Origin of the sequence: Streptomyces sp. NPDC012474 (genome assembly GCF_042955185.1) — a bacterium.
Taxonomy (GTDB): domain Bacteria; phylum Actinomycetota; class Actinomycetes; order Streptomycetales; family Streptomycetaceae; genus Streptomyces; species Streptomyces cahuitamycinicus.
The window spans coordinates 1-55,697 of the sequence record NZ_JBIBEP010000029.1 but is presented as its reverse complement, the minus strand read 5'-3'; the positions used below and the strand labels follow the sequence as shown (position 1 = coordinate 55,697).

The 55,697-nt window shown below is 72.4% G+C and carries 55 protein-coding genes (1 of these 55 running past the window's edge); 29 read left to right on the top strand and 26 right to left on the bottom strand.

What is annotated here, in order from left to right:
• Positions 1-104, bottom strand: the beginning of a protein-coding gene (gene gndA / locus ACFY9S_RS38250; protein WP_391138400.1) for an NADP-dependent phosphogluconate dehydrogenase. The gene continues 1,336 nt to the left of window position 1, outside the view; only the first 104 of its 1,440 coding nucleotides appear in the window; the start codon lies at positions 102-104; its stop codon lies off the left edge, out of view.
• A gap of 352 nt (positions 105-456) precedes the next feature.
• On the opposite strand from gndA, the gene ACFY9S_RS38245 reads away from it, so the two are divergent.
• Positions 457-1,752, top strand: a complete 1,296-nt coding sequence (locus tag ACFY9S_RS38245) for a transglycosylase family protein (RefSeq protein ID WP_391138398.1) — start codon at positions 457-459, stop codon at positions 1,750-1,752.
• On the opposite strand, the gene ACFY9S_RS38240 is transcribed toward ACFY9S_RS38245, so the two are convergent.
• On the bottom strand, positions 1,742-3,253 hold the full coding sequence (locus tag ACFY9S_RS38240; protein ID WP_391138396.1) for a DMT family transporter: 1,512 nt from the start codon (positions 3,251-3,253) through the stop codon (positions 1,742-1,744). The genes ACFY9S_RS38245 and ACFY9S_RS38240 overlap by 11 nt on opposite strands.
• Before the next feature lie 210 nt (positions 3,254-3,463).
• Between ACFY9S_RS38240 and ACFY9S_RS38235 the strand changes: the two genes are divergently transcribed.
• The 7 genes from ACFY9S_RS38235 to ACFY9S_RS38205 all read left to right on the top strand — a co-directional run bounded on the left by ACFY9S_RS38235 (position 3,464) and on the right by ACFY9S_RS38205 (position 11,447).
• A complete protein-coding gene (locus ACFY9S_RS38235) occupies positions 3,464-4,219 on the top strand; it encodes a (2Fe-2S)-binding protein (protein WP_391138394.1) in 756 nt (251 codons plus the stop codon).
• A 39-nt stretch (positions 4,220-4,258) separates the two neighbouring features.
• Entirely contained in the window at positions 4,259-5,410 is a 1,152-nt protein-coding gene (glgA, locus tag ACFY9S_RS38230; protein ID WP_391138392.1) for a glycogen synthase, read from the top strand.
• 51 nt (positions 5,411-5,461) lie between these two features.
• Positions 5,462-6,682 (top strand): glucose-1-phosphate adenylyltransferase, encoded by a 1,221-nt coding sequence (gene glgC, locus ACFY9S_RS38225; RefSeq protein ID WP_391138390.1) that lies wholly within the window; start codon positions 5,462-5,464, stop codon positions 6,680-6,682.
• A gap of 647 nt (positions 6,683-7,329) precedes the next feature.
• Positions 7,330-8,673: a wax ester/triacylglycerol synthase family O-acyltransferase gene (locus ACFY9S_RS38220; protein WP_391138388.1), complete on the top strand. Its 1,344-nt coding sequence runs from the start codon at positions 7,330-7,332 to the stop codon at positions 8,671-8,673.
• A 105-nt stretch (positions 8,674-8,778) separates the two neighbouring features.
• Positions 8,779-10,281 carry an SDR family NAD(P)-dependent oxidoreductase gene (locus tag ACFY9S_RS38215; RefSeq protein ID WP_391138386.1) on the top strand — a complete coding sequence of 501 codons (1,503 nt, stop codon included), beginning with the start codon at positions 8,779-8,781 and terminating at the stop codon, positions 10,279-10,281.
• Between the two features lie 453 nt (positions 10,282-10,734).
• Positions 10,735-10,908 (top strand): hypothetical protein, encoded by a 174-nt coding sequence (locus tag ACFY9S_RS38210; protein ID WP_102913158.1) that lies wholly within the window; start codon positions 10,735-10,737, stop codon positions 10,906-10,908.
• 56 nt (positions 10,909-10,964) lie between these two features.
• On the top strand, positions 10,965-11,447 hold the full coding sequence (locus ACFY9S_RS38205) for a GNAT family N-acetyltransferase (protein WP_391138384.1): 483 nt from the start codon (positions 10,965-10,967) through the stop codon (positions 11,445-11,447).
• A gap of 37 nt (positions 11,448-11,484) precedes the next feature.
• Here ACFY9S_RS38205 and ACFY9S_RS38200 read toward each other — a convergent pair whose 3' ends face one another.
• From ACFY9S_RS38200 to ACFY9S_RS38190, 3 genes are all read right to left on the bottom strand, one after another.
• Positions 11,485-11,898, bottom strand: coding sequence for a VOC family protein (locus tag ACFY9S_RS38200; RefSeq protein WP_391138382.1), 414 nt, complete (start codon positions 11,896-11,898; stop codon positions 11,485-11,487).
• Positions 11,899-12,102: 204 nt separating this feature from the next.
• Positions 12,103-13,443 (bottom strand): amidase family protein, encoded by a 1,341-nt coding sequence (locus tag ACFY9S_RS38195; protein ID WP_391138380.1) that lies wholly within the window; start codon positions 13,441-13,443, stop codon positions 12,103-12,105.
• Between the two features lie 140 nt (positions 13,444-13,583).
• Positions 13,584-14,609: a prolyl oligopeptidase family serine peptidase gene (locus tag ACFY9S_RS38190; protein ID WP_391138378.1), complete on the bottom strand. Its 1,026-nt coding sequence runs from the start codon at positions 14,607-14,609 to the stop codon at positions 13,584-13,586.
• 270 nt (positions 14,610-14,879) lie between these two features.
• Between ACFY9S_RS38190 and ACFY9S_RS38185 the strand changes: the two genes are divergently transcribed.
• On the top strand, positions 14,880-15,353 hold the full coding sequence (locus tag ACFY9S_RS38185) for a carboxymuconolactone decarboxylase family protein (protein ID WP_391138377.1): 474 nt from the start codon (positions 14,880-14,882) through the stop codon (positions 15,351-15,353).
• 28 nt (positions 15,354-15,381) lie between these two features.
• Here ACFY9S_RS38185 and ACFY9S_RS38180 read toward each other — a convergent pair whose 3' ends face one another.
• A complete protein-coding gene (locus ACFY9S_RS38180) occupies positions 15,382-16,086 on the bottom strand; it encodes an FCD domain-containing protein (RefSeq protein ID WP_391138375.1) in 705 nt (234 codons plus the stop codon).
• 186 nt (positions 16,087-16,272) lie between these two features.
• Here ACFY9S_RS38180 and ACFY9S_RS38175 point away from each other — a divergent pair, with 186 nt between their 5' ends.
• The 5 genes from ACFY9S_RS38175 to ACFY9S_RS38155 are packed head-to-tail and all read left to right on the top strand — an operon-like array spanning position 16,273 to position 20,495.
• Positions 16,273-17,616, top strand: coding sequence for an enolase C-terminal domain-like protein (locus ACFY9S_RS38175; protein WP_391138373.1), 1,344 nt, complete (start codon positions 16,273-16,275; stop codon positions 17,614-17,616).
• On the top strand, positions 17,613-18,371 hold the full coding sequence (locus ACFY9S_RS38170) for an SDR family oxidoreductase (RefSeq protein WP_391138371.1): 759 nt from the start codon (positions 17,613-17,615) through the stop codon (positions 18,369-18,371). The genes ACFY9S_RS38175 and ACFY9S_RS38170 overlap by 4 nt, the downstream gene beginning before the upstream one ends.
• Positions 18,368-19,354: an aldo/keto reductase gene (locus ACFY9S_RS38165; protein ID WP_391138369.1), complete on the top strand. Its 987-nt coding sequence runs from the start codon at positions 18,368-18,370 to the stop codon at positions 19,352-19,354. Before ACFY9S_RS38170 ends, ACFY9S_RS38165 begins: the two co-directional genes overlap by 4 nt.
• The gene (locus ACFY9S_RS38160; protein WP_391138368.1) at positions 19,351-19,662 is read left to right on the top strand and encodes an L-rhamnose mutarotase; all 312 of its coding nucleotides are present in this window, start codon (positions 19,351-19,353) and stop codon (positions 19,660-19,662) included. The genes ACFY9S_RS38165 and ACFY9S_RS38160 overlap by 4 nt, the downstream gene beginning before the upstream one ends.
• Positions 19,662-20,495, top strand: coding sequence for an amidohydrolase family protein (locus ACFY9S_RS38155; protein ID WP_391138366.1), 834 nt, complete (start codon positions 19,662-19,664; stop codon positions 20,493-20,495). Before ACFY9S_RS38160 ends, ACFY9S_RS38155 begins: the two co-directional genes overlap by 1 nt.
• Here the strand turns inward: ACFY9S_RS38155 and ACFY9S_RS38150 are convergent.
• On the bottom strand, positions 20,483-21,904 hold the full coding sequence (locus tag ACFY9S_RS38150) for a lipase maturation factor family protein (protein WP_391138364.1): 1,422 nt from the start codon (positions 21,902-21,904) through the stop codon (positions 20,483-20,485). The two genes, ACFY9S_RS38155 and ACFY9S_RS38150, sit on opposite strands and share 13 nt — an antisense overlap.
• A 141-nt stretch (positions 21,905-22,045) precedes the next feature.
• On the opposite strand from ACFY9S_RS38150, the gene ACFY9S_RS38145 reads away from it, so the two are divergent.
• From ACFY9S_RS38145 to ACFY9S_RS38135, 3 genes are all read left to right on the top strand, one after another.
• Complete coding sequence (locus tag ACFY9S_RS38145) at positions 22,046-23,227, top strand: DUF6777 domain-containing protein (protein ID WP_391138362.1); 1,182 nt, start codon at positions 22,046-22,048, stop codon at positions 23,225-23,227.
• Positions 23,228-23,308: 81 nt separating this feature from the next.
• A complete protein-coding gene (locus tag ACFY9S_RS38140; protein ID WP_391138360.1) occupies positions 23,309-25,396 on the top strand; it encodes a SpoIIE family protein phosphatase in 2,088 nt (695 codons plus the stop codon).
• A 25-nt stretch (positions 25,397-25,421) separates the two neighbouring features.
• Positions 25,422-26,285 (top strand): DNA-formamidopyrimidine glycosylase family protein, encoded by an 864-nt coding sequence (locus ACFY9S_RS38135; RefSeq protein ID WP_391138358.1) that lies wholly within the window; start codon positions 25,422-25,424, stop codon positions 26,283-26,285.
• Between the two features lie 218 nt (positions 26,286-26,503).
• Here the strand turns inward: ACFY9S_RS38135 and ACFY9S_RS38130 are convergent, their stop codons facing one another.
• The 3 genes from ACFY9S_RS38130 to ACFY9S_RS38120 form a co-directional block, all read right to left on the bottom strand.
• A complete protein-coding gene (locus ACFY9S_RS38130; RefSeq protein WP_391138356.1) occupies positions 26,504-27,157 on the bottom strand; it encodes a zf-HC2 domain-containing protein in 654 nt (217 codons plus the stop codon).
• Positions 27,158-27,307: 150 nt separating this feature from the next.
• Positions 27,308-27,820, bottom strand: a complete 513-nt coding sequence (locus tag ACFY9S_RS38125; protein ID WP_102913813.1) for a hypothetical protein — start codon at positions 27,818-27,820, stop codon at positions 27,308-27,310.
• A 153-nt stretch (positions 27,821-27,973) separates the two neighbouring features.
• Positions 27,974-28,519: a sigma-70 family RNA polymerase sigma factor gene (locus ACFY9S_RS38120; protein WP_033307886.1), complete on the bottom strand. Its 546-nt coding sequence runs from the start codon at positions 28,517-28,519 to the stop codon at positions 27,974-27,976.
• A gap of 222 nt (positions 28,520-28,741) precedes the next feature.
• Between ACFY9S_RS38120 and ACFY9S_RS38115 the strand changes: the two genes are divergently transcribed.
• Positions 28,742-29,896 carry a CapA family protein gene (locus ACFY9S_RS38115; protein WP_391138354.1) on the top strand — a complete coding sequence of 385 codons (1,155 nt, stop codon included), beginning with the start codon at positions 28,742-28,744 and terminating at the stop codon, positions 29,894-29,896.
• Positions 29,897-30,020: 124 nt separating this feature from the next.
• Here the strand turns inward: ACFY9S_RS38115 and ACFY9S_RS38110 are convergent, their stop codons facing one another.
• Positions 30,021-30,482 (bottom strand): universal stress protein, encoded by a 462-nt coding sequence (locus ACFY9S_RS38110; RefSeq protein ID WP_391138352.1) that lies wholly within the window; start codon positions 30,480-30,482, stop codon positions 30,021-30,023.
• Between the two features lie 154 nt (positions 30,483-30,636).
• On the opposite strand from ACFY9S_RS38110, the gene lysX reads away from it, so the two are divergent.
• On the top strand, positions 30,637-33,921 hold the full coding sequence (lysX, locus tag ACFY9S_RS38105; protein WP_391138350.1) for a bifunctional lysylphosphatidylglycerol synthetase/lysine--tRNA ligase LysX: 3,285 nt from the start codon (positions 30,637-30,639) through the stop codon (positions 33,919-33,921).
• A gap of 89 nt (positions 33,922-34,010) precedes the next feature.
• Complete coding sequence (locus tag ACFY9S_RS38100) at positions 34,011-34,856, top strand: polysaccharide deacetylase family protein (protein ID WP_391138348.1); 846 nt, start codon at positions 34,011-34,013, stop codon at positions 34,854-34,856.
• Positions 34,857-34,893: 37 nt separating this feature from the next.
• On the opposite strand, the gene ACFY9S_RS38095 is transcribed toward ACFY9S_RS38100, so the two are convergent.
• The gene (locus ACFY9S_RS38095) at positions 34,894-35,562 is read right to left on the bottom strand and encodes a class F sortase (protein WP_391138346.1); all 669 of its coding nucleotides are present in this window, start codon (positions 35,560-35,562) and stop codon (positions 34,894-34,896) included.
• Positions 35,563-35,912: 350 nt separating this feature from the next.
• Here ACFY9S_RS38095 and ACFY9S_RS38090 point away from each other — a divergent pair, with 350 nt between their 5' ends.
• Positions 35,913-36,440, top strand: coding sequence for a hypothetical protein (locus tag ACFY9S_RS38090; RefSeq protein ID WP_391138344.1), 528 nt, complete (start codon positions 35,913-35,915; stop codon positions 36,438-36,440).
• Positions 36,441-36,549: 109 nt separating this feature from the next.
• On the opposite strand, the gene ACFY9S_RS38085 is transcribed toward ACFY9S_RS38090, so the two are convergent.
• From ACFY9S_RS38085 to ACFY9S_RS38075, 3 genes are all read right to left on the bottom strand, one after another.
• Positions 36,550-37,089, bottom strand: coding sequence for a hypothetical protein (locus ACFY9S_RS38085; protein ID WP_391138342.1), 540 nt, complete (start codon positions 37,087-37,089; stop codon positions 36,550-36,552).
• Positions 37,090-37,314: 225 nt separating this feature from the next.
• Positions 37,315-38,049, bottom strand: a complete 735-nt coding sequence (locus ACFY9S_RS38080) for a DUF4239 domain-containing protein (protein ID WP_180989860.1) — start codon at positions 38,047-38,049, stop codon at positions 37,315-37,317.
• A 54-nt stretch (positions 38,050-38,103) separates the two neighbouring features.
• Positions 38,104-38,298: a hypothetical protein gene (locus tag ACFY9S_RS38075; protein WP_391138341.1), complete on the bottom strand. Its 195-nt coding sequence runs from the start codon at positions 38,296-38,298 to the stop codon at positions 38,104-38,106.
• A 247-nt stretch (positions 38,299-38,545) separates the two neighbouring features.
• Here ACFY9S_RS38075 and ACFY9S_RS38070 point away from each other — a divergent pair, with 247 nt between their 5' ends.
• The 4 genes from ACFY9S_RS38070 (at position 38,546) to ACFY9S_RS38055 (ending at position 43,304) form a co-directional block, all read left to right on the top strand.
• On the top strand, positions 38,546-38,734 hold the full coding sequence (locus tag ACFY9S_RS38070; RefSeq protein ID WP_391138339.1) for a hypothetical protein: 189 nt from the start codon (positions 38,546-38,548) through the stop codon (positions 38,732-38,734).
• Between the two features lie 292 nt (positions 38,735-39,026).
• A complete protein-coding gene (locus ACFY9S_RS38065) occupies positions 39,027-40,022 on the top strand; it encodes an SCO0930 family lipoprotein (RefSeq protein WP_391138337.1) in 996 nt (331 codons plus the stop codon).
• Positions 40,023-40,350: 328 nt separating this feature from the next.
• Positions 40,351-41,163: an SAM-dependent methyltransferase gene (locus ACFY9S_RS38060; RefSeq protein WP_391138335.1), complete on the top strand. Its 813-nt coding sequence runs from the start codon at positions 40,351-40,353 to the stop codon at positions 41,161-41,163.
• On the top strand, positions 41,160-43,304 hold the full coding sequence (locus ACFY9S_RS38055; RefSeq protein ID WP_391138333.1) for an EAL domain-containing protein: 2,145 nt from the start codon (positions 41,160-41,162) through the stop codon (positions 43,302-43,304). The genes ACFY9S_RS38060 and ACFY9S_RS38055 overlap by 4 nt, the downstream gene beginning before the upstream one ends.
• 34 nt (positions 43,305-43,338) lie before the next feature.
• On the opposite strand, the gene ACFY9S_RS38050 is transcribed toward ACFY9S_RS38055, so the two are convergent.
• A complete protein-coding gene (locus ACFY9S_RS38050) occupies positions 43,339-43,953 on the bottom strand; it encodes a TetR/AcrR family transcriptional regulator (protein WP_102911492.1) in 615 nt (204 codons plus the stop codon).
• A 110-nt stretch (positions 43,954-44,063) separates the two neighbouring features.
• Between ACFY9S_RS38050 and ACFY9S_RS38045 the strand changes: the two genes are divergently transcribed.
• Positions 44,064-44,657 carry an AhpC/TSA family protein gene (locus ACFY9S_RS38045; RefSeq protein ID WP_391138331.1) on the top strand — a complete coding sequence of 198 codons (594 nt, stop codon included), beginning with the start codon at positions 44,064-44,066 and terminating at the stop codon, positions 44,655-44,657.
• Positions 44,658-44,703: 46 nt separating this feature from the next.
• Here the strand turns inward: ACFY9S_RS38045 and ACFY9S_RS38040 are convergent, their stop codons facing one another.
• Positions 44,704-45,588, bottom strand: a complete 885-nt coding sequence (locus ACFY9S_RS38040; RefSeq protein ID WP_391138329.1) for a LysR substrate-binding domain-containing protein — start codon at positions 45,586-45,588, stop codon at positions 44,704-44,706.
• A gap of 82 nt (positions 45,589-45,670) precedes the next feature.
• Here ACFY9S_RS38040 and ACFY9S_RS38035 point away from each other — a divergent pair, with 82 nt between their 5' ends.
• The 3 genes from ACFY9S_RS38035 to ACFY9S_RS38025 are packed head-to-tail and all read left to right on the top strand — an operon-like array spanning position 45,671 to position 49,073.
• Positions 45,671-46,378: a succinate dehydrogenase gene (locus ACFY9S_RS38035; protein WP_391138327.1), complete on the top strand. Its 708-nt coding sequence runs from the start codon at positions 45,671-45,673 to the stop codon at positions 46,376-46,378.
• A gap of 2 nt (positions 46,379-46,380) precedes the next feature.
• On the top strand, positions 46,381-48,330 hold the full coding sequence (locus ACFY9S_RS38030; protein WP_391138325.1) for a fumarate reductase/succinate dehydrogenase flavoprotein subunit: 1,950 nt from the start codon (positions 46,381-46,383) through the stop codon (positions 48,328-48,330).
• Positions 48,327-49,073 (top strand): succinate dehydrogenase/fumarate reductase iron-sulfur subunit, encoded by a 747-nt coding sequence (locus ACFY9S_RS38025; protein WP_391138324.1) that lies wholly within the window; start codon positions 48,327-48,329, stop codon positions 49,071-49,073. The genes ACFY9S_RS38030 and ACFY9S_RS38025 overlap by 4 nt, the downstream gene beginning before the upstream one ends.
• Before the next feature lie 157 nt (positions 49,074-49,230).
• Here ACFY9S_RS38025 and ACFY9S_RS38020 read toward each other — a convergent pair whose 3' ends face one another.
• The 9 genes from ACFY9S_RS38020 to ACFY9S_RS37980 all read right to left on the bottom strand — a co-directional run bounded on the left by ACFY9S_RS38020 (position 49,231) and on the right by ACFY9S_RS37980 (position 55,416).
• Positions 49,231-49,524 (bottom strand): gas vesicle protein K, encoded by a 294-nt coding sequence (locus ACFY9S_RS38020; RefSeq protein WP_358321453.1) that lies wholly within the window; start codon positions 49,522-49,524, stop codon positions 49,231-49,233.
• A complete protein-coding gene (locus ACFY9S_RS38015) occupies positions 49,521-49,769 on the bottom strand; it encodes a gas vesicle protein GvpJ (protein ID WP_391138321.1) in 249 nt (82 codons plus the stop codon). The genes ACFY9S_RS38020 and ACFY9S_RS38015 overlap by 4 nt, the downstream gene beginning before the upstream one ends.
• Positions 49,766-50,662 carry a GvpL/GvpF family gas vesicle protein gene (locus tag ACFY9S_RS38010; RefSeq protein WP_391138319.1) on the bottom strand — a complete coding sequence of 299 codons (897 nt, stop codon included), beginning with the start codon at positions 50,660-50,662 and terminating at the stop codon, positions 49,766-49,768. The genes ACFY9S_RS38015 and ACFY9S_RS38010 overlap by 4 nt, the downstream gene beginning before the upstream one ends.
• Positions 50,659-51,003, bottom strand: coding sequence for a gas vesicle protein GvpJ (locus tag ACFY9S_RS38005; RefSeq protein ID WP_391138317.1), 345 nt, complete (start codon positions 51,001-51,003; stop codon positions 50,659-50,661). The genes ACFY9S_RS38010 and ACFY9S_RS38005 overlap by 4 nt, the downstream gene beginning before the upstream one ends.
• Positions 51,000-51,263, bottom strand: a complete 264-nt coding sequence (locus ACFY9S_RS38000; protein ID WP_391138314.1) for a gas vesicle protein GvpG — start codon at positions 51,261-51,263, stop codon at positions 51,000-51,002. Before ACFY9S_RS38000 ends, ACFY9S_RS38005 begins: the two co-directional genes overlap by 4 nt.
• 4 nt (positions 51,264-51,267) lie before the next feature.
• Positions 51,268-52,035: a GvpL/GvpF family gas vesicle protein gene (locus ACFY9S_RS37995; RefSeq protein ID WP_391138311.1), complete on the bottom strand. Its 768-nt coding sequence runs from the start codon at positions 52,033-52,035 to the stop codon at positions 51,268-51,270.
• On the bottom strand, positions 52,032-52,490 hold the full coding sequence (locus tag ACFY9S_RS37990; RefSeq protein ID WP_391138308.1) for a gas vesicle protein GvpJ: 459 nt from the start codon (positions 52,488-52,490) through the stop codon (positions 52,032-52,034). The genes ACFY9S_RS37995 and ACFY9S_RS37990 overlap by 4 nt, the downstream gene beginning before the upstream one ends.
• A gap of 37 nt (positions 52,491-52,527) precedes the next feature.
• On the bottom strand, positions 52,528-52,851 hold the full coding sequence (locus ACFY9S_RS37985; protein WP_391138305.1) for a gas vesicle protein GvpO: 324 nt from the start codon (positions 52,849-52,851) through the stop codon (positions 52,528-52,530).
• A gap of 219 nt (positions 52,852-53,070) precedes the next feature.
• The gene (locus ACFY9S_RS37980; RefSeq protein WP_391138302.1) at positions 53,071-55,416 is read right to left on the bottom strand and encodes an ATP-binding cassette domain-containing protein; all 2,346 of its coding nucleotides are present in this window, start codon (positions 55,414-55,416) and stop codon (positions 53,071-53,073) included.
• Between the last annotated feature and the right edge of the window lie 281 nt (positions 55,417-55,697).

Below are 55,697 nucleotides of genomic sequence, written 5' to 3'. Positions count from 1 at the left end.
CGGTTGTGCACCGCGACCGTGTAGCCGTTGCGGGCGAAGTTGCGGGCGAGGTTGCGGCCCATGACCGCGAGACCCGTGACGCCGATCTGCGCTGTACTGCTCATTCGGTTCGCTCCTAAAAGACCTCGGTACCGGTGCTGCCGGTGGGAAGCGCCCACGGGCATCCCCCGTCGACCATCCTGACGTGCCGCTACTTCGTCCGCACGCGCGGGTCGCACGGCGTGGCGCAGGCTGATACGGACGAGAGCCCCTTCGCACTCAGCCGGTGTACGCGTCCCCGCGCACGGCGCACCCGCGCACCGGGTGCCGTACACGGTGCATCACCGTGGCGCACGTCGCGCAACAGGGGCCACATACCGGCCATTTGGGCTCCCGGGCGGCCGATAGCCGTCTTGTTCTGGCCGGTTCGCAGCGCTTACTTTTGCCCCTCCTGACGCATGTCTAGGGGGGCTTTCGATGGCCGTACGCGGCCGGCACCGCCGGTATCAGCCGAACAGGATCAACCGCGCCTCGCTCACCGTGACGGCGGGCGGCGCGGGCATGGCACTGCCGTTCATGGGCACCGGCGCCGCCCAGGCGGCGGACGTGGACACCTGGAACAAGGTCGCCGCCTGCGAGTCCACCAGCAACTGGAGCATCAACACCGGCAACGGCTTCTACGGCGGACTGCAGTTCACCCAGTCCACCTGGGAGGCCTACGGCGGCCGGGCCTACGCGGCCCGCGCGGACCTGGCGAGCAAGGACCAGCAGATCGCCGTCGCGGAGAAGGTCCTCGACGGGCAGGGGCCGGGCGCCTGGCCGGTCTGCTCCGAGCGGGCCGGACTGACCCGGGGCGGCGGCGAGCCCGACATCCGCCCCGCCACCGAGCGCACCGGGCGGAAGGACGCGAAGAAGAAGACCTCCATCGACGACGTACGGCCGCAGTCCACGCCGCAGTCCCGGGCGGGCAACGCCGAGATGTACACCGTCGTCCGCGGCGACACCCTCTCCCGCATCGCGGACGACCAGGACGTGCGGGGCGGCTGGCGGGGCCTGTACGCCGCCAACCGCTCCGCCATAGGGTCCGACCCGGATCTGATCGTGCCCGGCCAGCGCCTCGCGCTGCGCGGCGAGGGCGCCACGAAGACGCGACCCGAGCACAGGCCGTCGCCGTCGGCCGAGCCCTCGACGAAGAAGCCGGCCCAGGACCGCGCGGAGGAGCGGCCGAAGGAGCGGTCCAACGAGCGGTCGAAGGAGCGGTCGAAGGAGCGGTCGAAGGAGCGGTCGAAGGAGCGGTCGAAGGAGCGGCCGAAGGAGCGGTCCAAGGACGAGAGCAGGGAGCGCGCGGACCGGTCCACGGCCACCCGGCAGGGCTTCGTCGCACCTGTCAACGCCTCACTCGGGACGCCCTACCGCAAGGCGGGCTCCGCCTGGTCGAAGGGCTATCACACCGGGATCGACTTCCCCGTGCCCACGGGCACATCGGTCAAGTCGGTCGCGTCGGGCAGCGTCGTCAGCGCGGGATGGGGCGGCTCCTACGGCTATCAGGTCGTGGTCCGGCACGCCGACGGCCGCTACAGCCAGTACGCCCACCTCTCCGCGATCTCCGTGCGGGACGGGCAGTCCGTGAGCGCCGGCCAGCGCATCGGCCGCTCCGGCTCCACCGGCAACAGTTCGGGCCCGCATCTGCACTTCGAGGTGCGGACGGGGCCCGGCTTCGGCTCGGACGTCGATCCGGTGGCGTACCTCCGGGCCGGCGGCGTCAGGATCTGACCCGCGTGCGGTGCCGGTCGAGCACGGGCAACGGGACGTACGGGATGCCGTAGAAGGGCGCGTAGGGGAGCGGGCGATCGTCGTCGGAGGCCGCCACCGACGACTCCCCGCCCTCGTACGAGACATCCGCCTCGCCGGCCGCCGCCGCTGCTCCGGGCCCCGGCAATATCACCGCGGCCGGTGTGTCCGGTACGGCTACGGGGGCCGCCGCCGTTGCCCCCGGCTCCGGCGCGAGTACGGCGGCCGGTGCGTCCGGTACCCGTACGCGGGCTGCGGCCGTTTCCTGCGGCCTGGGCACGATCACCGGGGCCGGTGCGCCCGATCCAGGAACGAGTACCGCCGCCCTCGTGGCCGGCTCGGGCACACGCACGTCCGCCGTTTCCTCCGGCCGTGGCACGATCACCGCAGCTGGTGCGCCCGGCCCCGGCACGAGTACCGCCGTCGTCGCCACAGGCCTCCGCACGAGCACGTCCCGCGCGCGCAGCCCGGCCTGCGCCCCGGCAGGGAATCGCTCGGGGACCCCGTCCAGGCCAGCCGGTTCTCCCACCGGAGCGGGCAGGCCGCCCCGGCCCGCCTGCTCCGGCACCCGGCGCGGGCCTTCGGCCGACAGCGCTCGCGCACCCGCCCCGCTCGGCGCTTCCGCAGGCCCGGCGGGAACCGCAACCGGCTGCTCGTGCGTGAGCCGCTCCGTCGTCAGCAGGATCAGGCCGCCCGCCGCCACCACGCCACAGCCCAGGGCGAGCATCGTGCCCGTCGCGCCGTAGCGGAAGGTTTCTCCGAACATCGTGATGCCCACCGCGGCCGCGACCACCGGGTTCACGACCGTCAGCATGGCCAGCGGGGCCGCGAGGCCGGCGCCCCGGTAGGAGGCCTGCGACAGCAGCATGCCGGCCGTGGCCAGGACGCCGATCACGGCGAGGGACGGCACGTCCGCCGCCGACACACCGCCGGTCCAGTCGACCGCCACGGTCTTGGTGAACACCGAGGACATGCCGAACGCGATGCCGGAGGCCGTCGCCAGCAGCATGCTGCGGACCGCCGGATGCCGGTGCGCGGCCCGCGCGGCGATCATCAGCGTCACGACCACCCCCGCGGTGACGACGGCGACGGCCACCCGCTGCGCCGCGCTCAGCGTCTGCGCGTCGGACGCGGCGACCAGCGAGAGCAGACCGGCGAGCCCCACCGTCGCCATGATCGCGCCCCGCCACGCCGTGGCACCGGCCTTGCGGCCGACGAACAGCGCCGCCATGGGCAGGGCCACCACGATGGTCAGCGCGCCGAGCGGCTGCACCAGGCTCAGCGGCCCGTAGGCGAGCGCCACCACGTGCAGCAGCCCACCGGTGCCGTTCAGCGCGACCGCCGCCCACCAGCCCGGCCGCCGCAGCGGCGCGTACTGCTCGCCCGGCGACGACTCCGCCACCCGCTCCTGCACGATCGCCCCGCCCGCGTAGGCGAACGCGGAGACGAGGGACAGCAGGACGGACAACGCGAGGGCGCTCATCGGCTGCTCCTCTGCGTGAGGCGGGGGCGCTCGGCCCGGCGCGGCGAAAGGTGGGCTTTCATGACCAACACCCTGCCGTGTCCAGGTCTTCCCGTCGTCGTCCCTGAGCACTCATTGGGTCCTACTGCCGGTGGAGTACGCGAGGAACCCCGTCATCCCCAGGGTGGGTGAGTGTGGTCGGGGGCCACCGGGTCGCGTCCCCTAAGGGCCTTGGTACTACTGCTCTTCGTGAACCTCGACCCCGACCTCGCCGCGCTCCGCCCGCTCGCCGGTTTCTTCGTGCTGCGCACGGAACGGGCATCGGCCGGGTCCCTTCCCACTCTCGCACAGGCCTATGCCGCAACGTCACCGGATATATCGGCAAATCCCTTGATTTTCCGCGTGCGGAAGGTCTCGGCCGCCCTGCACGCCCCGGAGTCGCGCGTCGCCGCGTCCGTGACGCATCAGGGGCTCGCGGCCCGGCTCTGGTCGATCGCCCTCGGCTGCGCCGCGCTCTACGGCTCCGTCCCCGACCTCGACGCCCGGCTGCTGCACTGGGACGCCGACGGCAGCGCCCCCGACGACCTGTGGCTCCGGAAGGTGACGCCGCTCCCCGGGGATGCGCAAGCCCTCGCGGACGTGGTCCTGCACGGCCACCTCGTCCCGCTGGCGGCGGCCCTGCGCGTCCACCACGGCCTCGCCCCGGGCCTGCTGCGCGGCAACGCCGCCTCCGCCCTGGCCGGTGCGGCCCGGGAACTGGACCGCTGGGCCGGGCGGCACGGCCGTACGGATGTCGTCGCCCGGGCCCGGTCCCTGGCCGCGGAACTCCTCGCGCACCCCCTGCTCACCGGCGCCGGGACCCTCACCGGCACCGCGTTCCGGCGTCGGAGCTGCTGCCTGTACTACCGGGTGCCCGGCGGGGGCCTGTGCGGCGACTGTTGCTTCACACGGCCGCCCCGCTCTTCCCCATGGGCCTCTTCTGGGTGACCATGAAAGGGAACGGCCGATGAGAGCAGGGAGTTGCGGGTGCGAGTGGGACTGCTGACCCGGGAGTACCCGCCGGATGTGTACGGCGGTGCGGGCGTCCATGTGGAGTTCCTCGCCCGCGAGCTCAGACCGCTCGTCGACCTGGACGTGCACTGCTGGGGCGAGGGCCGCGGCGACGGCGTGCTGCGCCACCGGCCCTGGTCCGCGCTCGACGGCGCCAACGACGCGTTGCGCACCTTCTCCGTCGACCTCGCCATGGCCGCCGCCCTCGAAGGCCGCGAGCTGGTCCACTCCCACACCTGGTACGCCAACCTCGGCGGCCACCTCGCCAAGCTCCTGTACGGCATTCCGCACGTGATGACCGCGCACTCCCTGGAGCCCCTGCGGCCCTGGAAGGCCGAGCAGCTCGGCGGCGGCTACGAACTGTCCAGCTGGGCGGAACGCACCGCGATCGAGGCCGCCGACGCGGTGATCGCCGTCTCCGGAGCGATGCGCGAGGACATCCTCGGCTGCTACCCCGCACTGGACCCGGAGCGGGTCCACATCGTGCACAACGGCATCGACACGAGCCTGTACCGGCCCGACCACGGGACGGACGCCCTGGACCGGATCGGCCTGGACCGCTCCCGCCCGTACGTGCTGTTCGTCGGCCGGATCACCCGGCAGAAGGGCGTGCCCCACCTGCTGCGCGCCGTGCGGGACATCGACCCGGCCGCACAGGTCGTGCTGTGCGCGGGCGCACCGGACACACCGGAGATCGACCAGGAGTTCCGCGAGCTGTTCGGGGAGCTGAGCGGGGTCCGCGACGGGGTGTTCTGGCTCCCGAAGATGCTCCCGCGCCCGGAGGTGATCCAGCTCCTCACGCACGCGGCCTTGTTCGTCTGCCCTTCGGTCTACGAGCCGCTCGGCATCGTGAACCTGGAGGCGATGGCCTGCGGCACGCCCGTGGTGGCCTCGGCGGTCGGCGGCATCCCCGAGGTCGTCGACGACGGCACGACCGGGCTGCTCGTCCCGACCGGCGACGGCTTCGAGGCCGGGCTCGCCCGGGCCATGGACACCGTCCTGGCCGATCCGGCGGCCGCCGGGAGGATGGGTGAGGCAGGGCGGGAGCGCGCCGTCGGCGCCTTCGGCTGGGACGCGGTGGCCCGCCGCACGGTCCGGCTCTACGAAGAGATCGTCAAACAGGCTTAGTGGGTACTGCTCAAGGGCAGGCATCGGGAAATCGGCGTGAGGGGAGCGGCCATGCGAGGTGGTGGTCCTTCGGTCCTGGGGATCGTGCTGGCGGGCGGCGAGGGCAAACGGCTGATGCCCCTGACCGCGGACCGTGCCAAACCGGCGGTGACCTTCGGTGGCACGTACCGTCTGGTCGACTTCGTCCTGTCCAACCTCGTCAACGCGGACGTCCTGCGCATCTGCGTCCTGACGCAGTACAAGTCGCACTCGCTGGACCGGCACATCACCATGACCTGGCGGATGTCCAACCTGCTCGGCAACTACGTCACGCCGGTGCCCGCGCAGCAGCGCCTCGGCCCGCGCTGGTACCTGGGCAGCGCCGACGCGATCCTGCAGTCCCTGAACCTGATCTACGACGAGCGTCCCGAGTACGTGGCCGTCTTCGGCGCCGACCACGTCTACCGCATGGACCCCCGCCAGATGCTCGCCCAGCACATCGAGAGCGGCGCGGGTGTGACGGTGGCCGGGATCCGCGTGCCGCGCACCGAGTCCTCGTCCTTCGGGGTGATCACTCCCGGCTCGGACGGCCAGACGGTGGAGGGTTTCCTGGAGAAGCCGGCCGATCCGCCCGGGCTCGCTGACGACCCCAGCCGTGTTTTCGCCTCGATGGGCAACTACATCTTCACCACCAAGGCCCTCATCGAGGCGCTCAGGCGGGACGCGGAGGACGAGTCCTCGGTGCATGACATGGGCGGTTCGATCCTGCCCCAGCTCACCGACCGGGGCGAGGCCGCGCTCTACGACTTCAGCGCCAACCACGTGCCCGGCGAGACCACCCGCGACCAGGGCTACTGGCGGGACGTGGGGACGCTGGACGCCTACTACGAGGCCCACATGGACCTGATCGCCGAGCGCCCCGCCTTCAACCTGTACAACCGCAGCTGGCCGATCTACACGCACTCGTACCAGCTCTCACCGGCCCGGTTCAACGCGGGCGGCATCGCCAGCGAGTCCATCATCAGCGCGGGCTGCCTGGTGCGCGGGCAGGTCACGCGGTCGGTGCTGTCGCCGGGTGTGGTGGTCGACCCGGGAGCCGTGGTGCAGGGTTCGGTGCTGCATGACAACGTGCACATCGGCCGGGGCGCGGTGGTGCGCGGCGCCGTCCTCGACAAGAACGTCGAGGTGCCGCCGGGTGCGACCATCGGCGTCAACCCCGAGCGGGACGCGGAGCTGTACACGGTGTCCAAGGGCGGGGTGATCGCCCTGGGCAAGGGGCAGTTGGTCACCTGAGCCGGGCGGCCCGGGGTCTTTGTCCTGCCTCTGGACGAAGCCCGAGGGGACGACCCGCCCACGGCATCAAGGGTGAGTACTTCACCCCGTCCGCCCCGGACGCCTTCGATTTCCACGCCCTCAAGGCGACCACGTTCGATCAGGACCTCGACGCCCTCAAGGCGACCACGTTCGATCAGGACCTCGACGCCCTCAGGGCGACCACGTTCGACCAGGGCCTCGACTTCGACCTCGACAACCTGGAGCGGCGCCAGAACTTCACCACCGGACGGCCCGACGACGTGACGCCTCCCGGGTGACTCCCACCGGGTGCCCGGCGGCGCGAGCTGTGCTGGACTGACCGCACATGCACCATGAGTCCCGCCCCCATCACGGGGCGGGACTCAGGGGTCCTTTCACCATGCCCGTCCTGCTCGCGCGGCCTGGCACCGCACCTCGCCGCGTTGCCGAAACGCCCACGTGGTTCCGCCACGAGGGCGCTAAGGCGCCTTGCGATGCACGCACCAGACCACGCGACCTGCTCGGACGCTGAAAGTGAAAAGACCCCTTAATCCGATGTTAACTGTACGTAGCCTGATCGTACTTGACCGTAATCGGCTGGGGGCGGTTGACTGCTGACCCACCCGTCGTCGACGCGAGGCAAGCCCTTGACTGCTGACCTGCTCGCTCCTCTCGACCTGGCGTTCTGGAACATCGAGTCCGCCGAACACCCGATGCACCTCGGCGCGCTCGGGATCTTCTCGGCCCATTCGCCCGCCGCGGGCGCCCACGCGGCGGACCTCCTCGCCGCCCGGGCCGCCGGAGTTCCCGGCCTGCGGATGCGCATCCGCGACGTGTGGCAGCCGCTGCCCTCCGCCCTGCGCCGGCCGCTCGCCTTCGGCGGCGCGGCCCGCGAGGCGGCCCCCGACTTCGACCCCCTGAACCACGTGCGGCTGCACGCCCCGACCGCCGACTTCCAGGCCGCAGCGGGACGGCTCATGGAGCAGCCCCTGGAGCGCGACCGCCCGCCCTGGGAGGCCCATGTGCTGCCGGGCGAGGACGGCGTCTGCTTCGCTGTGCTGTTCAAGTTCCACCACGCCCTGGCCGACGGGCTGCGGGCGCTGACCCTCGCCGCGGGCGTCATGGACCCGATGGACATGCCCGCCCCCCGGCCCCGCCCGGCCGAGGCCCCCCGCGGCGTCCTGCCGGACGTGCGCGATCTGCCCGGTCTGATGCGCGGCGCCCTGTCCGACATGAGCCGCGCCCTGGACATCGGTGCCTCCGTGGCCCGCTCCTCCCTCGACGTTCGCTCCACGCCCGCGCTCACCTGCGAGCCGAGCGGCACCCGCCGCACCGCCGGAGTCGTGCTCGACCTCGACGACGTGCACCGCATTCGCAAGACCGTCGGCGGCACCGTCAACGACGTCCTCATCGCCGTCGTCGCGGGCGCCCTGCGCCGCTGGCTCGACGAGCGCGGCGACGGCAGCGAGGGCGTCTCGCCCCGCGCCCTGATCCCCGTCTCCAAGCGCCGCCCCCGGACCGCGTACCCGCAGGGCAACCGGCTCTCCGGGTACCTGATACGGCTTCCGGTGGACGACCCCGACCCGCTGGCCCGCCTCGCCTCGGTCCGGGACGCCATGGACCGCAACAAGGACGCCGGCCCCAACCGGGGCGCGGGCGCCGTCGCCCTGCTCGCCGACCACGTCCCCGCCCTCGCCCACCGGCTCGGCGGCCCCCTGGTCGGCCAGGCGGCCCGGATCTGGTTCGACCTCCTGGTGACCAGCGTGCCCCTGCCCAGCCTGGGCCTGAAGCTCGGCGGCCACCCGCTGACCGCCGTCTTCCCCTTCGCCCCGCTGGCTCCCGGCCACTCCCTGGCCGTCGCGGTCTCGACGTACCGGGGGAGCGTGCACTACGGCCTCGTCGCCGACGGGGAGGCGGTCCCGGACCTCGACCTGTTCGCCACGGCCGTCTCCAGGGAGGTGGCGACACTGATCAAGGCCTGCCGGCCGTGACGGGCTGGGTTTGGCGGTGCGGGCCGGCGCTGAAGTAAAATTCGCCCTTCGAAAGCGGGCGCGACCGGCGCACCCCGACGGCAGAGCAGGGAAACGACAGCGGCGATGACGGTGACAGAGGACGGCCCGCAGGCCATGGACGAGGCGGGCGGGCTCCCGTACGGACCCGGCATCGACCCGGAGCGCCTGGCCGTCTGCCTCGGCGTGCTCGAGGAACTCGACAAGCTGGAGGTCGACCACCCGGACGCCATCGCGGTGCGCCGGGCCACGGCGGGCGTCTACCGCACGGTCAAGCAGCGCCGCCGCCAGGAGCGCCGGGCCGCCAAGACCGCCCACGACAAGGCGGTCACGGAGGCCACGGCGACCGGCTCCGCCCAGCGCATCGACGACGAGACCGAGGGCCTGCTGCCGTCGTCGAACACCGAGGAGGGCAGGATCGCCGGGGTACTCCAGCGCCCGCGCTCCTGCTACACCTGCAAGGCCCGGTACGTGGAAGTCGACTACTTCTACCACCAGCTCTGTCCGGACTGCGCCCGCGTGAACCGCGAGAAGCGCGACGTCCGCGCCGACCTCACCGGCAAGCGCGCGCTGCTCACCGGCGGCCGGGCCAAGATCGGCATGTACATCGCGCTGAGGCTGCTGCGCGACGGTGCGCACACCACGATCACCACGCGCTTCCCGAAGGACGCCATCCGCCGCTTCAAGGCCATGGACGACTCCGCGGACTGGATGCACCGCCTGGAGGTCGTCGGCATCGACCTGCGCGACCCGGCCCAGGCCGTGGCCCTCGCCGACCAGGTCGCCGCGGCGGGCCCGCTCGACATCCTCGTCAACAACGCCACGCAGACCGTGCGCCGCCTGCCCTCCGCCTACGCCGCGCTGGTGGAGGGCGAGAGCGCCCCGCTGCCCGCCGGAGAGCTCCCCGCCCACCACGTCATCGGCGCCTTCAACTCCGGCGCGGTCGACGGCATCGCCGCGCTGCCCCTCGGCATCAGCGGCCTCGACGCCCAGCAGGTCGCCGGCCTCGCCCTGGTCGCGGGCAACGCCAGCGTCGAACGACACCTGGACGGCACGGCGATCGACGCGGGCGGGCTCGTGCCCGACGTGGTCGACTCCAACACCTGGGTGCAGACGATCGAGCAGATCTCGCCCGTGGAGCTGCTGGAGACGCAGCTGTGCAACTACACGGCGCCGTTCATCCTGATCAGCAAGCTGCGGCCGGCCATGGCCGAGGCCGCGAAGAAGGCGGAGAGCGGACGCGCGTACGTGGTGAACGTGTCCGCGATGGAGGGGGTCTTCGGACGCGGGTACAAGGGCGCCGGGCACCCGAACACCAATGCCGCGAAGGCCGCGATGAACATGGTCACGCGCACCAGCGCCCAGGAGATGTTCCAGACCGACGGAATCCTGATGACCTCGGTCGACACCGGCTGGATCACGGACGAGCGGCCGCACTACGACAAGCTGCGGCTCGCCGAGGCCGGGTTCCACGCGCCGCTGGACCTCGTCGACGGAGCGGCCCGGGTCTACGACCCCATCGTGCGGGGTGAGGTGGGAGAGGACCTCTACGGGGTCTTCATGAAGGACTACGCGCCCGGGAAGTGGTAGTCGCGCGTATCCCGTGACGGGCTGTCAAGGACCAGGGGGAGCCCGACGGCCTCGCGGCTCGGGCAGCGGCACCCGAACTGCTCGACCGTCTGGAAAGCACCGTCGTCGACATACGCCGTTCGGGTGATCTGAAAATCGCTCGTCGGCGTACAAATCGGGACGTAAACGGGAGATGAACGCCGCTTGACGCGCGATCGTTACCGGTTGTTTTCAGCCCCATCGAGCGGGGCCCCGCTCATTTGGTTAGTCTGATGCGGACGGACAGCAGCACGGGGTCCAACCCACACCCACAGTCCGTCGTGGGACCAGCCGGTTCACCACGGCTTGCTCTCCCGTGAGTCGACCGGCGCCACCGCGTCCGAACTGCATGTGACACAAAGTCCCGAGCGGGCGTCAGGCGCAGCAGGACCGGCGCGTACGTCCCGAGGGTGACCGACACATAAGGAGTGCGCGGTGACACCGGAGAAGACGAATCGCGATCAGCGCCCCAAGGAACGCGGCGAGCGCGCCGGCCGACGGGTCGACGAGCTCGGCAGCCTCGACGTGTGGGCCCGTTCGGCCCCGATCCGCCTCGCGGGCTACGAGGAAGACCTCGCGGAGCCCCACATCCTGCCCAGCGTCGACTGACAGCGGGCAGCCCCCACCGCGTTCGCCGAGAGCATGGGCGTGCCAGACTCGCACCCATGCTGATCAGGGAAGCAACGGCTGACGACTGGCCTCGCATCTGGCCGTTCTGGCACCGCATCGTCGCCGCGGGCGAGACCTACGCATGGGACCCGGGCACCTCCGAGGAGGAGGCCCGGGTCCTGTGGATGAGCCCGGCGAAGCGCGTCTACGTGGTCGAGGACGACAGCGGTGCCGTCGTCGCCTCCGCCTACCTCGCCCCCAACTACGGTGGCCCCGCCGCCCGCATCGCCAACGCCGGCTTCATGGTCGACCCGGACCGGGGCGGCCGGGGCTACGGACGGGCCCTGGCCGGCCACCTCCTGACCGAGGCCCGGGCCGCCGGCTACCGGGGCATGGTGTTCAACGCCGTCGTCGAGACCAACCCGGCCGTGAAACTGTGGACGTCCCTCGGCTTCACGATCCTCGGCACGGTCCCGGACGCCTTCGACCACCCCCGGCACGGCCCCGTGGGACTGCACATCATGTACCGGGCGCTGTAGAGCACCGGAGGAGCAGCCGTCGGACCCGGGGCGGCTCTCAGGGCCGGGCGTACGGACGGGTCATGATCTCCATGTTGTGGCCGTCCGGGTCGTCGAAGTAGGCGCCGCGACCGCCGAAGAGGTCGTTGACCCTGCCCGGCGCGGTGTGGCTCGGGTCGGCGTAGTAGGTGACGCCGATCGCCTCCAGCCGGGCGATCATGGCGTCGAACTGTTCCTCGGGCACGAGGAACGCGTAGTGCTGCGGCTGGATGGGCTCGTCGCGCTTCTCGTAGTAGTCGAGGGTCACGCCGTTGCCCAGGTCCACGGGCAGGAAGGGACCGAAGGGGGCGCCGACCTCCAGGCCGAGGACGGCCGCCAGGAACTCGGCGGACAAATGGCGGTCCGAGGCGTACACGACGGTGTGGTCGAGGCGGGCGACGGTGGCGGGCACGGCAGGCTGAGCGAGGGACATGAGTGGGTTCGTCTCCGGGTGATGAGGTCCGTGTGAAGCGCCTGAGGCGCGAGGGGATGTAGACACGGAGACGAGAGGCGGGGCGCGTGCCCTCTCCGGCTCTCGGACGAGTCCGGTCGGGGTCACCCCCGCCGCGCTCACGCCGAGGCCGGGCGCCTCACTCGTGCATGGCCTACGGCCGACCCGGCAGTCACCCGGCCGACCTTAGTCCATCGGCGCCGTGCGCCGCCACGGATTGCGTTCCTCCAGCCGGCCCGCCACGTCGAGGAGTTGGGACTCCGAGCCCGGCCGTCCGACCAGCTGCACGGCGCAGGGGGCGCCGGAGGGGAGCGTTCCGCAGGGGACCGCCATGGCGGGCCAGCCAGTCAGGTTCCACGGGGGCGTCAGGGGCGAGTAGTTGGTGTTGGCCAGCAGGTTGCTCAGCCAGCCCCGCTCGTGCCAGGGCCCGGCCTTGGGGGAGCGGCGCGCCAGCGCCGGGGTGAGCAGCACGTCGTACTCGGTGAAGAACGGCTCCAGCCGTCGCCGGAGCTTCTCCCGGCTCGCCCCGGAGCGCACGGTGGCGACGAAGGGGCGGCCGATTCTCGCATGGACGCGGGTGCGCCGCGTCAGCAGGCGGGGGTCGAGGGGCTGGGCTTCCGCGGCCGTGCCCGCCGTCCAGTGGATCAGCGAGGTCGTGGCGAGGGACAGCGGGTAGGGCGGGTCGGCGCGCCGGACCTGGTACCCGGCGCGCATCAGCAGCCCGGCCGCTTCCCGGGCGGCCGCCGCGTACGGGCGGCTGACGGCGACGCCGGCCAGTGGGCTGCGCAGCGACACCGCGACCCGGAGGGTGCCCGGCTCGGAACGGGGTGCGGGTGCGGTGCCGGCGAGGACCGAGAGCATCAGACGGGCGTCCTCGACGGTCGTGGCGAGCGGGCCGTGCTCCGCCATGCCGAACCAGTTGCCGCCCCCGCCCGTCGGGACCACTCCCCGGCCCGGCTTGATGGTGACCAGGCCGCAGTTGGCGGCGGGTATGCGCAGGGAGCCCATGCCGTCGTTGCCGAGGGCGACCGGCACCATCCCGGCGGCGACGGCGGCCGCGCTGCCCCCCGACGAACCGCCCGCGGAACGCGCCTGGTCCCAGGGGTTGCGGGCGGTGCCCAGCACGCCGTCCGTCGTGCCGAAGGCGCACAGTTCCGGCACGTTGGTCAGCCCCACGACCACCGCGCCCGCGGCCCGCAGCCGGGCCACCGTCACATGATCCTGTGCGGCCGGGGTGTCCGATGTCGCGGCCGAGCCGACGCGGGTGGACTCGCCGCGCACCGCGAGATTGTCCTTGACGGCCACGGGCACCCCGACCAGCGGCAGTTCGGCGAAGTCGCCGCGGGCGGCCACCTCGTCGGCCTCGGCCAGGGCCGCCTCGGCGCGCACCGCGCGGAAGGCGCCCACACGGCCGTCGAGCCGCTCGATCCGGTCGAGGTGCTCGGCGACCACCTCGCGGGGCGTGACCCGCTTCTCGCGGACGGCGGCGGATATCTCGGCGGCGGTGCGGCCGGCCCAGTTGGTCACAGCGGCTCCTCGGAAGGGTGTGCGCGGACTTACTGACGAGTACGTAGGGAGAACTCTGCACCCGGTCGACAGCGCGCGTCGAGGCCGCCGGCCCTGTCGATGCCGGGGCAGTGCCGTGGACCTGGTCCTGAAGTGGCCGGTCAGCGCAGGTGGCGCGCGAAGAAGGCCTCGGTGACGTCCATCTCGGCCGCCCACCGCGGCCCGAACGTGTGGCCCTCGCCCGGCACCGTGCGGAGTTCGACGTCCTTGCCGGCGTCTTCGAACGCGGCGGCGGCCTCCCGCGACCAGGCGAGGGGGCAGGTGTCGTCCGCGGTGCCGTGCTGGATCAGGAGGGGTTCGCTGACGCGGTCCGCGTAGGTCAGCGGTGAGACGCCGCGCCAGAACGCCGGGTTCTCCTCGGGCGTGCCGTGCTTCTCCTCGATCTCGGCGACGAGGGGGTCGCCCTCGGGCCGCTGGAAGTGGTCGATGTTCTCCTGCGGTCGGGCGCTCACCGGCGCGTAGGCGACCGCCGCGTCGAACAGGCCGGGCGCCACGACCAGTGCGTTGTACACGACCCCGCCGCCCATCGACCGGCCGAACAGGCCGATCCGGTCGCCGTCGATCTCGGGGCGTCCGGAGTTCCGCAGGGCCAGGGCGGCGCCGATGACGTCCTCGGTGTAGCCGAGCCGCAGGCTGACGTCGTTGTCCGGGTCCTTGTCGGAGCGGGCGTGGTTGCGGTAGTCGGTGTGCAGGACGACATGGCCGCGGCGGGCCAGGCGGTCCTGCTCGCGCGGCATGCCCTGGCCGCTGACGTAGACGTCCGGGTCGATGTAGCCGTGCGCCAGCACCAGCGCCGGGAAGGGGCCCTTGCCCTCGGGGATGTTCATGATCCCCGAGATGGTCAGGCCGTTCGCCTCGTAGGTGACGGCGTAGCGGGTGTAGGCGGCGGTCCGGTCGAGCACATCGCCGAGACGCAGCCCGGAGCCGGTGTGCTCGCGCTGCATCAACGCCGGGAGGGAGACGGGGTCGGCCGGTGTGGGCGTGGGCGTGGCGCGGGGGCTCTCGCCGGTGGTCCGGGGCGCCGCCGGGGAGGTCGCGGGCGCGCCGTCCGCCGCGCCGCCGGTGCAGCCCATCGCGACGACCAGCAGCAGCCCGGCGGCCGCGCAGGCGGTGCCTCGAAGCCGCATACGGTCCAGTGTGACCCCGACGTGTGCGGCAGGGTAGATCCGGCCGGGGTCGCCTCTGACGGAACTCCGCGGCGTCATGCCGACCGGCACGCCGCACGTCGCACACCGCTCCTCCTTCCCCGGAGCCCATCAGAAGCCCTGGGTCCGGGCCCCGGCATCCTGCCCGGTCGTCCATCGTCCGGAGACGCAGGTCACATTCGGCCGTGTCACATCGTGACGAGCCGCTGCCTCATAGGGGTGTACGCACCGACAACGGCAGAGGAGCTCACCATGAGCGCACGACTGGACGTCTTCGCCACCCCGGGCGCGAGCAAGCTGATCAAGCAGCTCACCTCCGTGGGGCGGCTGGTGGTGGAGTCACCGCTGCCGGCCGCCACCCGGGAGCTGGTCTCGCTGCGGGTGAGCCAGATCAACGGATGTGCGGTCTGCATCGACATGCACACCAAGGAGGCCACCGCCGCGGGCGAGAGCGCCGTACGTCTCCATCTGGTCGCGGCCTGGCGGGAGGCCACGGTCTTCACCGACGCCGAGCGCACCGCACTGGAGCTGGCGGAGCAGGGGACCCGGATAGCGGACGGGGCCGGCGGGGTCCCGGACGACGTCTGGGAGCGGGCCGCCAAGCACTACGACGAGGAACAGCTCATGGCGCTGGTCACTCTCATCGCCTTCATGAACACCGCGAACCGGCTGAACGTCATGCTGGAGCAGCCGGCGGGGGACTACCGGCCCGGCCAGTTCAAGTAACCGAGGAGCACCGGGCCCTGGGCGTCGCCTAGGGCCCGAGCTGTGCTCGCAGCCACTCCTCCACCTCGCCGACGTGCGCGGCCGCCGCCGCGCGGGCCGCCTCCGGGTCGCGGGCCGCCAGGGCACGGTGGATGGCCGCGTGCTCGCGGCGGGTGCGGGCGAAGGCGCCCTCTTCCCGGTAGCCGCGCCAGACGCGGGCTCGGAACGTCCGGGACGACAGGCCCTCCAGGATGGCGGCCATGGTCTCGTTGCCCGCGGCCACCGCGATCTCCCGGTGGAAGGCCAGGTCGTGGGCGAGGATCTCCTCCGGATCGTCCGTGGCGTTCATCGCCGCCAGGTGCTTCTCCACCTCGGCCAGCTGGTCCGAGGTGATCCGCGCGGCGGCCAGCGCCGTCGCCGTCGACTCCAGGACCCGCCGGATCTCCAGCAGTTCGACCAGTTGCGGGCCGCGCGACAGGTCCGCCACGACACCGAAGGTCTCCAGCAGGTCGCCGGCCTCCAGCCGGGTGACGTAGATGCCCGAGCCGTGCCGGGCCTCCAGCACGCCCATCACCGTGAGAGCGCGGATCGCCTCACGCACCGAACTGCGTGAGATGCCGAGCTGGGCGGCCAGATCGCGCTCGGTCGGCAGCCGCTGTCCCGGCTCCAGCCGGCCTTCGCCGATCATCGCCTTGATCCGCTCGACGGCGCGCTGCGTCACGGTGCCCTTCCGCGGGGCTGACTCGTCGTCCACGCCACTCCTCCGATCACAGCGCTCCGGCGCAGTCTAACCAGCGGGGTGGTCGGACCACTACGGGTCGAAAGTGGCGAGAACCGCCGCCCGAGGGTGTTCTGGCGGGGTAGTGGTCTGATAAGTATGCGGGCATCTGCTCAGGCCTGACCTCCCCGTCCCTCCTCGCACTCGACTGAAAGGCCCTCCGTGCCCCCGACGCCCGCCCGCATCACCGCGGTCGACACCCACGACATCCGCTTCCCCACCTCACGCCAACTCGACGGCTCCGACGCGATGAACCCGGACCCCGACTACTCGGCGGCCTACGTCGTCCTGCGCACGGACGCGCCGGACGGGCACGAGGGGCACGGATTCGCCTTCACCATCGGGCGGGGCAACGAGGTGCAGGTCGCCGCGATCGAGGCGTTGCGCGGACACCTGGTCGGCCGCGGCCTGGACGAGCTGTGCGCCGACCCCTCCACCCTGAACCGCGACCTGATCGGCGACAGCCAGCTGCGCTGGCTCGGACCCGAGAAGGGCGTGATGCACATGGCGATCGGCGCCGTCGTCAACGCCGTGTGGGATCTGGCCGCCAAGCGCGCCGGCCTGCCGCTGTGGCGGCTGCTCGCCGAGGCCGAACCCGAATGGATCGTGCGCCAGATCGACTTCCGCTACCTCACCGACGCCCTCACCCCCGAGGAGGCCCTGACCCTGCTGCGCCGCGGCAGACAGGGAGCCGAGGAGCGCACGGCCCGCCTGCTGAAGCGCGGCTACCCCGCCTACACCACCTCGCCCGGCTGGCTCGGCTACGACGACGAGAAACTGACCCGGCTCGCGGCCGAGGCCGTCGCCGACGGCTTCCGGCAGATCAAACTCAAGGTCGGCGCCGACCTCGACGACGACATCCGCCGCTGCCGCGCGGCGCGTTCCGTCATCGGCCCGGACGTCCGTATGGCCGTCGACGCCAACCAGCGCTGGGACGTCGACGAGGCGATCCGCTGGACCAAGGCCCTCGCCGAGTTCGACCCGTACTGGATCGAGGAGCCCACCAGCCCCGACGACATCCTCGGCCACGCGGCGATCCGCCGGGCCGTCGCCCCCGTGAAGGTCGCCACGGGCGAACACGTGCAGAACCGCATCGTGTTCAAGCAACTCCTCCAGGCCGGCGCGCTCGACGTCGTCCAGATCGACGCGGCCCGCGTCGGCGGCGTCCCCGAGAACCTCGCGATCCTGCTGCTCGCGGCCAAGTCCGGTGTGCCGGTCTGCCCGCACGCGGGCGGCGTCGGCCTGTGCGAACTGGTCCAGCACCTGTCGATGTTCGACTACGTGGCCCTCACCGGCACCACCGAGGACCGCGTCATCGAATACGTCGATCATCTGCACGACCACTTCCTCGACCCGGTGGTGATCCGCGAAGGTCACTACACGGCACCCACCGCGCCGGGCTTCTCGGCGGCCATGCGGCCCGAGTCGCTCGCGCGGTACACCTACCCGGGCGGCGCGTTCTGGGCCGCCGACCTCGACGAGACGCAGAAGGAGCAGGCCGGATGAGCGACTTCGAGGGTCTGAAGGCCCTGGTGACGGGCGGCGCCTCCGGCATCGGCCGGGCCACCGCGGAGCTCCTGGCCGAGCGCGGCGCCCAGGTCGCAGTCCTCGACCTGGACCCGTCGTCCGTCGACAAGCCGCTGCTCGCCCACCGCGCGGACGTCAGCGACGACGCGTCCGTGCGCCAGGCCGTCACGGCCGCGGTCGCCGGCTTCGGCGGCGGCCTCGACGTCCTGGTGAACAACGCGGGCACCGGCGCCCGGGGAACCGTCGAGGACAACCCCGACGACGAGTGGCACCGCGTCTACGACGTCAACGTGCTCGGCATGGTCCGCACCACCCGCGCCTGCCTGCCCCACCTGCGCGCCTCCAGGCATGCGGCGATCGTCAACACCTGCTCCGTCGCCGCCACAGCGGGCCTGCCGCAGCGCGCCCTGTACAGCGCCACCAAGGGCGCCGTGCACTCCCTCACTCTCGCCATGGCCGCCGACCACATCCGCGAGGGCATCCGCGTCAACTGCGTCAACCCCGGCACCGTCGACACCCCGTGGGTCGGCCGTCTCCTCGACGCCGCACCCGACCCGGCCGCCGAACGCGCCGCCCTGGAAGCCCGCCAGCCCACCGGCCGTCTGGTCTCCCCGGCCGAGGTCGCGGGCGCCATCGCCTACCTGGCGAGCCCCCTGTCCGGCGCCACCACCGGCACCGCACTGGCCGTCGACGGCGGCATGCAGGGTCTGCGGCTGCGCCCGGTGGCCCGGTGAACCGGCTCGGCGGCAGCGGCGTCGAGGTCAGCGCCCTGTCCTTCGGCGCCGCCGCCATCGGCAACCTGTACACCGAGGTCGGCGAGGAGCAGGCGCACGAGGCCGTGGACGCCGCCTGGCAGCGGGGCATCCGCTACTTCGACACCGCACCGCACTACGGCCTCGGCCTGTCCGAACGCCGTCTGGGCGCCGCCCTGCGCGAGCGCCCCCGCGACCGGTACACGATCTCCACGAAGGTGGGCCGCCGCCTGGAACCCTGGGACGGCACCGGCGACGACCTGGCGGGCGGCTTCGCCGTGCCCGCGACCCACCGCCGCGTGTGGGACTTCAGCGCCGACGGCGTACGACGCACCCTGGAGGCCAGCCTGGAACGACTCGGCCTCGACCGGGTCGACGTCGTCTACCTGCACGACCCGGACGACCACGCCGAGTGGGCCTTCCGTGAGGGCTATCCCGCGCTGGAGAGGCTCCGCTCCGAGGGCGTGGTCGGCGCGATCGGCGCCGGGATGAACCAGGCGGAGATGCTCACCCGCTTCGTCCGGGACACCGACGTCGACGTGGTCCTGTGCGCCGGCCGCTACACCCTGCTCGACCAGAGCGCCCTCACCGGCCTGCTGCCCACGGCCCACGAACGCGGCAGGTCCGTCGTCATCGGCGGCGCCTTCAACTCCGGTCTGCTGGCGAACCCCGCACCCGGCGCCACGTACAACTACACCGCCGCCCCCTCCGAGCTGGTCGACAGGGCCCTGCGGCTGAAGTCCGTCGCCCACCGCCACGGCACCACGCTGCGCGCCGCCGCCCTGGCCTTCTGCGCGGCCCACCCGGCCGTCGCCAGCGTTCTCGTCGGCGCCCGCTCCGCTCACGAAGTGCGCGACTGCGCCCACCAGTTCGCCGCCCACGTCCCGGCCGCCTTCTGGCAGGACCTGCGCGCGCGGAGCCTGCTGCCCGACGACGCCCCGGTACCCGGCGAGGAGCCGTCATGAGAGTCGCCCCGCACACCAGGGTCCGCGCCGACCACGTCGCGGAGTACGAGGCCGCCCACCGCGAGGTCCCCGAGGAGCTCACGGACGCCGTCCGCGCCGTCGGGGCGGCCTCCTGGACCGTCCGGCGCAGCCGGACCGACCTCTTCCACGTGCTGGAATGCGAGGACTGCGCCCGGCTCCTCGCCGAACCGGAGAGACTTCCGGTCGTCGCCCGGCAGGCCCGCACGGCCGACCTGCCGGACGCCGTGCACGACCACTCCGGCGACGGCGCGGACGCCGGCCTGCCCGTCGTCCGGGAGCTGCCGTGATGACCGTGGTCGACGCACACCACCACGTGTGGGACCTGTCCGTACGGGACCAGGACTGGATCACCGGCCCCGAACTCGCCGCGCTCCGCCGCGACTTCACCGTGAAGGATCTCGAACCGGAGGCGAGCGCCGCCGGTGTGGGCGGCACGGTCCTCGTCCAGACGGTCACCGTGCCCGGGGAGACCCCCGAACTCCTCGCCCTGGCCGACGGACACGACCTGATCGCGGGTGTCGTCGGCTGGACCGACCTCACCCGCCCCGACGTCGCCGACGAACTCGCCAGGCTTCGCGAACTCCCCGGAGGGCGGTACCTCAAGGGCATCCGCCACCAGGTCCAGGGCGAGCCCGACCCCGGGTGGCTGCTCCGCCCGGACGTCCGACGCGGACTGGCCGCCGTCGCCGACGCCGGGCTGGTCTACGACCTCGTCGTCCTGCCCCACCAGCTCCCGGCCTGCGTCCGGGCCGCCGCGGACCTCCCCGGCCTCACCTTCGTCCTCGACCACCTGGGCAAACCGCCCGTCGCCTCCGGCGCCCTCGAACCCTGGGCGTCCGGCCTGCGCGCCCTCGCAGCCCTGCCGAACACGGCCGCCAAACTGTCCGGCCTGGTCACCGAGGCCGACCTCGCCTCCTGGACCGTCGAGGACCTGCGCCCCTACGCCGACGTGGCCCTGGAGGCCTTCGGGCCCGGCCGGCTGATGTACGGCTCGGACTGGCCGGTGTCCACACTCGGCGCGACGTACGGCGACATCCTCGACGCCACCCGCCGGCTGACCGACCCGCACGACCACCCGCAGATCTTCAAGACCACCGCCACCCGCGTCTACGGCCTCTGAACCGGTCCCGCCAGACGAGTCGGCGGCAGGTACTCCCGTACGAACGTCCGCTCCCAGCACGCGCCCGTCTCGCGCAGCTCGCGCCACGTCGTGTAGCGGTACCGGAACAGGCGGGCGCGCACGTACCGCGGGGGCTCGTCCGGCGGGAACGGCGAGCGGCGCAGCAGCTTCAGGGTGTCCCGGTCGTTCTCCAGCAGCCGCTCCACCAGCGTGCCGAACCAGGAGTCGGCGTAGGCGGGGGAGAGGGCCGCGAACCACATCAACCAGTCGAGCCGCAGGTGATAGGGCGCGAACTGGCGCGGCCAGCGCCGCGGGTCGCCCGGCTTGCCCTTGAACTCGTACTCCCGCCAGTCCGAGTCGGCGCGCGGTGCGTCATCCGTGGTGCCCTCCACCACCACCTCGTACCGCACCCGGCTCACGCTGCCGAACGCCCCATAGGTGTTGACCAGATGGAGCGGGTCGAAGGAGCGGTTCATCACCTGGCGGCGGGACAGCATGTTGCGCACCGGCTGGTAACTGAGACCCACCAGCAGCGTGGCCACCGCGAGCACCACCACCACGAACCACAGTGGCGCGTCGGGCACCTCCGGCGGATCGGCCGGGAAGCGCACCGCCGACAGTGCCAGCACGATCGTGATCCAGTTCAGCCAGGAGAAGTTGCCCGACAGCACCAGCCACAGCTGGGTGACGATCATCAGCGACGCGGCGGCCGTCGCGACGGGCTGCGGGGTGAACAGCAGGAACGGCACCACGAGCTGGGTGACGTGGTTCGCGGCCACCTCGACGCGGTGCAGAGGCCTGGGCAGATGGTGGAAGAACCAGCTCAGCGGGCCTGGCATGGGCTGGGTCTCGTGATGGTGGTCCAGGCAGGTGAGCTCGCGCCAGCACGCGTCACCGCGCATCTTGATCAGCCCGGCGCCGAACTCCACGCGGAACAGGATCCATCGCAGCAGGAACAGCACCACGATCGGCGGCGCCACCTCGTCGTTGCCGAGGAACACGGCGAGGAAGCCGACCTCCAGCAGCAGCGACTCCCAGCCGAACGAGTACCAGGTCTGCCCGACGTTGACGATCGACAGGTACAGCACCCAGGGCACCAGCCACAGCAGCATCCCGCCCCACAGCGGAAGCAGCGAGTCCAGCCCGGCCAGCAGCGCCGCCGCCACCGCGCAGCCCGCCCAGGCGCAGAGCGCGAAGAAGCGGTCCGAGTAATGCCACTGGAACAGGCTCGGGGCCCGCCTGAACGGCACCCGCCCGACGAACCGCGGCACCGGCAGCATGCCCCGCCGCCCGATCAGCGCGCGGAACTGGAGGGCCGCCGTCAGGAACGCCACCAGGTACACGGCGGCCAGCGCCCGCTGGAAGACCAGCCGGGTCAGCCAGTAGTCGGATGCGGTGAACCACTCCACGGCCGTGCGCTCCTCCCTGTGCGGCGCATGAGCCCGGCGTCACGCTCCGTGAAAAACCGCTCCGGTTGCGTGACCCGAGTGAGCGAAGCAAACAATAGTGACGAACGGTCGGAAACAGGCCGAGGTGAGCGGGAGGGCGAGGTGCGGACACCCACCGGGACCTTCGTCCTGGCCTGCGTGCTCTCGACGGCGCTCCTCCTCTCGGGCTGCGGCGGCAGCATCGTGAACGGCGGCACCGCCCACCTCGGGGACGCGGCCACCGGTGGTGAACTCCTCCTCCAGCCGGCAGCCGACCCGGGGCCCGACCCCTTCACGGATTCCACGGCCCTCACGGCGGCTACCCCGTCCCCCGCCCCGCGAACGGCGCCGGGTGGCTCCGGTCGGGCCTTCGCCGACGCGGGCGGACCGCGCTCCCTCTCCGGCGGAACACCGGGCCTGTACGGCGGCACCGAGCGGACCGGCAGCTGTGACATCGGCCGGCAGATCGGCCGTCTGACCCGCGACCCGGCCAGGGGCCGCGCCTTCGCCCAGGTCGCGGGCATCGCACCGGCGTCCGTCCCCGACCATGTGCGGGCACTGACGCCGGTCGTCCTGCGCGCCGACACCCGCGTCACCGGCCACGGATACCGGGCCGGACGGATCACCCGCCACCAGTCCGTCCTCCAGGCCGGCACCGCCGTCCTGGTCGACGTCCATGGCCTGCCGCGCCTGCGCTGCGCCTGCGGTAACCCGCTGCGCCCTCCGACGGCGCAGCACGGCACGCCGGTGACCCGAGGCACGCCCTGGCCCGGCTACCGCCCCGGCGGGGTGATCGTCGTGACCCCGGCGCCACGGGCCGTCACCGGCTTCACGATCATCGACACCACCTTCAGGACCTGGATCGAACGCCGTACCGGCCACGACGTACGGCACGACCGGGCCCTGCCCCCACCGGCCTGGGTGACACCCCCGCCGCAGCCGGACCCGGAGCCGGACCCGGGCGCCGTCACGGGCAGCGCATCCCCCTGGGACGCCCCGGCAGACGCGAGCCTTCCCGACGGCACCGACAGCGGCACCGACAGCGACACCGGCACCGACCCGGACGTCGACCCGCCCGCGGACATCAGCACGGACACGGACACCGGCACGCGCGTACCTCCAGCCGTGGAGACCGCCCCGCCTCCCGATCAGCCGGCCGGCCCGGATGATGCCGGCGGCCCGGACGAGGTCGGACCCGACACCGTCCCGGACAACCCCGATCCGCCCGACGGCGCCGGGCTCATCCCCGACGACCGGGCCGCCGAACGCATCCCCGGCAGCCTCGCAGACGTCTTCACCGACTGAGGGCCGATCCGGCGGAGCGGCTCGTAGACTCGGCACATCCATCCGGTCGAAGAATCGGACGAATCCTGGCAAGGTGGGCCCATGGCTGATCGGGGAGCGAGCGCCCTGTCCCTCCCGGACGACTGGCCCGCCCACCCGGACCCGATTCTCGCGCTCAACCGGATGGGCAGCTTCGACTGGGACCTGGACACCGGCCTGATGCAGATGGACGCCCAGGCCCACGAGGTCCTCGACGTGCGCCCCGACGAGTACGACGACCACCCCGAAACCCTCGCCAAGCGCGTCCCGCCCGACGAGTCCCGGCGTCTGGACACCGCGGTCTCCCAGGCCCTGAAGGACGGCAGCGAGAACTACGGCGCCTACTTCCGCATCCGCCGCCGCGACGGCACCCTGCGCTGGACCCACACCCAGGGCTACATCCGGCGCGACGACACCGGGCGCCCCCGCCGCATCATCGGCATCATCCGGGACGCCACCCAGGAACTCGGCGAGAGCGCCGCCCGCCGCGACCGGGCCGCCCTGGACGAGGCCCGCCGGGAGCAGACCAACGTCGTCGAACTCACCACGGCCGCCCTCGCCCACGCCCGCACCGTCCAGGACGTCATCGACGTCCTCAAGGACACCCACGGCCTCACCCACCTGGGCGCCGCCAGCCTCGTCATGGGTCTGGTCGAGGCCGGCCGCATCCGCCTCGTCGCCGAGGGCCCCGCGGACAGCTTCGTGCCCGGCACCCGCGTCACACGGATCGACGAGCCCTACCCGATGAGTGAGGCCGTCCGGACCCTGGGCCCGTGCTTCATCGAGTCCCCGCAGGAGTTCGCCGAGCGCTACCCGATCCTGTGGCCCCACATCACGGACCTCGACATCACCTCGGCCGCCTATCTGCCGCTCATCGTCCAGGCCCGGCCGATCGGCGTGGTGGGGCTGCTCTACAGCGACCGGTACGGCTTCACCTCCGAGGAACGCAACGTCCTCGTGGCGCTCGGCAGCAGCATCGCGCAGAGCCTTCAGCGGGCCATGTTCTACGAGCAGGAGATGGACCTCGCGCAGGGCCTCCAGCAGGCCATGCTGCCCCGGACCATCCCGAGCGTGCCCGGCGCCGACGTCGCCGTGCGCTACCGCGCCGCCACCCTCGGCGGCTCCGTCGGCCGGGACATCGGCGGCGACTGGTACGACCTGATCCCGCTGCCCGGCGGCCGGGTCGGCGCCGTCATCGGAGACGTCCAGGGCCACGACACGCACGCGGCCGCCGTCATGGGCCAGTTGCGCATCGTGCTGCGCGCCTACGCCGCCGAGGGGCACCCCCCGGCCACCGTCATGGCCCGGGCCTCCGTCTTCCTGCACGAGCTCGACACCGACCGCTCCGCGACCTGCCTCTACGCCGAGGCCGACCTGACCACCGGTGTGCTCCAGATGGTCCGGGCCGGGCACATCGACCCGCTGGTGCGGCACACCGACGGCTCCTGCCGCCGCGTCACCGTCCCCGGCGGGCTGCCGCTCGGCCTGTCCGCGGAGTTCGGCCGCCTCGACTACCCCGTCGGCACCATAGAGCTCGACCCCGGCGACACCCTGTTGCTGTGCACCGACGGTCTGGTGGAGCAGCCCGGCGCCGACCTCGACGACGGCATGCGCACCCTCACCGCGCTCGTCGACACCGGCCCCGAGGACGTACGGGACCTCGCCGACCGGCTCATCGACGTGGCCGCCGAGCGCGGCGGCGACGACGACGTGGCGCTGCTCCTGCTGCGCCGCCGCGACCCGGACGGCACGCGGTCGGGCCGCCGCCTCCAGCGGCACGTGGCCCCCGGCGACCCCGGGGCCCTCGCCGAGGCCCGGCACCTGATCCGCACCGCGGTCGCCGGCTGGGGAGCGGGCGACCGCGCCGACGAGATCGAACTGGTCGCCGACGAGCTGATCACCAACGCCCTGATGCACACCGAGGGCTCCGCGGTCGTCACCCTGCGGGCCTTCACCGGCTCGGAGCGCCGGCTGCGCGTCGAGGTCGAGGACTCCTCCAGCGCGCTGCCGCGCCGCCGGGAGGCGGGTGACTCGGGTGTCTCCGGGCGGGGCCTGCTCCTGGTCGAGCTGCTCACCGACGTGTGGGGCGTGGAGGCCCGGGGCGGCGGCAAGGCCGTGTGGTGCGAGTTCGTGGTGCCCGGCCGCGACTAGGCGCCCGTGGTGGCACTCTGGACCCATGCCGGAACTCCCCGAGGTCGAGGCGCTCAAGGACTTTCTGACCGAGCACCTCGTCGGCCACGAGATCGTACGGGTGCTGCCCGTGGCGATCAGCGTCCTGAAGACGTACGAACCGCCCCTGTCCGCGCTGGAGGGCCACGAGGTCGCCGCCGTACGCCGGTACGGCAAGTTCCTCGCCCTGCGGACCGCTGACGGCCCGCACCTCGTGACGCACCTGGCCCGCGCGGGCTGGCTGCACTGGAAGGACCGTCTCCCCGACGGCCCGCCCCGCCCCGGCAAGGGCCCGCTCGCGCTGCGCGTGGCCCTGGAGACCGGCGCCGGGTTCGACCTGACCGAGGCCGGCACCCAGAAGCGGCTCGCGGTGTACGTCGTGGGCGACCCGCAGGAGGTCCCGGGCGTGGCCCGGCTCGGTCCGGACCCCCTCGCCGACGACTTCGACGAGCGGCGCCTCGCGGAGCTCCTGGCCGGGGAACGGCGGCAGCTCAAGGGCGCGTTGCGCGACCAGAGCCTGATCGCCGGCGTGGGCAACGCCTACAGCGACGAGATCCTGCACGCGGCGAGGATGTCGCCCTTCAAGCTGGCGGCGTCCCTGAGCGAGGAGGAGACCGGACGGCTGTACGCGGCCCTGCGCGACACACTCACCGAGGCGGTCGAACGTTCCCGGGGCGTGGCGGCCGGGCGGCTGAAGGCCGAGAAGAAGAGCGGACTGCGCGTCCACGGCCGCACCGGCGAGCCCTGCCCGGTGTGCCACGACACCATCCGCGAGGTGTCCTTCGCCGACTCCTCGCTCCAGTACTGCCCGACCTGCCAGACGGGCGGCAAGCCGCTGGCGGACCGCAGGATGTCCCGCCTGCTCAAGTGAGACGGGGCCGCGTCAGCGTGGCGGCGGTGTCCACTCGAACATCAGGACGGTCGCGTCGTCGCGCAGCCGGCTGGTGGGGGCGTCTCGGGCGCCGGCTCGCCCGCGGCCCCCTCGCCGGGACCGCGGATACCCGGTGATCCGTCGGGGTGCGACGGCCGGTGGTCTCACACCGGGACGCGGGGCGCGGGGAGAGCCCGGCGGAAGAGGCGGACGGATGGTCAGCTCGGCTGGAGCTTCCACAGGACCTCGCCGGAGGCCGAGCGGATCTCGTAGCGGGCGATCTGACCCGGATGCATGGAGGAGCTGGCCATCATGGTGTCGGGGTCGGCGTCGTGACCGGGCCCGTGCCAGCTGGTCGCGGTCTCCTCGGTGCCGTCGCGTCCGACGATGACCAGGTGGCAGGCGCGCGGGCCCGCGGCGTCCTTCACCATCAGCTCGACCTGGCTGCCCGAGGCCTCGTCCGCCGTCGTGACCTGCGCCCACACCCCCGTCCGCGCGTCGGTCGCCGCGACCGTCCGGGGCTCCTCTCCGCTGCCCCGGGCCATCATCACGATGCCCGGTACGGACACCGCGAAGACCACCGAGGCGGCCAGCGCGAACAGCAGGCGTCTGCGTCCGGCCCGGCGCCGGGTCGCCACCTCGGCGAGCAGCCCGTCCAGCATGCGCGGCCCGGGCTGCGCCATCGGGTGCACGAACCGGGGTGTGGAGCGCCGGTACAGCATCAACTGCCGTGTGGTGGAGCCGAATTCCGTCACCTCTGCAGCGCACCGAGGGCACTCCATGAGGTGGTCCTCGAAGCGGAATGCCTCCGCCTCGTCCAGCACGCCGAGCGCGTAGGCCGCGACGTCGCGATGCCTCTCCAGGGACCTCATGCCGAATCCTCGTGCCGTTGGGTGCGGGTGGGGTTACTCCTTGCTCCCACCGGTACGGACCAGGCAGCGGAATCACTCAAGCCGGTGACACAATCGCAACCTAAGGATTCGGAGCCCTCCGGCTCCCGGATTGGTCCGGGCCGCAGAAATCTAAAAAAGATGGATGGCGAGGTGTCCCAGGGGCAGCCCGAGCTGCCAGGCGGGCGTCCAGACCTTCGGCCCGTCGTCCTCCCCGACCACCGGAGCGCCTCCCGGGACCGCGTTCAGATCGGGTGCGAGCAGCTCCGTCTCCTGCAGCCAGCGCCAGGCCTCCTCCGCGAGGTCCAGGTCCGGCGCGGGGCCGCCCGACCGCGCGGCGCCCGCGGCGAGCTCGGCCAGCCGCTCGCGCACCCACTCCTGCCACGGCTGGTCGTACGCGGTGAGCGACAGCCACGTCTCCAGCTGGGTGACGACCCGGATGCCGGACAGCTCCCCGTCGGTGTCGGACAGGAAGATGGTCAGCGCCAGGGCGTCCCTCCCGGCGCGGAACTCGAAGGACGTCGGCGGCATCAGATCGCCCGTCCGCAGCAGCTCGTCGGCGATGTACTCGGCGTACAACCACGCCATGGGGACGGTCAGTTCGCCGTCGGCACCGTCCGTGTTCCCCTGCTCTCTGTCCAGCATCCCTTCCTGCCTTCCTCCGGTACGCGCGCGTTGCCCGACACCGGGCCCCCGGGGACGCTGACGGCCCCCTCCGGAACACGGATGAGGACAGCCGATTACTCAACCGGGGTCATCGGCAAGGCGCTTTACGGAGGCTTGACCCACCCATTGGTTTCACCGCAGGTCGGCGGCGTAACCCGGGAGAACCCTGCGCAGGGCCCGCAGGGCGTAGTACGCGCGTGACTTCACGGTACCGGGCGGGATGCCGAGGGTCGCCGCTGCTTCCGCCACACTCGCCCCCTGGAAGTACACGAGCACCAGGACTTCACGGTGCTGTGGAGTGAGAGTCTTCACAGCCTGGCGGACGTCGAGCATCGCCGCGGCCCGCTCGGCGTGGTCGGAGATGACCCGCGCGTTCTCCAGCACCGCGTCCCCGACCTCGGGCGGACGGGCCTGGCGGGCCCGCCGGGCGTCGATCGCGAGCCGCCGGGCGACGGTCATCAGCCAGGGCCGTACCGAGTCGAAGTCGTCGGCGCGCAGGGCCTCGGGGTGCTGCCAGGCGCGCACCAGAGTCTCCTGCACCAGGTCCTCCGCGCGCTGCCGGTCACCGTCGCAGAGCCGCAGCAGGAGCGCGAAGAGGGGCCGGCCGTGCTCCCGCTGCAGTGCGGCGAGCTCGTGCTCGGCGGTCGTTCCGTTCGTAAGAGTGGATCCGGCCGTCATGGCCGTATGCCACCGCAGGGCGTGGCCCCGGCACAGGGCACGTACCCGGCTGTGCGGCGGACGGTCGATCGCGTCGACGAACGGTTCGACGAACGGTCGGGGTGCCCGGCCATGTGGGTGCCGGAGGGGCTGATGAGCGTGTCGGAGCCGCGTGGGAGACCCAGAGCCTTCTTTCCTGATTGTGCGTAAATACGACCACAACGCCCACAGTGGGGTGAATGCATGCTCGCGCGCAGTCGACAGATCGCCCTGGCCCTGACCGTCGTCCTCGCCGCAGGCGCCGCCTGCCAGGCCCGCGGCCACGACAAGCCCGACCGCGGACGCCCGGCACCGGCCGCAGCCGGGCCCCGCGGCTTCACACTGGTCGCCTCCGGTGACGTCCTCCCGCACAGCTCGATCATCGACCGGGCCCGCTTCGACGCCGGCGGCACCGGCTACGACTTCCGGCCGATGCTCGCCGGGGTCCGCTCCGTCGTCTCCCGCGCCGACCTGTCCCTGTGCCACATGGAGACCGTCTACGGCGCGGACGGCGTCTACACCGGCTACCCGGCCTTCAAGTCCCCGCCCGAGGTGGCCCGGGCCCTCGCCGTCACCGGCTACGACGGCTGCTCCACCGCCTCCAACCACACCCTGGACGACGGCGCCGACGGCATCCGCCGCACCCTCGACGCCCTGGACCGCGCGGGCGTCCGGCACGCCGGCTCGGCCCGCACCGAGGAGGAGGCACGCACGGCGACGGTCCTGCGGGCGGGCACGGCCACGGTCGCCCACCTCGCCTACACCTACGACACCAACGGCTTCCCCCTCCCGGACGGGCAGCCGTGGGCCGTCAACCTCATCGACGAGGCCAGGATCATCGAGGACGCCCGGGCCGCGCGCCGGGCGGGCGCCGACGTCGTCGCGATCTCCCTGCACTGGGGCACCGAGTGGCAGGACGCCCCCGACGACCGGCAGCTGAGCCTGGCCCGGACCCTCACCGCCGCACGCACCGGGGACCGCCCCGACATCGACCTGATCCTCGGCACCCACGCACACGTCCCGCAGGCGTACGAGCAGGTCAACGGCACCTGGGTGATCTACGGCATGGGAGACCAGATCGCCGGAGAGATGACCAACCATCAGGGCGCCAAGGATCCGCGCGGCAACCAGTCCACCCTCGGCCGCTTCACCTTCGCCCCGCCCGCACGGCCCGGCGACCGCTGGAAGGTGACGAAGGCGGAGTTCGTCCCGCAGCTGTTCGACGTCGACGCGGGCCGGGTCGTGAACCTCAACCGGGCGATCGCCCAGGGCGCCGACGTCCGGGCCGTCCGCGACCGCATCCGTGACGTCGTGCTCAGCCGCGGCGCGGCCGGGGACGGACTGGTGATGGGGGAGTAGCCGCACGTCAGCCGCCACAGCCGGGCGGACCCCTGACGGTGGCTCAGCCGGCCGAGCCACCCGACAGCGGCTCGGCGCCCCGGGGCGACCACCCGCCGCACCCCACCGCCCGGGCGCCGGCCCGCTACGGCACCACCGTCACCGGCCACCGCCCCGCCTTCACCAGCCGTACCGCCACCGACCCGACGATGCGGTGGCCCGCCTGCTCCGAGGCGCCCACCACCACCGCGTCCGCCTTGAGTTCGCCGGCCGCCCTCACCAGGCCGTTGTACGGATCGCCGCGGAACGTGTGGAACTCCCAGCGGACCTCGAACATCCCCTTGAGCCGCTCGGCCGCGTCCCGGATCTGTGCCACCAGGTCCTCGGCGACCTCGTCCGTCGTCCCGGCCACCGGCACCCCCAGCGCCGCGCCCGCCGCCAGCACCGGCTGCACGTACACCACGGCGAGCAGCGCGTGCTGCCGACGGGCCAGGCCGGCGGCGTAGGCCGCGGCCCGCAGGGAGGAGTCGGAGCCGTCCACCCCGACCACGATCACCTTGGGCCCGTCCGTGCCACGCTCGAACCGATGGGCGTGCTGTTCCGTCACGCCGCGAGGCTATCGGAACCCGATGGTCCGCCTGCCGGGCGGGACGCGGAGTCCGGGCACGTGGTGGCCGGACGCGAGGCCCGGGTCTCCTGGGCCGCTTGGTGCTGGAGCGCTCGACGGGCGAGGAGGCGCGGGTGTTCCTAGAGTCGAAAGCATGAGCGTCATCGCGGACACCGGGACGGCCGAGGACACATCCGACCGGATACGGCCGCCCCACCGGGCGACCGGCTTCCTCAGCCGGGTGCCCGAGGGCTTCGCCGTCTTCTTCGGGGCCCTCGGTCTGCTCTGCGCCCTGCTGGCGGTGATCCCCCCGCTGCGCACCGGGCTGCGCCCCCTCGTCCGCTTCCTGGACCTGCTGCTCGTCCCGGTCAGCGCCAACCTCGCCTACGCCGTCTTCCTGTTCCTGCTCGCCGCCGCGACCGGCGCCCGCAAGAAGATCGCCTGGTGGCTGGTCGTCGTCTACCTGGGCATGCTGGTCCTGACCGACATCCTCGGCATGGCCGTCGGCGAGTTCGCCGAGTCCGTCCCGTCCTTCGTGGTGTGCGGCCTCGCCCTGGTCCTGATGATCGTCGCCCGCAAGGAGTTCTACGCCGCCTCCCGCCGCGCCGCCGTACGCCGGGCCCTCGCCGTCCTGGCGGCCGGCCTCGTCGCCGCGATCCTCGTCGGCTGGGCCCTGGTCGAGGCCTTCCCCGGCAGCCTGCCCGGCGACGAGCGCCTGGCCTGGGCCGCGAACCGGGTGTGCGGCGGCCTGGTGCCCGCCGGCTCCTTCGACGGCCGCCCACCGCACGCCCTGTTCTTCCTGCTCGGCCTGTTCGGCGCGCTCGCCCTGCTGAACGCCGCCGCCACCCTGTTCCGCTCCCAGCGCCTGGAAGCCGCCCTCCACGACGACGAGGAGACCCGCATCCGCGCCCTCCTCGGCCGCTACGGCGACCAGGACTCCCTCGGCTACTTCGCCACCCGCCGCGACAAGGCCGCCGTCTTCTCACCCAGCGGCAAGGCCGCCGTCACCTACCGCGTGGAGGCCGGTGTCTGCCTGGCCAGCGGCGACCCGGTGGGCGACCGGGAGGCATGGCCGCACGCGATCGCCGCCTGGCAGGACGTGGCCCGCCGCCACGCCTGGGTTCCGGCCGTGATGGGGGCCTCCGAGGAGGGCGCCCGGGCCTTCGTCCGCGCCGGGCTCGGCGCGCTCCAGCTCGGTGACGAGGCGATCCTGCACGTCCTCGACTTCGACCTCGACGGCCGGGACATGCGCGTCACCCGCCAGGCCGTCAACCGGGTCCGCCGCAGCGGAGTCACCTGCCGGGTCCGCCGCCACTCCACCCTCGCCGAGGAGGAGATGCGCCAACTCGTCGAACGGGCCGACGCCTGGCGCGACACCGAGACCGAACGCGGCTTCTCCATGGCCCTGGACCGCCTCGGCGACCCCGCCGACGGCGACTGCCTCCTGGCCGAGGCCCTCGACCAGGACGGCCGCCTCCTGGCCATCCAGTCCTTCGTGCCCTGGGGCAGGGACGGCGTCTCCCTGGACCTGATGCGCCGTGACCGTGCCGCCCCCAACGGTGTCATGGAGTTCATGGTCGCCGAACTGTGCGCCGCCGCCCCGAAACTGGGCGTCCGCAAGGTCTCCCTGAACTTCGCCGTGTTCCGCTCCGTGTTCGAGGAGGGCGCCCGCATCGGCGCGGGACCCGTGCTCCGCCTCTGGCGCCGCCTGCTGCTGTTCTTCTCCAAGTGGTGGCAACTGGAGGCCCTGTACCGCTCCAACGCCAAGTACCGCCCCGAGTGGTACCCCCGTTTCCTCTGCTACGCGGAGGCCGCCTCCCTCGCCCGGGTGGGCCTCGCCTCCGGCATCGCCGAGGGCTTCGTCTCCGTACCGTCCATGCGCAAACTCTGGGGGAAAGGGCACCCGAAGGGCGGACAGCGGCCCGCCACCACGGAGGGGCTGCCGTCGTTGGCGGTGCTCGGCCTCGCCGGAGGGGACGGGACCGAGCCCGCCGACCCCCTCTCCGGCCTGTCCGACCAGGCCCGCGTCCGCCACCGCACACTCGACCGGCTGCGCGCCGACGGCACCGACCCCTACCCGGTGGGCGTCCCGGCCCGCACCCACACCCTCGCCGAGGTCCGGCAGGGCGAGCAGGTCACCGTCGCCGGCCGGATCATGCTGATCCGCGACTTCGGCGGCATCGTCTTCGCCGTCCTGCGCGACTGGTCGGGAGACCACCAACTCGCCCTCACCCGCGACCGCTCCGGCCCCGCCCTCGACCGCTTCACCGCCGACACCGACATCGGCGACCACATCACCGCCACCGGCCGGGCGGGCGTCAGCGACCGGGGCGAGCCGACCGTCTTCGTCACCTCCTGGCAGCTCACCGGCAAGTGCCTGCGCCCCCTGCCCGACAAACGCCGGGGCCTGGCCGACCCGGAGGCCAAGGTCCGCATGCGCTACCTCGACCTCGTCTCCAGCCCCGCCGCCCGCGACGTGGTCCGCGCCCGCTCCACCGCAGTCCAGGCCGTGCGCCAAGGCCTGCTGGAGCGCGGCTACCTCGAGGTCGAGACGCCGGTGCTCCAGCAGATCCACGGCGGCGCCAACGCCCGCCCCTTCACCACCCACATCAACGCCTACGACCTCGACCTGTATCTGCGCATCGCACCCGAGCTGTTCCTCAAGCGACTGTGCGTCGGCGGCCTGGAGAAGGTCTTCGAGATGGGCCGCACCTTCCGCAACGAGGGCACCGACTACAAGCACAACCCCGAGTTCACGATCCTGGAGGCCTACCAGGCGTACGCCGACTACGACGTGATGCTCGACCTCGTCCGCGAACTGATCCAGGGCGCCGCGACCGCCGCGTTCGGCACCCCCGTCGCCCACAAGGACGGCAAGGAGTACGACATCTCCGGGCAGTGGCCCGTCAAGACCGTCTACGGCGCCATCAGCGAGGCCCTCGGCGAGGAGATCCACCCCGGCACCGAGGTGCCCGACCTGCTCCGGCTCTGCGACCGCGCCGACGTGCCGTACACCGCCGACGACGGCCACGGCGACGTCGTCCTGGAGATGTACGAGCGGCTCGTCGAGGAGAAGACCCAGCTGCCCACCTTCTACAAGGACTTCCCCACCGACGTCTCCCCGCTCACCCGGCAGCACCGATCCGACCCCCGCCTCGCGGAACGCTGGGACCTCGTCGCCTTCGGCACCGAACTCGGCACCGCCTACTCCGAACTCACCGACCCGGTCGAGCAGCGCCGCCGCCTCACCGCCCAGTCCCTGCTCGCCGCCGGGGGCGACCCCGAGGCGATGGAACTCGACGAGGACTTCCTCGACGCCCTCGAATACGCCATGCCGCCCACCGGCGGCCTCGGTATCGGCGTGGACCGGCTGGTCATGTTCCTCACCGGACTGACGATCCGCGAGACCCTGCCCTTCCCCCTGGTGCGCCGCCGCTGACCCACCTGCATGGGCCGAACGGGTGAAAGTGTGCCGCCGCACCGGTGTTGCTCGCGTGCGTCGGCCTTCCGCCGGGCGACTGATGAGTCATGAAGAAGGATCAGTTGCCCACCCGGCTGCTCACCCGGCGCCGGGCGTTGATCGCGGGGGCCGGCGCCGTGGGAGCGGCCGCGACGGCCGGAGTGGTCACGGCTGTCACCGGGGACGGCCCCGTCACCTCCGCCCCCGCCGCGGGCCCCCAGACCCGCCGCCTCGGCAAGTCCTCCGCGTACCGGCTGCAGCCCCTGACCGGCTACGGCCCGCCGCGCGCCGCGCCCCGGCGCACCCTGGTGCGCCGCGAACCGCTGCTGCGCGTGTCCGGCCGGGGCCGCACCATGGTGCTGACCTTCGACGACGGCCCCGATCCCCGCTACACCCCGGACATCCTGGACACCCTGGCCGAGTACGACGTGCGCGCGATGTTCTTCGTGTGCGGCGAGATGGTCGCCGGCGGCAGGAGGCTGCTGGCCCGGATGGCCGACGAGGGCCACGTCGTGGGGAACCACACCTGGTCCCATCCGTTGCTCACCCGCCTCACCCGCAGGCAGATCCGCTCCCAGATGGAACGCACCTCCGACGCCATCGAGGACGCCTACGGGGAGCGCCCCGAGTGGTTCCGCGCTCCCTACGGAGCCTGGAACCGCGCCGCCCTCCAGATCGGCGCCGAGCTCGGCATGGAACCGCTCGCCTGGACGGTCGACACCCTCGACTGGACCACCCCCGGGGCCCGGTCCATCGCGAACCGGGTCGAACGCGGCGCCGCCCCCGGCGTCGTGGTACTCGCCCACGACGCCGGGGGCGACCGCTCGCAGAGTGTGCGGGCCCTGCGGCGCTACCTCCCCGAACTGCTGGACTCCGGCTACCACGTCACCGTGCCCCGGCGGCACTACGCGTAACGCACCGCGCGGCTTTCGCCCGCCCGGCCGGGAACGCTCAGAGCACCTCGACCAGGCGGGCGAAGGCGACGACGTTCCCCGCATAGCCCTCCTGCTCGGAGAAACCGCCGCCGCAGGTGATGACCCGCAGTTCCGGCGCGCCCTTGGACGCGTAGACACGGTCGCCGGGGAAGTTGTCCTTCTCGAACACCTCGACGCCGTAGATCTCGAACGCGGCGGTCTTTCCGTCCTGCCGGGCGACCTCGACGCGATTTCCCTGTTTGAGGGCCCCGAGTCCGTAGAACACGGCAGGGCCCTGCTGGTTGTCGACATGGCCGACCACCACCGCGGTGCCCTTCTCGCCGGGGGTGACGGCACCGGTGAACCAGCCGGCCAGGTTGGGGTCCTCCGGCGGCGGGGCGCCGACCCAGCCGTCCGCGTCCAGGCCGACGGGAATGATCGGCGCGTCGACCTGGATCGCCGGGATCCGCACCCGGTCCGGGAGGGCGTAGGGCAGGGGCGCCATGGCCCCGGCGAAGGTGCCGCCCGGTACCCGGCTGTCCGACGCTGCCGCCGTCGCCGGCTGCGGCGGGCCCTCGTCGAACTCCCCCGAACCGTTCCGGATGAGCGCGAGGCCGGTCAGCAGAACCAGCGCTATCACGCCCCACGGAGCGCGCTTCTTCTGCCGCGCCGCCTCTTCCGCCTCGGCCAGCTCGGACGCAGACATTCTCCATCCCCTCTCGACGCGGCCGTCCCCGTGCCCATCGCGCATAGCAGAACGCTAAGCGGCCCGCACGAAACCGGCGACGGGGCGAGGGCGAACGGGTGGCCCGAGCCGAAAGGGGCCGCCCGGCGACATGAGGTGCGCCATCCGAGTTGCCGCCACGAGGAAATTTCTGACGGTCCGTGACCTGCGGTGATATCCGATTGTGCGGTTTTCCCGCACCGCCTTCTCTCACCAGGACGGACCATTGCCGAAATGCGGGTCGCGGCACGGCAACTGACTGTCTTTCTGGGAGGCGCTTTCTCGCCGATCGACCGGGGACGGGTCCCGGGGCGTCTTCCGCGGAGGTTCACATGCGTAACACTCGTGCCCTGGCGGTCGCCGGCGCAGCGGTCGCCGCCCTCGGCCTCTCCGCCCCCGCGGCCGTCGCGTGGGACAACAAGCCCAGCAACATCGTCGTCCTGCCCAGCGTGATCGCCCGTGGCGGCCAGCTGACCATCACCGTCGACGGCTGCCGCAACGGCGGAACGGCGACTTCCAACGCGTTCTCGCCGACGCAGCTCTCGCCGGTCAGCGGCGGTGGCGGCAAGGGCAACGAGGGCGACCGGGGCGGCGCCGGCAACGGGACCGCGCGGGGCACCGCCACCGTCAACAGCAACGCCCGCCCGGGCCCGTACGACATCACGGTCACCTGCGACGGCAGGAGGCTGACCAAGCCCCAGGCCTTCACCGTCATCGGCGGTGTCCGTGGCGGTATCGGCGGCAGCAGCACCACCGGTGCGACGCCGACCGACATGGCCATCGGCGGCGGCCTCGTGGCCGCGGCGCTGGTCGGCGGCGGTGTGTTCTGGATGCGCCGCCGGGCCGAGCGGAACATCTGACGCCTCGCCGCGCCCTGCCTCTACGCGTCGTCACCTCGCACGTGAACGGTCCTCGCCCCGGCTCTCCCCCATCAGGGAGCCGGGGCGAAGACCTGCGGGACGGGAGGTGTCAGCCGGCGTCCTCGTCGGTGCGGCGGCGCGAGAAGTGGTAGGCGACGCCGAGCGACCCGGCGATGAGCGCGGCGCCGAGGCCGATCTCCTTGAGGTCGAAGCCGGCGATGGTGCCGCCCTCACCGGCGTGCACTCCCTTGTGGGGGTGGCGCGTCGGGTGATGGGTGGGGTGGTGCGTGGGGTGGTGCGTCGGATGGCCGCCCGCGATCGTCAGACGCGCGGTGCCGCTCGACTCGTCACACTCGAATTCCACGTCGTACATGGCACCGGGCTTGGCGTCCCAGTCGACGGTGGCCGTCGCCCAGGACTCCTCCGGCGGGATGGTGACCAGGTCGAAGACCGGTGAGTTGACCGCCGCCTCGCCCTGGCACGCCTCGTTGCGCACCACCCGCAGGGTGACGTCGCCCCCCGCCCTGACGGTGGAGGGCTCCACGCTGAAACCGAAGTCGGTCTGGATCGCCGCGTCGGCGGCGGGCACGCAGGAGGTGAGGGCGCCGGCGCCCAGCAGTACGGCCGAAGCGACGTATATCGCGCGCATGGTGAATCCTCCGGGTCCCCGAGGAGCAGCCGCGGACCTGTTCCGCTCACGTCACAAATGCACCTCGATGCCCGAAACGCTAGGAAAGCGTGCGGGGTGGCGCGATCGCAGTAGGGCGAATGGGGCATGGATGTGGGCCGACCGGGGGAACGCCGCCCACGCGGCCGGGGGACGGCGACGGTGTGTCGCGCGCCCCCCGGCCTGAATCCGTGCTGCGAGGCGCCGTCAGTCCCCGACGCCCGGGAAGAGGCTCAGGAACGGGTCGGCCGAGGCGGTCACGCCCCTGCTGTAGGGGGAGTCGAAGTCCCAGATCAGGAACAGCAGGAAGGCGATCAGCGCCGAGAACAGCCCGGCCAGGACCAGTTCGCGGGTCGTTCTGCGAATCTGCAGCGCGAAGATCATCCCGATGGTCACGACGGCCCCGGCGATCAGCCCGAACCACACGACGCCGGGCATGGTCTCCCCGGTCGACTCCGCCCGGGCGATCCGCGCCTGGCTCGCTGCGGTCACCTGGTCCATCAGCGGCTGGTAGGCCTGGGCCTCGAAGTCCGTCGCCGGTTCGTAGTCGGTGACGTCCTGGCGGATCCGCTCGAAGAGCCGGGCGCCGCGCTCGGTGACCTCGCCCTTGTCGGCCATGGTGTCCCACTCGGTGGTCACGACATGGCTCACGTACGTCCGGATGTCGTCCCGGATGCGGTCGCGTTCCTCCGTCGGATAGACCCGCACCCGCTCGGAGATCTCGTGCAGCGCGGTCGCCTCGGCCTGGACATGGTCCTGCGCGGCGCTGCGTCCCTCCCAGACACCGGCGATCGCCAGACCCAGGACGATGGCGTAGACCACGCCGATCCACATCGTCATGTACTCGATGACGTCCGGAGTCTCACTGGGGTCCTCGTCTTCGGGCGCCGCGCGGTGCCGTACGAAGGTGATGATGACCACGACGGCGCAGGCGGCCAGCATCGCGAGGGTGAGAACAAGCCATTCCGGCAAGGGATACCTCCAGGGCTTCAGGGATCAGCGCGCGCGCAGCGCGGCGACGGCCACCACCGCGGGCACCGTGACGAGCAGGACGAAGGTGAGCGGCGACATCGCGCCTGTCGCCTGCCGTGGCCGGGGAGGCGAGGCGCGGTAGCGCGGGTAGTGCACGGGCGTCGCGGACGGACGCGGCGCGGGGGTGGCCGGCGGAGCCGGTGCCGGGGGAGCGGGCACCGGGGGAGCGGGCACGGGCGGCACGGGCTCCGGGGCGGGCCGGGGCGTGGCCGGCGCCGGCCGGGCCGCGGGCGGCGGCGGCGCGGGTTCGGCCGTGGGGGTCGGCTCGGGCGGCGGAGGCTTCGGTGGAGGCGGCGGCTGGGGCGACGGGGTCGGCTTAGGTGGGGGCGTCGGCTTGGGCGGGGGCGTCGGCTTGGGTGGCGGAGCCGGGGTCGGGGGCGGGCTCGGTGTGGGGGAGGGGCTCGGTGTGGGTGGCGGGCATGGCGGTTTGGTCGGCCAGGTCTTCCTGCTTCCGGCGTACGCCACCGCCTCGGTGCCGTCCGGCCCCGTCGAGGCGTACGCGCAGGCGTCGGCCACCGCGACCCCGGCCGGTGCGCCGACGAGCGCCCAGGTCAGCGTCGCCGCAGCCAAGGCCCGCGCCGCAAGGGCGGGTTGATTCGAGAGGGGTCCATGCACGACGAAGATCATGAGCCCTGTGACGCCAGGACGTGCCGGGGCGCAAGGGGATTGCCCCGAAAGAGGGATCCTCGGGTGTCGTCGGTTTGATCAGCGGTCGCCCGCAGGGAGCTCGATGTGTACGTGCGTACGGCTCGGAGCGGGGCTCATCGGGCATCGCGAAAAGAAATTTGGCCGCCGGTTGAACACAATCGGTGCCCCCGTGCGTACTCATGACCGTGCGGCGGCGCAGCAGGGCGCTGCAACACCCTTGCGATTATGGGGAGTTGACGATGAAGACCTCCTGGCGGAGCGCCTCACTCGTGGCGAGCGCCGCGGCGGTCCTGGCGCTGACGACGGCGTGCGGTCAGGACAGCCCACCGGCGGCCAGCCAGAACGTGGGCGCCACGGCCGCGCCCGGGGACTACGGAAGCATCGGCTCGGGCACCGCGGGCGCGGCGGGTGGCGCCGCGGCCGGTCAGCCGGCCGCGCCCAGCGCCTCCAGCCCCTCCAACCCCGCCGGCAAGCTCTCCGTCTCCACCGCCGAGAAGGTCGGCAAGGTGGTCACGGACAGCCTCGGCCTCACCCTGTACCGGTTCGACCAGGACACCGAACAGCCGCCCAAGTCGAACTGCGACGGTGACTGCGCCAAGACATGGCCGCCGGTTCCGGCCGACGACGCCGAGGCCGGCGAGGGCATCGACAAGGCGCTGCTCGGCTCGGTCGCCCGGGCCGACGGCACCAAGCAGCTCACGGTCGGCGGCTGGCCCGCCTACCGCTACGCCAAGGACGTCAACGCCGGCGACGTCAAGGGCCAGGGTGTGGGCGGCAAGTGGTACGCGCTCGCCCCGGACGGCAAGAAGGCACAGGGCGGCGTGGCTGGCGGCGCCCAGGGGACCGAGGCACTGCCCGGACTGTCCACCCGCAACGACCCCAAGCTGGGCGAGATCGTCATCGACAAGAACGGCATGACGGTCTACCGGTTCATGAAGGACTCGCAGTGGCCGATGAAGACCGCGTGCACCGGCGACTGTCTGGAGAAGTGGCCGGTCATCGCACCGGTCGACGAGAAGGACACCAAGGGGATCGACCTTCAGGGGTCCACGCCCAACCGGGGCTACGTCGTCTTCGACCGCCCTGACGGCATCAAGCAGCAGACCATCGACTGCATCCCGATCTACACCTTCGCGGGCGACAAGAAGGCCGGTGACACCAACGGCCAGGGCGTCGGCGGCACCTGGTACGCCATGCGTCCCGACGGGAAGCCGGTCGGCGCCTCGGAAAAGTAGAGAAACCTCCCCAGGGTTGATCGTCTCGTCCACCCGAAGCGCAGACCCGGTCCGCCCCTCCGTGCCCCACGGAGGGGCGGACCGTTTTGCCGTGCTTCACCTGAACTCATCGAATTGCTAACATCTTTACCCTTCCGGGCCGGAACTCCGAAATGCCTCGAACGCCGTTCGTCATGTGTTCGAAGGTCATACGGCGGGGTATCAATTCGGCACGTGCCGCAGGCAGTGACCGGGAACGGATGGTCAATTTCCGTTTCGGGTCGCTCCGTTGGCGGGCGATCAGTAGCCTCTGCTCGAACACCGGATCGCCTACGCCTTGGAGAGATAGATGGAGCGTCCCGCCTGGGCCCCACGGAGCATCGACATCTCGGTGCCCAGCGTCTCCCGGATGTACGACTACTACCTGGGCGGATCGCACAACTTCGAGGTCGACCGCGAAGCGGCCCGCAGGGCCATGGAGTTCATGCCGGGACTCCCCAAGATCATGCAGGCGAACCGCGCCTTCATGCGCCGCGCCGTGCGCTACGCGGCCGGCCAGGGCCTCACCCAGTTCCTGGACATCGGCTCCGGCATCCCCACCTTCGGCAATGTGCACGAGGTGGCGCAGGCCGCCCGCCCCGGCGCGCGAGTGGTGTACGTCGACCACGACCCGGTGGCCGTGGCGCACAGCCAGGCCGTCCTGGAAGGCAACGACGACGCGGGCGTCGTCGCCGCGGACCTGCGCAAGCCCCAGGAGATCCTGCACAGCCCCGAGGTGGAGCGGCTGATCGACCTGAATCAGCCAGTGGCGCTGCTCCTCGTTGCCATACTGCACTTCGTGGAAGACGAGGACGACCCGTACCGGGCCGTGGCCGAACTGTGCGGGGCGCTCGCGCCCGGCAGCCTGCTCGTGCTCACCCACGCCTCCTACGAGGGGATCCCCCTGCCGCCGGAGCGGGCCGGGGGCGCGGTGGACGTGTACGAGGGCATCCGCAACCCGCTGATCATGCGCTCGCGCGACGAGATCGCGCGGTTCTTCGAGGGGTACGACATGGTGGAACCCGGACTGGTGGCGATGCCGCGCTGGCGGCCCGACACCGCACCGGAGGACGAGGATCCTTATGCGTTCTCCGGGTTCGCGGGCGTGGGGCGTACGGCGTGACCGCGGAACCGGACGGGCCGGAGGACAGACTGCGCAGATTCGCGACGATCTGGAGCCGGGCCGTCTTCCCGGTGACCTCGACGTCGTCGACCCGCCCCGAGTTCGAGGAACACCTGCTGCCGCTGGCCCGGCGGCTGAGTGAGGCACTGCGGGCCCGGGCCTTCGACTCCGACGCGGGCAGGGCGGTCGGCGCCGCCCTCGTGGACGCCCACTGCACCGACCCGGAGGCGCTCAGCCGCACCCTGGACTGCGTCGACGCCTACCTGGTGCTGTACTGCGGCGGCGACGGCGACCAGGAGGGCCTGCGGGCCCGGTGCGCACGGCTCCAGCACGCGATGGCCGCCGGTTTCGCCCGGGCGCTGCGCGAGCGGACCCTGGCCGAGCAGGAAGCCATCGCGCAGGCCGCCCTCAAGGCGCAGGGGGTGGTGGCCCAGGCCCTGCACGCGAGCGAGGCGCGCTTCCGCGCCGTCTTCGAGGGCGCGGCCATAGGCATCGGCATGGCCGACCTCGACGGCAACATACTGCAGGTCAACGGCGCGCTGCTGCGCATGTTCGGGGTCTCCGACCAGACGCTGCGCAGCCGCAACGTCCGCGAGTGGACCCACCCCGACGACGCTCCGCAGACCTGGCGGCTCTACGAAGAACTCGTGCGGGGCGACCGGGAGCACTACCACCTGGAGAAGGCGTTCCACCGCCCGGACGGAACCGTCCTGTGGACCAACCTGACGGTCTCCCTGCTGCGGGACGCGGACGGCGAGCCGCAGTACCAGCTCGCCCTCATGGAGGACACCACCGAGCGGCGGCTGCTGAACCTGCGGCTGCGCTACGAGGCCACGCACGACGCGCTGACCGGCCTGCCGAACCGCACGTTCTTCTTCGAGCGCCTGGAGAAGGCACTGGGCGCCGGGGAAGGCCAGCGCTTCGGGCTGTGCTACCTGGACCTCGACGGTTTCAAGACCATCAACGACAGCCTGGGCCACGCCGCCGGGGACCGGCTGCTGGTGGAGGTCGCCGACCGGCTGCAGTCCTGCGCCACGGCGCCCGGCGAGATGGTCGCGCGGCTCGGCGGCGACGAATTCGTGGCGCTGACCACCGGGTCCGACACCCAGCGCGACGTCGACGAGCTCGCCGGGCGCATCATGAACGCGCTGCTCGCGCCGGTGAGCGTCGACGGCCGGGAGCTGACCGTGCGCGGCAGCATCGGCATCGTCGAGGGCCCGGCCGGGGAACGCAGCCCGGCGGAGGTGCTGCGCAGTGCGGACATCACCATGTACCGGGCCAAGTCGGCGGGCGGCAACCGCTTCGAACTCGCCGACCCGGAGGCGGACGCCCGGGCCATCACGCGGCACGGGCTGACCACGGCGCTGCCGACGGCGCTGGAGCGTGGCGAGTTCTTCATCGAGTACCAGCCGCTGGTGCATCTCGGCGACGGCAGTGTGCGAGGCGCGGAAGCCCTGGTGCGCTGGCTGCACCCGCAGCACGGGGTGCTCGGCCCGGACCGGTTCATCCCGCTCGCCGAACACACCGGATTGATCGTGCCGTTGGGCCGCTGGGTCCTGGAGCAGTCGGTGCGCCAGGCCCGTGAGTGGCGGGAACTGCGCGGCGGCGCCGAGGCGATGGGGCCGTTGCGGATCAACGTCAACCTGTCGCCGTGCCAGTTGACGCATCCCGGGCTGGTCCAGGACACGGTCGACATCCTGGAGCGCACGGGCGTCGAGCCGGACGCGCTGTGCCTGGAGGTCACCGAGTCGGCGCTGATCGGCGCGGACGACGATCTGCTGAAGCCGCTGCGCCGGCTGGCCGAGATGGGCGTCGACATCGCCCTGGACGACTTCGGAACGGGCTACTCCAACCTCGCCAACCTGCGCCGGCTGCCGGTGAGCATCCTGAAGCTGGACCGGTCCTTCACCCAGAGCATGCAGCAGTTCCCGGCGGACCCGGTCGATCTGAAGATCGTCGAGGGCATCGTCTCGCTGGCCCACAGTCTGGACCTCGCCGTGACGGTCGAGGGAGTGGAGACCGGCGCGCAGGCCGAACAGCTGCGGATACTCGGCTGCGACACGGCCCAGGGCTGGTACTACGCCCGCCCGGGGCCGCCGGAGCGGCTGCACGAGCTGGCGCTGGTGGACGCGACGGGCTGACGCCCGGGGCGACCGGCGGCCGTGCGGGACCGGGTCAGGCGCCCAGTCCGCGCAGCAGCAGCGCGAGACCGCCCAGGAACTCCCGGTCGGCACTGACCTTCCGGGCGTGACGGGCGGTCTCCGTCATGTGCGGGAAGGCGTCGGGCGGCAGCTCGCTGATGGCGACCGTGCCCTCGCCGGACAGGGGCCCGAGGTGCTCGAGCTGGATGGCGCCGATGACGTACCCGAGCAGGCCCCGCAGCGCGACCACCCGCCGGTCGCCGTCGAACCCTGCCTCCGTCAGCACGCCGAGCACCGACTCCGACCAGCGCAGCCCTGCGAGTGACCGGTGCCGGTGGGCGACGGTCAGGGGCACGATCTGCGGGTGGGCGGCGACGGCGTCGCGCAGCCGCCGCACCAGCACCTCGATGCGTTCGGGCCAGGGGGCGCCGGGAGCGGGGGGCTCGGTGTCCACGGTGCCGAGGACGAGGTCGACGACGAGCCTCTCCAGCTCTTCCCGGTCGTCCACGTACCGGTAGAGCGCCATCGTGCTCATCCCGAGTTCCTTGGCGACCGAGCGCATGGACAGTCCGGCGAGCCCGTCGCGGTCGATCACGGCGAGGGCGGCCGAGGCGAGTCGGGCATGGCTGAGTGAGCGGGGACGTGGCATGGCGACGATCAGCGTACGTCATACGCCTACCTTGTTAGGTGTACGGCATACGCCTACACTCCGTAGGAGTACGCCGTACACCTACCCAGGGAGCACTCATGCTCATGCGCATGCCCGCACGGCCGGTGCGGCCCGGCTCCACCGTCATCGGACGCCGGATGACCACCGTCGCCGGGGACGCGGTCGCCGTCCCCGATCCTGAGCGTCTGATCCACCTCCAGTTCCGGCGGTTCGCCGGCTGCCCGGTGTGCCATCTGCACCTGCGGTCGGTGGTCCGCCGGCACGCGGAGATCGAGGCCGCCGGCGTCCGTGAGGTCGTCGTTTTCCACTCGCCCGCCGAGGAGCTGCGCCGGCACACCACCGACCTGCCCTTCGCGGTTGTCGCCGACCCCGGCAAGCGGCTGTACGTCGAGTTCGGCGTCGAGTCGGCTCCCCGTGCGCTGCTCAGCCCGCGCGCCTGGGGGCCGGTCGTCCGTGCGGTGCTGCGTGGCGGCTGGGAGGTCGCCCGCGGCCGCGAGCGCCTCCCCGCGACCAGCCAGCCCGGCGGCAGGCTCGGCCTGCCCGCCGACTTCCTGATCGCCCCCGGCGGCCGGGTCGTCGCCGCCAAGTACGGCGAACACGTCTACGACCAGTGGCCGGTCGAGGAACTCCTGCACCTGGCGTCCTCCCACCGGCCGGCCGCCGACCACCCCCCGGCCCAGTAGCCGCAGCCGCACGCCATGCCCCAGGCGCCGGCCTGCCACGAGCGCCTCACCGCTCCAGCAGCATCCGCTGCAACTCCCGCGCCGCCCGGGGCGGAGCCACATCGCTACGGTGGGCCAGGGCGATGGTCCGGTGCAGTCCGGGCCGGGCCAGGGGAGTCACCCGCAGCCCGCGGCCGGACCGCGCCGCCACCATGCGCGGCACGACGGCTACTCCCAGCCCCGCCCGCACGAACCCCAGCACCGCGTCCATCTCCCCGCCCTCCAGCGCGAAGTCCGGCTCGAAGCCCTCGGTGCGACACGCGGCCACGGTCAGCTCCCGCAGGTCGTACCCGTGCCGGAACATCACCAGCCGCTCACCCTCCAGGTCGGAGACCCGCACCGTACGCCTCCCGCGGCCGGGCCCCGGCGCGTCCGGGGACGAGACCACCACAAGATCCTCCCGCAACAGCTCTACCGTGGTCAGCGCCGGTGCCGGCGTCGGCAGCGGCAGCACGACCAGCGCCAGATCCAGCGCTCCCCGTGCCAGCTCCCGCACCAGGTCGTGCGACCCGCCCTCCTCGATCAGCAGGCGGATCCCCGGATAACGATCGTGAAAGGCCCGCAGCACATCCGGCAGCAGACCCGTGCACACGCTCGGCGTCGCGCCCAGCCGCACCCGGCCCCGCCGCAGCTGCGCCAGCTCCTGCACCTCCTGCCGCGCGGTGTCCGCGTCGGCCAGGATGCGCCGGGCCAGCGGGAGGAGCGCCTCCCCGGCGTCCGTGAGCGTGATGTTGCCCCGGGCGCGCTGGAACAGGTCCGCGCCCAACTCCCGCTCCAGCGCCTTGATCTGCTGCGACAGCGACGGCTGCGCGACATGGACCAGATCGGCGGCCCGGGTGAAGTGCCGGGTCTCGGCGACGGCCACGAAGTACTGGAGTTGCTGGAACTGCATCCTCCCACGATAGCCCCAGCCTATGGAATCAAGCCGGACCATGTCTTGGACCGATCGGCCGGGCGTCCGTAGCGTGCTCCGTATGGCTCTGGCAACGCGGACGGACCGACGGCCGTCCCTCGCACGCACCGTGTGGGACTCCACCGTCGGCAAGAAGACCGTGATGGCGGTCAGTGGTCTGATCATGCTGCTGTACCTGGTCGTCCACATGATCGGAAACCTGAAGATCTTCTTCGGGGCAGGAGAGTTCAACCACTACGCGCACTGGCTGCGCACTGTCGGCGAGCCGTTCATGCACTACGAGTGGACACTCTGGCTCGTCCGGATCGTGCTGGTCGTCGCGGTCGTCGCGCACGCCACCTCGGCGTACCAGCTCAGCCGCCGCGACATCAGGGCACGGCCGAGCAAGTACGTGCACAAGAAGGCACGGACCTCCTACGCCACCCGCACCATGCGGTGGGGCGGCGTCATCCTCGGGCTGTTCATCGTCTGGCACATCCTCGACCTGACGACCGGCACCGTGCACTCCGGCGGCTTCCAGGAGGGCCACCCGTACCAGAACGTCGTGGACACCTTCTCCACCTGGTACGGCAACGTCGTCTACATCGTCGCGATGCTCGCCCTCGGCCTGCACGTCCGGCACGGCTTCTGGAGCGCGGCCCAGACCCTGGGCATGGGCAGCCGCACCCGCGACCGCGTCCTGAAGACCGCCGCCGATGTCCTCGCGCTGCTGCTCACGGTCGGCTTCATCGCCGTACCCGTGGGCGTCATGACCGGAGTGGTGAGCTGAACATGACTTCCTACGCCGACTACACGACCGGTGAACCGGTCGCCGACACCAAGGCCCCCACCGGGCCGATCAACGAGCGCTGGGACAAGCGCCGCTTCGAGGCCAAGCTGGTCAACCCCGCCAACCGGCGCAAGCACACCGTGATCGTCGTCGGCACCGGCCTGGCCGGCGGCTCCGCCGGGGCCACCCTCGCCGAACAGGGTTACCACGTCGTTCAGTTCTGCTACCAGGACTCGCCCCGCCGCGCCCACTCCATCGCCGCGCAGGGCGGCATCAACGCCGCGAAGAACTACCGCAACGACGGCGACTCCGTCCACCGCCTGTTCTACGACACCGTCAAGGGCGGCGACTTCCGGGCCCGCGAGTCCAACGTGCACCGGCTCGCCCAGATCTCCGTCGAGATCATCGACCAGTGTGTGGCCCAGGGCGTGCCGTTCGCCCGCGAGTACGGCGGCCTGCTCGACACCCGGTCGTTCGGCGGGGTGCAGGTGTCGCGGACCTTCTACGCCCGGGGTCAGACGGGCCAGCAGCTCCTCCTCGGCGCCTACCAGGCCCTCAGCCGGCAGATCGCGGCCGGGAACGTCGAGATGCACCCGCGCACCGAGATGCTCGACCTGATCGTCGTCGACGGGCGGGCGCGCGGCATCGTGGCCCGGGACCTGGTCACAGGGAAGATCGACACGTACTTCGCGGACGCCGTCGTCCTCGCCTCCGGCGGCTACGGCAACGTCTTCTACCTGTCGACGAACGCCATGAACTCCAACGCCACCGCCATCTGGCGGGCCCACCGGCGCGGCGCCCTGTTCGCCAACCCCTGCTTCACCCAGATCCACCCCACCTGTATCCCGCGCACCGGCGAACACCAGTCCAAGCTGACGCTGATGAGCGAGTCGCTGCGCAACGACGGCCGCATCTGGGTGCCCAGGGCCAAGGGCGACCAGCGGCCCCCGAACGACATCCCCGAGGACGAGCGCGACTACTACCTGGAGCGCATCTACCCGTCCTTCGGCAATCTCGTCCCGCGGGACATCGCCTCGCGCGCCGCGAAGAACGTGTGCGACGAGGGCAGGGGAGTGGGCCCCGGCGGCCAGGGCGTCTACCTCGACTTCGCCGACGCCATCGAGCGCATGGGCCGGGGCGCCGTCGAGGCCAAGTACGGCAACCTCTTCGACATGTACCAGCGGATCACCGACGAGGACCCGTACGTGGTGCCGATGCGGATCTACCCCGCCGTGCACTACACGATGGGCGGCCTGTGGGTCGACTACGACCTCCAGACCACCGTCCCCGGACTGTTCGCGGTCGGTGAGGCCAACTTCTCCGACCACGGTGCCAACCGCCTCGGCGCCTCGGCGCTGATGCAGGGACTCGCGGACGGCTACTTCGTCCTCCCCTCGACCATCAACGACTACCTGGCCCGCAACCCCCACCACGACGCGGTGACCGACGAACACCCCGACGTCCAGGAGGTGCTGGCCGGCACGCAGGACCGCCTCAACCTCCTGCTGTCCGTAGACGGCGACCGCACCCCCGACTCCTTCCACCGCGAGGTCGGCGAACTCATGTGGGAGTTCTGCGGCATGGCCCGCACCGACGCGGGGCTGCGCAAGGCGCTGGAACGCATCCCGCAGATCCGCGAGGAGTTCTGGCGGCGCATCAAGGTGCCCGGCACCGGCGAGGAGTTCAACCAGTCGCTGGAGAAGGCCAACCGCGTCGTCGACTACCTGGAGCTCGCCGAACTGATGTGCCTCGACGCGCTCCACCGCGAGGAGTCCTGCGGCGGTCACTTCCGCGAGGAGTCCCAGACGCCGGACGGCGAGGCCGCCCGCGACGACGAGCGGTTCGCGTACGCCGCCGCCTGGGAGTTCACCGGCACGGGCGAAGCTCCCGTCCTGCACGAGGAAGACCTGGTCTTCGAGTACGTCCACCCCACCCAGCGGAGCTACGCATGAAGCTCACCCTGCGCGTCTGGCGGCAGCGGAACGCCGACGCAGACGGCACCATGTCCACGTACGAGGTGGACGGGATCTCGCCCGACATGTCCTTCCTGGAGATGCTCGACACGCTCAACGAGGAACTCATCGTCAAGGGCGACGACCCCGTCGCCTTCGACCACGACTGCCGCGAGGGCATCTGCGGCGCGTGCTCGCTCGTCATCAACGGCGACGCGCACGGTCCCGAGCGGACGACGACGTGCCAGCTGCACATGCGGTCGTTCGAGGACGGCGACACGATCGACGTCGAGCCGTGGCGGGCGTCGGCGTTTCCGGTGATCAAGGATCTCGTCGTGGACCGGTCGGCCTTCGACCGGATCATCCAGGCCGGCGGGTACATCACCGCGCCGACGGGGGCGGCTCCCGAGGCGCACGCCACGCCGGTGCCGAAGCCGGATGCCGACTTCGCCTTCGAGAACGCCGAGTGCATCGGGTGCGGGGCGTGCGTGGCGGCCTGCCCGAACGGGGCGGCGATGCTGTTCACCTCGGCGAAGATCAACCATCTCAACGTGCTGCCGCAGGGGGCGCCCGAGCGCGAGACGCGGGTGCTGGACATGGTGGAGCAGATGGACGAGGAGGGGTTCGGCGGATGCACGCTCGCGGGCGAGTGCGCCACCGCGTGCCCGAAGGGCATCCCGCTGATGTCCATCACGAGCATGAACAAGGAGTGGCTGCGAGCGGCGCGGAAGGTGCAGCGGTAGCGCCGCCGTAGGGGCTTCGGGGTTGCGGCGGCCGCGGGTGCGTCGTGGTTGATCGCGCAATTCCCCGCGACCCGGGGGGTCGCAGTGAACGTTCGCCGACAGGTGCGGACGGGCGGGGCCGGAGTGGTGCTCTTCCGGCCCCGTCTCGTATGCCGTGTCACCGCCCGGGATCCGCGAGGAGAGGGCCCAGCGGGCCGAGGTCCAGGTTGAGGTCGCTGCGCCGCAGCCCGTGCTGCTCGCACAACTCGTCCATGCGCTCGTCCAGCAGCATCAGCGCGGTGCCGAGCCGGTCCTCCTGCTCGGCGCTGAGCGTCCCCTCGTCGAAACGGCGTACCGCCTGACGCTCCATGAGCTGCCGCAGGAGTTCCACCACGGTCAGTACCAGAGCCGCCAGATCGTTCGTCACCCGCTCGGGATCCAGGTCCAGTGCGTGGGTGCGCGGCGCGGTCACAGCGGCCCGCTGTCCGGCCAGGGCGCGGGCACCCGTTCGCCGACCGACGCCAGCAGGGCGTGCAGGGAGATCCGCACCAGCGGCACGTCGGCGATGGCCAGCACCACGTCGCCGCTGACCACGACACCGGTCGCCAGCACCCGGTCGAGCAGGTCGACGAGCGGCACGCCCACGGGCGCGTACGGCTCCGGGCCGTCCCAGGGCACCGGCGTGCGGTCGGCACCGCCGGCGACCGGCACGGTCATGCGCCGGCCTCCCGGTGCGCGGCGCACTCCACCTCGTCCGACCGGGCGAAGGAGTACGGGATCCATGGGCCCGACACGGTCACCTCCACGGCCGAACGGTGGGCGTCGCGCGCCAGTTCGCCGACGGCCCGGACGAACTCGGCGCGCTGTCCGTCGTCGACCAGATAGGCCGCGTTGAGCAGTTGCGGGACGCTCCTGCCGGTCAGCTGCTCGCTCTGCGGCCGGTGCCGCGTCGCGGCGGCGGCGTAGCGCCGCAGCTCCCGGTCGACGGCGTGGGCCTGCTCCAGCGCCCGCTCGCGCGTCTCGCGCTCGGTGCGCCGCCGGGCACTCGCCCGGCGCAGATAGGAACGCCCGTCGGCCGGCCCGTCCCCGGCGGCCGCGGACGCGTGCCCGCTGCCCGGCCCGTGCACCTTCACCGCCCACTCGGCACGGCCCCGCAGCCGGTCCAGCAGGGCGCGCAGGGGCGCCTCCCGGGCGGCCACGGCCCGTACGGCGTTTCGGTCGTCCAGATACAGCGTCGCCATCGGCAGGGGCACGACGGGGCCCGCGCTCGCGGCCGTCTCCACGGCCCGGTGGTGGGCGCGGGCGCAGCGCTCCAGTTCCGCGGGCCGGTTGAGCCGCTGCGCGAGCGCCTCCTCGCCGAAGGCCGCCGCGGGCACGTCCTGCACGGTCAGGTACAGCGAACCGGCGGCCAGGACCCGCAGCGGACCACCGCCGTCATGGCCGGGCGTCGCCGTGACCACCTCGTCCGGCGGATGGGTTTCCGTCACGGCGAACACGCAGGTGACGGTGGAGCGCGGCTCGTCAGGTTGCCGTGCGGCTGCCCGGTGCACGGCGGGGCGCGGCTCGTCCGGTTCTCGCGCGGCCACCCGGTCGGTCCGGGTCGTGCTCATCGGACCGCCTCCGTGGTCTCGGGGCCGGCTTCCTCCAGGGCTTCGAGCCGGGCGCGCAGCCGTGCGTTCTCCTCGCTGAGCGCGTCACGCGCGGCGCGCGAGGACAGCGCCGGGTCCGTCTCCCACCAGTCGATGCCCGCCTTCTTGGCCGTCTCGACCGAGGCGATGAACAGGCGCAGCCGGATGGTGAGCAGTTCGATGTCGAGCAGGTCGATCTTGATGTCGCCCGCGATGACGATGCCCTTGTCCAGGACGCGTTCGAGCAGGTCCGCGAGGCTTCCGGAGGGCGGCCCGGCCGGCTGCGTTCCCGGGCCCGCGGGCCATGTGCCGAGTTCGGTCACGAGGCACCTCCGCGGGGCCGGCGGCCGGTGTACCGCACGGGACTGTCGAGGCGTGCGAGCAACCGCTCCTCCTCTTCCTCGAAGGCCGCCTCGTCGATGGCGCCCTCCTCCAGGGCCCGGTTGAGTGCCGCCAGGCGTGCCTGCACCGCTCGCGGGTCGCCGCTCTGGCGTTCGGCCTCCCGCAGCAGGTGGTCGGCGACCCAGAGCGTGCCGCGCACCGGGGCCAGCGGCAGCAGCAGGAGCCCGGTCACGAGTCCCACCGCGTCACCGGCCGGACGGGGCGGACGGCGCGTCCACGAAGCTGTAGCACGGCAGCGGACCGGTCAGACTGAGCGCCAGCCTGTCCCCGAAGTCGCGCGCCTGCGCGGCCACGGCCTCCCGGAAGCGCTGTTCGTCGGCGCGACGCAGCAGGAACGACGCGCTGAGCACCTGCTCGTCGTCGACCGGTCCCGGCGCCGTGCGCACGGCGAGCGGGGCCAGGCGGGCCAGCACCTCCCGCGCCGCGCCCCGGCCCTCGCGCGCCACGCCTTTGGCGAGCGCCTCGCCCAGCCGCACGTTCGCCTCGTAGCCCGGGTTGCGCCGGGTCCGGCGGGCGAGCTCGCGCAGGCTGTCGTCCCGGTGCACCAGGTCGGCGAAGCAGCCGGGCACGACGGCGCCCTTCACGTTCATCTCGACACAGCCCCGTACCGCGTCGAGCTGGGCCGCCAAGCCGGCGCACTCGGTGCGCAGTTGGCCGCACAGCGCCTCCGCGTCGGGAGTGAGGACGGCGAACCGCATGGGCAGCACCGGGCCCTGGTCGGCGAGTTCGCCGAGCACCGCCTGATGGGCCATCAGGTCGCGTCGCCGTGCCCGGACGGACGCGGGCGCGTCCGAGACCGCCGCGCACAGCCCGCCCTCGGTCAGGAGCCGCACCGCCGCACCGTCCACGCCGGGTGCGCGCGGAGGCCGGACGCCCGCCGGGGCGATGCCGTAGACGTACAGGGTGCCGAGCGTGCCGGCGGTGGTGAGGGCGGCGGTGGCCGTCACGGTCATTCCTCCTCGGCCTTGCGGCGCCGGGGCCGCGGGCGGTCGTCGTCACCGCGGCGCTTGCGTGCCGGCCGCGGGGCGGACTCGGTGGGGGCGTCGTCGTCGCCCGTGTCGTCCTCCGGCGTGAGCACGTCGCGCACCTTGTCCGTCAGGGAGCGGCCGGCGCGTTTGGCGCCCGCCTTGCCGACGCTCCTCGCGACCGGTCCGCCGAACAGCTCGGGCACGGTCTTGGAGCGCGCGTCGTGCTCCAGGTCCAGCCGGTTGCACGCCTCCGCGAAACGCAGATACGTGTCGACGCTGGCGACCACGATGCGCGCGTCGACCTTGAGGATCTCGATCCCGACCAGCGAGACGCGCACGAAGACGTCGATCACCATGCCGCGGTCGAGAATCAGCTCCAGTACGTCGTAGAGCGTTCCGGCGCGGGGCGCACAGACGATCTCGTCGCTGTAGACGGTCATGCGGCGGTCCTTCCGGTGGGCTGTTGCGACGGTCCGGTCACTGGTCCTGGGCGCCGCGCCGGAAGCGCGCGACCCGGCGGTACTGCACCAGCTCCCCGGCGGCGTCCAGTTCCACCCGGTACGTCGCGAGCAGACTGGTGGTGTCGGGGATGCGCGCCAGTTCGAGCACGTCGACGTCGACGATCCAGCCGTCGTCCTCGCCCCGGCACACCGCGGAAACCCCTTCGAGCCGGTGGCGGATCAGCTCCGTCAGCGCCTCTGCGGCGCGCCGGGCCGCCTCCCCGGCACCGCCCACGCTGCGCCGGCGCTTGGTGGGCGGGGCCGAGCCCTTGCGTCGCTCGCCGGCTCCGGTTTCGGTCATGCAGCTCACTCTCGCCGCAGGAGCCGGTGGGCGCGTGTGCAGCTAGGCCATCCGGATCGCACCCACGGGAGGGAGCCGTTCAACAAACCCGTTCATGACCGGCGTACTGACCGTCCACCGCCCCGCGCAGCCCACGGCCCCCGCTACGCCGTCGCCCTCGCCCTCGCCCGGAACGAGGAGGACGTGCGTGCCGCCCCGCGCTGCCCGCACCGGAGGTGCTCAGTGGCTCCCGGAGAGCGTGCGCGCCAGGTAAGGGGCCGTCCGGCCGTCCTGTGACCGGGCGACGTCTCGTGGTGGTCCGGCCGCCACGATGCGGCCGCCCGCGTCACCGCCGCCGGGGCCGAGGTCGATCACCCAGTCCGCGCGCGCGACGACGGACATGTCGTGCTCCACGACGATCACGGTGTGCCCGGCGTCGACGAGGCCGTGCAACTGGCGCATCAGGACGTCCACATCCGCCGGGTGGAGGCCCGTCGTGGGTTCGTCGAGGAGGTAGAGCGTGTGGCCGCGTCGGCCGCGCTGCAGTTCGTTCGCCAGCTTGATGCGCTGGGCCTCGCCGCCGGAGAGCTCGGTCGCGGGCTGGCCGAGGCGGAGGTAGCCCAGGCCGACGTCGAGCAGGGAGGCGAGACTGCGTGCCACGGCCGGGGTGTCCGCGAAGAACCCGGCCGCGCTCTCCACCGTCAGATCCAGTACCTGCGCGATGTTCCGCCCCTGGTACGTCACTTCCAGCGTCCCAGGGTTGTAGCGGGCTCCGCCGCAGTCCGGGCAGGGCGCGTACGTGCTGGGCAGGAACAGCAGCTCCACGCTGACGAACCCCTCGCCCTGGCAGGTCGCGCAGCGCCCGCCCGCCACGTTGAAGGAGAACCGCCCGACGCCGAAGCCGCGTTCGCGGGCCCCGTCGGTGGCCGCGAACACCTTGCGTACGACGTCGAAGAGGCCCGTGTACGTGGCGAGGTTCGAGCGCGGCGTGCGGCCGATCGGCTTCTGGTCGACCGAGACCAGCCGGCCCACACCGGCCGAGTCCTGTGTGATCTCGCCGACGAGCGTGGACTTGCCGGAGCCGGACACCCCGGTCACCGCGGTGAACACGCCGAGCGGGAACGTGGCTGTCACGCCGCGCAGGTTGTGCCGGGTGACCGGGCCGGTCTTCAGCCACCCGGTCGCCTCGCGCACGTCCCGGTCCGGGGCGGGGGAGCCGCCGAACAGGTAGCGGGCCGTCGCCGACTCCTCGACGCCCGCCAGCTCGGCAACGGGGCCGCTGTGCAGCACGCGTCCGCCGTGCTCACCCGCTGCCGGACCCACGTCGACCAGCCAGTCGGCCCCGCGCATGACGTCGAGGTGGTGCTCCACCACGAACACCGAGTTCCCGGACGTCTTCAGCCGCTCCAGCACCGTGAGCAGCGCCTCGGTGTCCGCCGGATGCAGTCCGGCAGACGGCTCGTCGAGGACGTAGACGACCCCGAACAGCCCGGAGCGCAGCTGGGTGGCGAGGCGCAGGCGCTGCAGCTCGCCCGGGGAGAGCGTGGGAGCGGGCCGGTCGAGGCTGAGGTAGCCGAGGCCCAGCTCGACGACCGGCGCGATCCGGGACCGCAGGTCGTCGGTGAGGACCCGGGCTGCCTCCGACGTCCCGTCGAGCCCCGCCGCCAGCTCTACCAGCGGCAGTGCCGCCAGCTCGGCGATGGTCCGGCCGCCGAACGTCACCGCCAGGGCCTCCGGGCGCAGTCTGCTGCCGCCGCACGCCGGGCAGGGCGCACTGGTGAGGAACCGCTCGGCCTTCGCCCGCAGGGCCGGGCTCCTGGAGTCCGAGAACGTCTTCATCACGTACCGGTGGGCGCTCATGTAGGTGCCCTGGTACGGCCGTTGGATCCGCTCGGCGTCCCGCACCGGATGCACCGTGACCACCGGCTGCTCGTCCGTGAACAGGATCCACTCCCGCTCGCCGGTGGGCAGCTCCCGCCACGGCCGGTCCACGTCATGGCCGAGCGCGTCGAGGATGTCCCGCAGGTTCTTGCCCTGCCAGGCTCCCGGCCACGCGGCGATCGCCCCGTCGCGGATCGACAGCGACGGGTCGGGGACCAGCAGCTCCTCGCTCGTACGGTGCACCCGCCCGAGCCCGTGGCACTCCGGGCAGGCACCCACCGCCGTGTTGGGGGAGAAGGCGTCGGAGTCGAGCCGCTCGGCACCGGGCGGGTAGGTGCCGGCCCGGGAGAACAGCATCCGCAGGGAGTTGGAGAGGTTGGTGACCGTTCCGACGGAGGAGCGCGAGGTGGGGGCGGCGCGGCGCTGCTGGAGCGACACGGCCGGCGGCAGTCCGGTGATCTCCCCGACCTTCGGCGCGCCGACCTGGTGGATCAGTCGGCGCGCGTACGGCGCGACCGACTCGAAGTAGCGCCGCTGCGCCTCCGCGTAGATCGTGCCGAACGCCAGCGACGACTTTCCCGAGCCGGACACGCCGGTGAACACGGCCAGCACGTCCCGGGGGATGTCGACGTCGAAGCCCCGGAGGTTGTGCTCGCGGGCGCCGCGGACACGGACGAACGGGTCATGGGGGTCGCGGTCGTGCATGGGAGACGACTCTAACCGGATCTAGTGCCGCGACAGGCAACGCTTGCCCCGTCGCGACGCCCGGCACGCACTCTCGCCGCACCGGCCGAAAGCCCAAGTACATCCAGTACGAGGACTTCCGGCCGGCACGCCGAGAGCACGCACCGGACGCCGCTCCTTGACGGGCAAACGTTGCCTGCCGCGGCACTAGTGTGATGCGCCAGAAATCCTGAGGGTTAGTAAGTAGCCTGTTGGTATGCCGCATCCGGGCCCTTCCGCCGTGGAGATCACGCTGTCCGAGG

Coding starts and splice junctions, on each gene's coding strand:
- ACFY9S_RS38245 (WP_391138398.1), top strand. CDS start 457: ATGGCCGTACGCGGCCGGCACCGCCGGTATCAGCCGAACAGGATCAAC.
- ACFY9S_RS38240 (WP_391138396.1), bottom strand. CDS start 3,253: ATGAGCGCCCTCGCGTTGTCCGTCCTGCTGTCCCTCGTCTCCGCGTTC.
- glgC (WP_391138390.1), top strand. CDS start 5,462: ATGCGAGGTGGTGGTCCTTCGGTCCTGGGGATCGTGCTGGCGGGCGGC.
- ACFY9S_RS38215 (WP_391138386.1), top strand. CDS start 8,779: ATGACGGTGACAGAGGACGGCCCGCAGGCCATGGACGAGGCGGGCGGG.
- ACFY9S_RS38205 (WP_391138384.1), top strand. CDS start 10,965: ATGCTGATCAGGGAAGCAACGGCTGACGACTGGCCTCGCATCTGGCCG.
- ACFY9S_RS38200 (WP_391138382.1), bottom strand. CDS start 11,898: ATGTCCCTCGCTCAGCCTGCCGTGCCCGCCACCGTCGCCCGCCTCGAC.
- ACFY9S_RS38190 (WP_391138378.1), bottom strand. CDS start 14,609: ATGCGGCTTCGAGGCACCGCCTGCGCGGCCGCCGGGCTGCTGCTGGTC.
- ACFY9S_RS38185 (WP_391138377.1), top strand. CDS start 14,880: ATGAGCGCACGACTGGACGTCTTCGCCACCCCGGGCGCGAGCAAGCTG.
- ACFY9S_RS38170 (WP_391138371.1), top strand. CDS start 17,613: ATGAGCGACTTCGAGGGTCTGAAGGCCCTGGTGACGGGCGGCGCCTCC.
- ACFY9S_RS38160 (WP_391138368.1), top strand. CDS start 19,351: ATGAGAGTCGCCCCGCACACCAGGGTCCGCGCCGACCACGTCGCGGAG.
- ACFY9S_RS38155 (WP_391138366.1), top strand. CDS start 19,662: ATGACCGTGGTCGACGCACACCACCACGTGTGGGACCTGTCCGTACGG.
- ACFY9S_RS38140 (WP_391138360.1), top strand. CDS start 23,309: ATGGCTGATCGGGGAGCGAGCGCCCTGTCCCTCCCGGACGACTGGCCC.
- ACFY9S_RS38135 (WP_391138358.1), top strand. CDS start 25,422: ATGCCGGAACTCCCCGAGGTCGAGGCGCTCAAGGACTTTCTGACCGAG.
- ACFY9S_RS38130 (WP_391138356.1), bottom strand. CDS start 27,157: ATGAGGTCCCTGGAGAGGCATCGCGACGTCGCGGCCTACGCGCTCGGC.
- ACFY9S_RS38125 (WP_102913813.1), bottom strand. CDS start 27,820: ATGCTGGACAGAGAGCAGGGGAACACGGACGGTGCCGACGGCGAACTG.
- ACFY9S_RS38120 (WP_033307886.1), bottom strand. CDS start 28,519: ATGACGGCCGGATCCACTCTTACGAACGGAACGACCGCCGAGCACGAG.
- ACFY9S_RS38115 (WP_391138354.1), top strand. CDS start 28,742: ATGCTCGCGCGCAGTCGACAGATCGCCCTGGCCCTGACCGTCGTCCTC.
- lysX (WP_391138350.1), top strand. CDS start 30,637: ATGAGCGTCATCGCGGACACCGGGACGGCCGAGGACACATCCGACCGG.
- ACFY9S_RS38100 (WP_391138348.1), top strand. CDS start 34,011: ATGAAGAAGGATCAGTTGCCCACCCGGCTGCTCACCCGGCGCCGGGCG.
- ACFY9S_RS38095 (WP_391138346.1), bottom strand. CDS start 35,562: ATGTCTGCGTCCGAGCTGGCCGAGGCGGAAGAGGCGGCGCGGCAGAAG.
- ACFY9S_RS38090 (WP_391138344.1), top strand. CDS start 35,913: ATGCGTAACACTCGTGCCCTGGCGGTCGCCGGCGCAGCGGTCGCCGCC.
- ACFY9S_RS38085 (WP_391138342.1), bottom strand. CDS start 37,089: ATGCGCGCGATATACGTCGCTTCGGCCGTACTGCTGGGCGCCGGCGCC.
- ACFY9S_RS38080 (WP_180989860.1), bottom strand. CDS start 38,049: ATGCTGGCCGCCTGCGCCGTCGTGGTCATCATCACCTTCGTACGGCAC.
- ACFY9S_RS38065 (WP_391138337.1), top strand. CDS start 39,027: ATGAAGACCTCCTGGCGGAGCGCCTCACTCGTGGCGAGCGCCGCGGCG.
- ACFY9S_RS38060 (WP_391138335.1), top strand. CDS start 40,351: ATGGAGCGTCCCGCCTGGGCCCCACGGAGCATCGACATCTCGGTGCCC.
- ACFY9S_RS38050 (WP_102911492.1), bottom strand. CDS start 43,953: ATGCCACGTCCCCGCTCACTCAGCCATGCCCGACTCGCCTCGGCCGCC.
- ACFY9S_RS38045 (WP_391138331.1), top strand. CDS start 44,064: ATGCCCGCACGGCCGGTGCGGCCCGGCTCCACCGTCATCGGACGCCGG.
- ACFY9S_RS38040 (WP_391138329.1), bottom strand. CDS start 45,588: ATGCAGTTCCAGCAACTCCAGTACTTCGTGGCCGTCGCCGAGACCCGG.
- ACFY9S_RS38035 (WP_391138327.1), top strand. CDS start 45,671: ATGGCTCTGGCAACGCGGACGGACCGACGGCCGTCCCTCGCACGCACC.
- ACFY9S_RS38030 (WP_391138325.1), top strand. CDS start 46,381: ATGACTTCCTACGCCGACTACACGACCGGTGAACCGGTCGCCGACACC.
- ACFY9S_RS38025 (WP_391138324.1), top strand. CDS start 48,327: ATGAAGCTCACCCTGCGCGTCTGGCGGCAGCGGAACGCCGACGCAGAC.
- ACFY9S_RS38015 (WP_391138321.1), bottom strand. CDS start 49,769: ATGACCGTGCCGGTCGCCGGCGGTGCCGACCGCACGCCGGTGCCCTGG.
- ACFY9S_RS38010 (WP_391138319.1), bottom strand. CDS start 50,662: ATGAGCACGACCCGGACCGACCGGGTGGCCGCGCGAGAACCGGACGAG.
- ACFY9S_RS37995 (WP_391138311.1), bottom strand. CDS start 52,035: ATGACCGTGACGGCCACCGCCGCCCTCACCACCGCCGGCACGCTCGGC.
- ACFY9S_RS37990 (WP_391138308.1), bottom strand. CDS start 52,490: ATGACCGTCTACAGCGACGAGATCGTCTGTGCGCCCCGCGCCGGAACG.
- ACFY9S_RS37985 (WP_391138305.1), bottom strand. CDS start 52,851: ATGACCGAAACCGGAGCCGGCGAGCGACGCAAGGGCTCGGCCCCGCCC.
- ACFY9S_RS37980 (WP_391138302.1), bottom strand. CDS start 55,416: ATGCACGACCGCGACCCCCATGACCCGTTCGTCCGTGTCCGCGGCGCC.